The sequence below is a fragment of the Streptomyces sp. NPDC045695 genome (genome assembly GCF_056432025.1).
In genome coordinates, this window is record NZ_JBWKJU010000005.1 from 294,117 (window position 1) to 348,116 (window position 54,000).

Sequence of the window (54,000 nt, forward strand, 5' to 3'; positions counted from 1 at the left end):
TACCGGCCCAACGCCACCGCGCGCCGGCTGCGTGCGGGACGGGCCAGATTGATCGGATACGTGGTCGGGGAGTTCGCCGACGCCCCCTGGACCTTCCTGGAGTCGCCGTACTTCGCCCGGCTGACCGCGGCCACCGCGGCGACGTCGCTGCGACGCGGCTACGCCATGGTGCTGCTGCCCACCGGCTCCCTGCAGAGCGAGTGGGCCGATCTGGCACTCGACGCGGTGGTCGTCGCCGACGACCCGATCGTCGAGGACCTCCTCGCCGCACGCATCCCCGTGTTCAGCGACCGCTCCGTCGAGGGACGGCCCGGGGCGTACTGGGTGGACGTGGACGCGGGCGGCGCCGTGCGAGGGGCCCTCGACCACCTGCGGGAGCAGGGGGCCCGGCGGCCCGTCCTCGTGGTGCCGGACAGCACCACCCGGTTCCACACCGAGGTGTTCGCCGCGCACCGGGAGTGGTGCGCCGCCCACGGCCTGCCGGAACGGGTGGTACGCGCCCCGGCGCCGGGCAACGGGCCCGTCGTCCGCGCCGTCGAGACCGCCCTCGCGGGCGACCCGGCGGCCGGCTCGGCGCGGCCCGACGCCCTCCTCGTCGTGGCCGAGGCGAGCCCGCCGCTCGTCCTGGACGCGGCACGCCGGCTCGGCTACGAGGTCCCCGGCGACCTGCTCCTCGTCTGTGTGAGCGAGGACGTCACCGCCGAGCACACCGCGCCGCCGGTGACGACCCTGAGCCTGCGGCCCGAGGCGATCGCGGAGGCGGGGATCGACAGACTCGTGGCGGTCCTGGAACACGGCGACCGGGGGACGGCGGGGGCGCTCGTCCCGACCCGTCTCGACGTTCGGGCGTCATCGGTGCGGCCGGCTCAGCCCGCGTAGACGAGCCGGCCGCCGACATAGGTCCGCTCCACCCGGGCCTGCGCGATCTCCTCCGCGGGCGCCGTGAGGATGTCGCGGTCCAGGACGACGAGGTCCGCGAGGTTGCCGGCCCGCAGGCTGCCCGCGTCGTCGTGACCGTTCACGTGGGCGGCCCCGGCGGTGTAGGCGGCCAGCGCGGTCGGCAGGTCGAGCCGCTGCTCGGGGTAGAAGACCCGGTCGTGGCCGGCCTCGGGATCCCGGCGGTTCACGGCCACGTGCAGGCCCGCCAGCGGATCGGGGCTGCTCACCGGCCAGTCGCTGCCAGCGACGAGGGTCGCGCCCGCGCGCACCAAATCGCCGAACGGGTACTGCCAGGCGGCGCGCTCCGGACCCAGGAACGGGATGGTCAGATCGTCCATCTGGGGTTCATGGGCCGCCCACAGGGGCTGGATGTTGGCCAGGGCGCCGAGCCGGGCGAAGCGGGAGAGGTCCTCGGGGTGGACGACCTGGAGATGGGCGAGGTGGTGCCGGTTGCCGCGGTGTCCGTTGGCCGTCACCGCCGACTCGATCGCGTCCAGGGCCTCGCGCACGGCCCGGTCGCCGAGGGCGTGGAAGTGCACCTGGAAGCCGAGCGCGTCGAGCTCCGTCACGTATCCGCGCAGCGCTCCGGGCTCGACGAAACTCAGACCGCTGTTGCCGGTGGCGCAGCCGCAGCCGTCCAGATAGGGGGAGGTCATGGCGGCGGTGAAGTTCTCCGCCACACCGTCCTGCATGATCTTCACCGAGGTGGCGCGGAACCGTCCGGCCCGCAGCTTCTCGCGGCGGGCCACCAGCTCGGGGATCTGCTCGGCGCCCCGTGCCCGGTCCCACCAGAGCGCCCCGGTCACGCGGGCGGTGAGCGAGCCGTCCGCCGCGGCGCTCATGTACGCGTCCGAGGGGTCGGGCCGGCCGTTGAGGTCGCCGAGCATGGCGTCCTGCCAGCCCGTGATGCCGAGGGAGTGCAGCAGCTTCTGGGCCCGGAGCAGCCCGGCGAGGAGTTCCGCCGGCGTGCTCGTCGGCAGCAGCCGGCCGACCAGCGAGGTGGCACCCTCCTGGAGCATGCCGCTGGGAGTGCCGTCCGGCTCGCGCTCGATCCGGCCGTCGGCGGGATCGGGAGTGGCGGCCGTGACCCCGGCGAGTTCCAGGGCCCGGGTGTTGGCCCAGGCGCCGTGGTGGTCACGGTTGGACAGCAGGACCGGACGGTCCGGGACGACGGAGTCGAGCAGCTGCCGGGTCGGCAGTCCCCCCTCGAAGCTCTCCATCGACCAGCCGCCGCCGGTGATCCACTCGCGGTCGGGGTGCGCGTCCGCGTACGCGCGGACCAGAGCGAGGTAGTCGTCCACGCCGACGGTCTCGGTCAGGTCGCACTCGGCCAGTTCCGCCCCGGCGAAGACCGGGTGCATGTGGGCGTCCTGGAAGCCGGGGAGCAGCAGCTTCCCCGTCAGGTCGACCACCTCGGTGCCGGGCCCCACGAGGTCCCGTACCTCGTCGTGGCCGACGGCCGCGATCCTGTCGCCGATGACGGCGAGCGAGGTCGCCCGGGTACGGGCCGGGTCCACCGTGTAGACGGGGCCGCGGGTGAAGACCAGATCGGCTTCGGCCATTCGAAAGCTCCAGAGCGTGAGGCGACGGGGGGTGGGCGTCATGGAAGCGGCAAGGCCCTTTACACGTCAATGGTGTTGACGTAACGTCCCGGCCATGTCCGAACGCGTCATCCCCGAAGGCGGACGCCGGCGCCGCAGACCCACCAAGCAGGGCGCCGTCCTCTCGGAGCAGCTCATCGTCGAGACGGCGCTGCGTCTGGTGGCCCAGCACGGCGCCGAAGCGCTCTCCGTACGGAGACTGGGCGCCGCGCTCGGCGCCGACCCGAGCGCGCTCTACCGCTACTTCCGCAACACCGACGCCCTGCTCCTCGCCCTCGCGGACGAACTGATCGGCAGGGCCCAGGAGGGCTGGGAGCCCACCGGGGACTGGCGGGAGGACCTACGGTCGATGGGCCTGCGGATCCACGCCTGCTACCTCTCCCACCCGCAGGCCGCCGTCCTCGGCGCCTACCGCACCACGGGACGCCTCCACGAGACCCGGGCCGTCGAGCGCATCGTCGGCATCCTGCGCTCGGCGGGCTTCCCGGACCCGCTCGCCGTCCGCGCCTACCACGCGTTCGTCGACCAGGCGCTGGCGTTCGCCGCCCAGGACGCCGCCGCGCTCGCGCTGCCGAAGGCCGCGCGGGAGGCGGACGAGGCGGTCTGGAACGCGGTCTACGGCAGGCTGTCGGCCGACACCCACCCGCACATCGCCGCCGTGTTCCCGCTGCTCGCCGCCGACATGCGGGACAGCGGCTACCCGTTCGCCCTGGAGCTGACGCTGAACGCGCTGGCGGCGATGCGCCCGGCGGCGACCGAGACCTGAGACCGGCGCGCCCCGCGCGTGGGCTCGTCGCGTAGGCCTGGTCGCGGGGCCTCGTCAGGACAGGGCGCGCCAGGCCTCGCTCGCAGCCCCCGAGACCTCCCGGGCTGACAGGAGGGACGACTGAGGGGCGGCTCCCGGTGGATCCGGGGCCGCCCCTGCTTCGCCTGCCCGTTCCGCCGGGCGCACCGCGTGACGGTCAGCGCGTGACCTGGCGGTTGAAGACGGCGCGCGAGCGCAGGTACCCGACCAGGGCGAGCCCGGCGCACCAGGCGAGGGCGAGCCAGCCGTCGTGGCCGATCGGCGTGCCGAGCAGCAGGCCGCGCAGGGTCTCGTTGATCGGCGTGAAGGGCTGGTACTCGGCGAACCAGCGCAGAACCGTCGGCATGGACTCCGGGGTGACGACCGCGCTGCCGAGGAAGGGCAGGAAGGTCAGCGGCATCGGGGCGTTGGACGCGGCCTCGATGGTCTTGGCGCCCAGGCCCATCGCGGCGGTCATCCAGCTCAGGCCGAAGGAGAGGAAGAGGAGCAGGCCGATGGCGGCGATCCACTCCACGGGCGAGGCGTCGGGGCGGAAGCCCACCGCGAAGGAGGCGCCGATGATCAGCACGAGGATCGCCGCGGCCTGGATGACGCTGGCGAACACATGGCCGGTGAGGATGGATCCGCGCGAGATCGACATCGTACGGAAGCGGTTGACGATGCCTTCCGTCATGTCGGTGCAGACGGAGATGGCGGTCGTGATGGCGCCGGAGGTCACGGCCATCAGGATGATCCCGGGCACCACGTAGTTGGTGTAGTCGCCGCGGCTGGGGCCCGCTCCGATGCCGGTGCCGAGGGCGCCGCCGAATACGTACACGAAGAGCAGCAGCATCACGATCGGCATCATGACGATCATGACCGTCATCGACGGGTAGCGCAGCATGTGCTTGAGGTTGCGGCGCAGCATCGTCATCGAGTCGCGCAGCGCGTACGAGCGGCTCGGCTTGGGGGACGCGGCGGGGGCGGGGGCGAGGGTGACGGTGCTCATCGGTTCGACTCCTTCTGGGCGGTCGCGGAGGTAGCGGTGGGGGCGGGGGCGTTCTGCCGGCCCGTGAGGGTGAGGAAGACGTCGTCGAGGTCGGGCGTGTGCACGGTGAGCGACTCGGCCTGCACCCCGGTGGTGTCGAGGACGTCGAGGACGGCGCGGAGATCGGCGACGGAGCCGTCGCTGGGGATCCGCAGGGTGAGCGACTCGTCGTCGCGGGTGGCGACGCCGAAGACGCCGGCCGCCGTGACGAAGTGGGCCTCGTCGGCGAACCGGAGGCGGACGTGGCCTCCGGGGATCCTGCGCTTCAGCTCGTCGGCGGTGCCTTCGGCGACCAGCTTGCCGTGGTCCAGCACCGCGATGCGGTCGGCGAGTTGGTCGGCCTCCTCCAGGTACTGCGTGGTGAGGAAGATGGTCACGCCCTGATCCGCGACCAGGTCCCGGATCAGCTCCCACATGACGCGGCGGCTGCGCGGGTCAAGGCCGGTGGTCGGCTCGTCGAGGAAGATGATCCGCGGCCGGCCGACCAGGGTCATCGCCAGGTCGAGCTTGCGGCGCATGCCTCCGGAGAAGGTGGCCACGTTCTTACGGGCGGCCTCCGTCAGCTCGAACCGTCCCAGGAGGTCGGCGGCGCGGCGGCGGCCCTCGCGCTTGCCCAGGTGGTGCAGGTCGGCCATGAGGAGCAGGTTCTCCTCGGCGGTGAGCAGTCCGTCGACGGCGGCGAACTGTCCGGTGACGCCGATCTGGTGGCGTACGGACGCGGCGTCGGTGGCCAGGTCGTGGCCCGCGATCCGCGCCTCGCCGCCGTCGGCCGTGATCAGCGTGGAGAGGATCTCCACGGTGGTGGTCTTGCCGGCGCCGTTGGGGCCGAGCAGGGCGAAGACGGTGCCCTCGGGGATCCGGAGGTCGATCCCGTCCAGCACGACCTTGTCGCCGTACGACTTGCGCAGGCCGGTCGCGGAGATCGCGGCTGCTCGCGTGGGGGTGGACACCTGGGTCGCGGTGTTCATGGTGGGCGGGCCCTTCTGTTCGGGAAGTCCGGGGCGGAGGCGAAGCGGAGGCCGGTGGGCCGGGCAGACCGGCCATGGCGAGGGTGGCGCAGTCTTGGCGCCATGTTCGGGGCCAGTGCCGTGCTCGTGTCTCCATGATGGCACATGGATGGCGCCATCGCCAGGGAAAATGGCGCCACTCTTGCATCGTGTGCTGCGCTGTACCGCCTGACCTGCGGGCATGTCCGCCCACGCAAAGCGCCCCCGTGCCGGTGGGTACCAGTACGGGGGCGCCATGGTGGTGCCATCTTGTGGGCTCGGGCGGGTACGAGGAGGTGCGCTCCCCGGCCCGGCGGATCAGGTGCGGCGGATCAGGCGCGGCGATCAGGCGCGGCGGATCACGATGTCGCCGGCGCTGGTGCGGCCGCGCACCTCGACCGTCTCCTCGGACTCCTCGGGGCCCTGCGCCGCCCCGAGCTCATTGCGGACCCGCCCAGCGGTGGACCGTACGTCCAGCCAGGCCGCTGACCCCTCGGCGATGCCGATCTCCAGCCCGCCGGCCGCCGTCTCCAAGGTGATCCGCCCGCGGACCACCGAGGCGAGCCGAATGGAGCCGCTCGCGGACTTGGCCGTGACGGAGGAGTCCGCGTGCAGGACGCTGATCGGCCCGTTGGACGAGCGGACCGTCAGGTCTCCCCGGATCTCCCCGATCGCGGTCTCGCCGTTGAGGTTCTTGATGGTGGCCGTGCCGTCGGCCCGGCCGACCCGAACCCGCCCCGACCCGTGGATCTCGACCTCACCCGTCGCACGGTCCACGAGGACGTCCCCGTGCGTGGTCTTCAGCCGTACGGCCGCGGCCTCCTCCAGTTGGATGTCGCCGGTGGCCGTCGTGACGTCGCAGTTGCCGAACCGTCCCTCGCCGATGAAGTCGCCGAGGCCGGTGGTGCCCTTCAGGTCCGAGCCCGCGGGCAGTTCGACGGTCACGTCCACCGAGCCGATCTTGCCGAAGGGCGAGCGCTTCTTGGGGCCCTTGACGACGAGGGCCCCGCCCGCGCAGGTGACCTTGGTGTCCTCGGCGGCCAGTACGTCCTGCTTGTTGCCGGGGTCGCTCGGGGTCACCTCGACCACGGTGTCGGTGCGCTTGCTGGCGACGATCCGGAACCGCCCGAAATCGAATTCAACGGTGGCGGAGACGGGCTCGGGGGTGGCGAAAGTAGGCATGGCTGAGCCGTCCTTTGGCTGAGGGCTGTGGATGCTGTGGATGCTGTGGCGGTGGGTACGGAGGCAGCGCGGGTGGGGCTACCGCACCCAGCCGGTGAACCCCTGCCCGGCCGCGGGCGTCCGGCCGGTGGAACCCTGCCCGGCTGCGGACGCGCGGCCCGTGCCGCCCGCCCCGCGGTCCGCCGTGGATTCCAGGGCGGCGGCGACGGCCCGGACGAGCCACGCGTTGACCGAGAGCCCCTCGCGGCCGGCGGCCTCTTCGACCCGGACCTTGAGCTGGGCGGGCGGGCGGAAGTTGATGCGGGAGGTGGCGCCACCGTCCTCGATGTCCACCGGGGCCGTCGGCGCGGGCGTGGGCGCCTGCGGCGGCGCCGGGGCGTCGAAGGTCTCCGCGGCGGGCGGGGCCGTGACCACGAACTCCGGGTCCAGCCCACGCAGTCGTACGTGGACCGACCCCGGCGCCAGGTCGCGGGTGACCTCGTCCATCGCATCGGACAGGGCATTCAGCAGGGTGAGCCGGGCGGCCGATTCGAGCTGGGCGGTGAGCCGCTCGGCCAGGGCGAGTGCCTCGCTGCCGCCGGCTTCGGCGGCCACGCCGAGTTCGTGCCGCAGGTTGTCAACGTAGGGGGTGAGGTCCATAGCGCAAGCATGGCACCATCGTGGCGCCACGGCAAGTCATATGGCGCCACGGGAGGGGCGGCTGGCCGCTGTGGCGGCCGCCCGGCGTCGTGGGCACGATGGATATGCCCGGACGACCCGCCACGCTGGAGAAAGTCGTGGTGCTCATGCCTGACCAAGCCCACCTACTCGGCAGCAAACGGCACCTGGCACAGGCGGCGGCCGCAGCCGCACTGGCAGCCGGCGCCGTGCTCCCCCTCACCGGCTTCGCCGCGGCCGCGGCCCCGGCCCAGGCGCAAACCCAGACGGTCGCCGCCCCGGCCGCGCCGCTCGCCCCGGCTCAGAGCCGGTACGACCGGATCACCCTTCAGGCGCTCGACGCCATCGTGAACGGCACCTACACCGCGGCCACGGCCCACTTCGATCCGAGGCTTGCGAAGCTGCTGCCCCCGGACGCCCTCGCGGAGGCCTGGGAGACCTACCAGGACGAGTTCGGGCGCTACCGGTCACACGGTGACCCGCAAGACGTCGCGTTCGGCGAGTTCACCGTCGTCAACGTGCCCCTGCGCATGGAACGCGGGCCAGGGGAGTTCCGCGTGACCTTCCACCCTGACGGGAGCATCGCCGGCCTGCTGTTCCTCAAGCCGGGAGTACCGATCTCGTAGCCGCGGATCCTCGTCGCCGTCCGCCACAATGCGAGAGTTCAACCCCCGCCGGCAACCGGCTCGTGCTCCGCCGAACGCTGCCGTGCGCCCCGCGTGCGCCCCGCGTGCGCCCGGCGTGCGTCCAGACGGGATGAACGGGGGAGGCGCTCCGGCCCGCCCGGTCCCGCCCCCCCGCGCCCGAAGGCGCGCAACCAGCTGGAGTCCACGGACGCCACCCTCGAACGCATCGCCTCCACCTGCGGGTTCAACACCACCGACACCCTGATCCGGGCGTTCCGGCGCACGCTCGACACGACCCCGACCGCCTACCGGAACCGGTTCAGGTCCTCCGTCCCCGGCGGGGGGTCAGACGATGTCGGCGCGGCGCCCGCCCATCGGGATGACCAACGGGGTGCCGGCGACCGGGCATTCGATGACCGCCGCCCGGAGGCCGAAGACCTCGTGGACCAGGTCCGGAGTGACGATCTCGGACGGCGGGCCGGCGGCGATCACCCGGCCGTCGCGCATGGCGATGAGGTGCCCGGCGTAGCGGCAGGCCAGGTTGAGCTCGTGCAGGACCATGATCACCGTGCGGCCCTCGGTGCGGTTGAGGTCCGCGACGAGTTCGAGCACGTCGACCTGATGGGCGAGGTCCAGGTACGTCGTCGGCTCGTCCAGCAGCAGGGCCGGCGTGTGCTGGGCCAGCGCCATCGCGATCCAGACGCGCTGGCGCTGTCCGCCCGACAGCTCGTCGATGGACCGGCTCGCCAGTTCCGCCGAACCCGTCGCCGCCAGGGCGGCGTCCACCGCGGCCTCGTCGGAGGAGGACCACTGGCGCCACCACCGCTGGTGCGGGGTGCGGCCGCGGGCCACCAGGTCGCGTACGGAGATCCCGTCCGGCGCGCTGGGGGTCTGCGGCAGCAGGGCGAGCCGCAGGGCGAACTCCCGCGCGGACAGGCCGGCGATGTCCTCGCCGTCCAGGTGGACGGCGCCGCCGGCCGGCTTGAGCAGCCGGGCCAGCGCCCGCAGCGCGGTGGACTTGCCGCAGGCGTTCGGCCCGACGAGCGCGGTCACCTTGCCGGCCGGGATGTCGAGGTCGAGGTCCTCGGAGACGATCCGGTCGCCGTAGCCCAGGCGCAGCCCGTCCGCGCGCAGGGCGGTGGACGAGACGCCGGCGGGCGGGGTCTCGGTCAGCGGGGCGGTCATGTCAGCCTCCCTTTCCGGCCCGGTTGGTACGGGCGAGGAGTAGCAGCAGGTACGGGGCGCCCACGACGCCGGTGAGGACGCCGACGGGCAGTTCGGTCGGGGCGAGGACGAGCCGGGAGCCCAGGTCGGCGAGGATGAGCAGCACCGCTCCGGTCAGCGCACTGGTGACGAGCGGGATGCCCGCGGTGCCGGTGAGCCGCCGGGCGATCTGCGGGGCGCCCAGGGCGATGAAGGAGATCGGCCCGGCCGCCGACGTGGCCAGCGCGGTGAGGCACGTGGCGAGGATCAACAGCGCGATCCGTGCGTGCCGCAGGGGGATGCCGAGGCTCCGCGCGGTGTCGTCGTCGTACTGGAGCAGCTGGTACGGGCGCGCCAGCGCGAGGGTCAGCGGCAGGAGCACCGCCAGCGCCAGCCCGGCCCACTGGACGTGTTCGTAGCCGCGGCCGTTGAGGCTGCCGGTCAGCCACACCATGGCGCGGGAGGCCTGGTCGATGTCGGCGCGGGCGAGCATCCAGCGGGTCAGGGCGATCAGGGCGCCGTTCGCGGCGAGGCCGACGAGGACGAAGCGGTAGCCGGTGATGGTGCCGTCCCGGTACGCCAGCAGGTAGATGACGACGGAGGTCAGCAGGGCGCCGGCGAGGGCCCCGAACGGGACCGCCCCGAAGGTGCCGGCGCCCGCCGCGGTGACTCCGCCGATGAGGATGGCGCCGACCGCGCCCGCCCCGGCGCCGGCCGCGATGCCGATCAGGTCCGGGCTGGCGAGCGGGTTGCGGGTGACGGCCTGGAACACCGCGCCGGCCAGCCCGAACGCGGCCCCCACCAGCAGCGCCGTGAGGGCGCGCGGCAGCCGCAGTTGATGGACGATCAGGTCGGCGGCGCCGGAGCCGGTCCCCAGCACGGAGCCCAGTACGTCGCCGACGGGGATGGCGAACGTGCCCAGCGAGACCGAGGCGATCAGCCCGGCGAACCCGGTCAGGACGAGGGCGAGCACGATGAACGCGACCCGGGGCGGCACGGCCACGCCGACGGGACCGACTTCGAACCGCAGGCGCCGCGCGGTCTTCACGCGGCTCATCGGGTGTGCTCCTTGAGCTTGCCGCGCTTGACGAGCAGCGCGAGGAACGGTGCGCCGAGCAGCGCGGTCACCACGCCCGCCTCCAGCTCTCCGGGCCGGGCGACCATCCGGCCCACCACGTCGGCGGCGAGCATCAGCGAGGCCCCGCCCAGCGCGGAACAGGGCACCAGCCAGCGGGCGTCGGGCCCGGTGAAGGCCCGTACGACGTGCGGGACGACCAGGCCGATGAAGGTCACGGGACCGGCCGCGGCGACGGCCGCGCCGGTGAGCAGGACCACCGCCAGCGCGCCGAGGGCGCGGGTGGACTTGACCGGGGTACCGAGCGAGCTGGCCACGTCGTCGCCGAGCGCGAGCGCGTTGAGCCGGCCGCTCAGCCCGATGGCGAGGGCGAGTCCGACGACGACGAACGGCAGCAGTTCCATGCCCAGTTGCGTGTCACGGCCGGCCAGGGAGCCCACCGCCCAGAACCGGTACTGGTCCAGGGTGCGTACGTCGAGGAGCACCAGGGTGTTGGTGCCCGCGTCGAGCAGTACGGTCACGGCCGCTCCGGCCAGGGCCAGTTTGGCCGGGGTGGCGCCGCCGTAGCCGGTGCCGCCGACGGCGTAGGCGACGAGACCGGCCAGCGCTCCGCCGAGGAAGGCGAACCAGATGTACTGGTACGAACTGGTCAGCCCCAGCATGCCGATGCTCGCGGCGACCGCGAACGAGCCGCCCGCGCTGATGCCGATCAGGCCGGGGTCGCCGAGCGGATTGCGGGTGATGTCCTGGGCCACGGCGCCCGCGGCGCCCAGCGCGAGGCCGACGAGCAGCCCCAGGAAGGTGCGGGGCATGCGCAGTTCACGGACCACCACGGCGTCGCCGGCGTCACTGCCGGTTATCGCGGCCAGGACGTCGGAGAGCGGCACGGACTTGGTGCCGATCGCCAGGGAGGCGCAGACCATGACGGCCACGGTCGCAAACAGCGCCGTGAGCACCAGGGTTCGGGAGAGGACTCGTGGAGGTGGTGGAACGGCTGGGGCGTGGACCGCGGCGGCGCCGGCGGTGACGGGCTTCAGAGACACTCACACAAGGTAAGGGATGCCTAACCGAAATTCCCCCGCACCCCCCGTCTGGATTTGGCCACGAAGAGCAGCTACTCTTCACAACGCGTTTACTCAGGCAAGCCTTACCTAAGAACAACTGTTCCCTCTGGAGAACTGAGAACTGATGAACACCTTCACTCAGCGACGCCGCTCGGGCCGGTTCGCGTCTGCCGTCCTCACGGCAGCCCTGGCCCTCTCGCTGGCCGCCTGCGGCGGCAGCAGCGATGACAAGAAGCCGGCCGCCGAGTCGTCGAAGCCGTCCGCCGCCGAGTCGGCCGGCTTCCCCCGCACCGTCACCCACGACAAGGGCAAGACCGAGATCAAGGCCAAGCCCAAGCGCGTGGTGGCGCTGGACAACAGCCTGGTCGAGGCGGTCGTCGCGCTCGACGCGCCGCTGGTCGGCGGTATCGGATCGTACCGTGACCAGAAGGGCTTCCCGGCCTACCTCGGTGACGCGGTGAAGGACACCAAGGACGTCGGCCCGCTCGACAGCCCCAACCTCGAAGCGATCGCGGCCCTCAAGCCCGACCTCATCGTTTCGGCCACCGTGCGCCACGCCGACTTCTACGACCGGCTGAGCCAGATCGCGCCGACCGTGTTCGTCAAGACCACCGGCCCGATCTGGAAGGAGAACATCACCTTCCTCGGTGAGGCCCTGGGCCAGGAGGAGAAGGCCGCGGCCAAGCTGACGGCCTACCAGACGCGCGCCAAGAAGATCGGTGACGCGATCAACGCCAAGGGCGGCGGCGCCAACGGCAAGCCCACCTTCTCGGTCGTCCGCTTCGTCGACGGTCCGACGCGCATCTACCTGCCCAAGACCTTCAGCGGCATCATCCTGAACGACATGGGTCTGACGCGGCCGGAGAACCAGCGCGACGAGTCGAAGTTCAACATCGAGATCAGCGAAGAGCAGATCCAGCAGGCCGATGGTGACCACATCTTCATGACCACCTTCTCGGGCGGCGACGAGCGCAAGAAGAAGTTCCTCGCCAACCCGCTGTGGCAGCGCCTGAACGCGGTCCAGAAGAACCAGGTGCACGAGGTCGACGACTCCATCTGGATGACCTCGGTCTCCCTCCAGGGTGCCGACGTGGTCCTCGACGACCTGGCGAAGGCCTTCCAGGTGGACCCCGCCAAGTAGGCGGCGCTCCCACCCCCAACGGACCGGTCCCGGGGGGGGGGGGGGTGGGGGGGGGGGAGGGGGGGGGGGGGTGGGGGGTGGGGGGGGGGGGGGGGGGGGGGTTTTGGTGTGGGGGCCCCTCCCCCCCCCCCCTCCACCCCCCCCCCCCCTCCCTCCCCCCCCCCCCCCCCGGGGCCGGTCTTTTGGCTTTTGGCGCCATGGGGGAGAGGGGGCTCTGGGTGCGGGGCCCGCTCAGCCCTCGCCCTCGATCCGGCGCAGCCGCTCCGCGTCGCAGGTGCGCGGGCAGGTCGCGCAGGCCCGGGCGGAGTCGAGGGTGTAGTACATGCAGCAGCCCAGCCGGGTGCGGGTCGGGTGCGGGTTGCCCCGGCGGTCGGCGAGGCGCCGGAAGTCGGCGCCGCCCGGGAAGGGCGCGATGGCGGTCGGGAGCAACTCGGTCGCCTCCCGCACCCCGTGCTCCTCCTGCCCCAGGGTGCGCCCGAGGTACCAGACGCCGGAGACCAGGTCGTCGGTGACCATGCCCCACAGGGCGTGGTCCCGGCGCCGGACCCGCGGCCCGAACGCGGCCAGCAGCGGCCGCACGTGGTCGGCGACGGCCGCGCGCAACTCGGCGCGCAGCGCCTCCTCGTCGGCCACCACCCGGACGCCCGGCAGGTGCGCCGCCGGGTCGCCGGGCAGGCACGCGAACCCGGCCCCCGGAACGATTTCGTACGTGCCCGTCGACAGGTCCGCGCGCACCTCGCGCGGGCGGACGCGCGGGACGCGCCGCTCCAGGTACCAGGCGCCGCTCATCAGGAGGCTGACGGACCAGAGGTAGTCGTGCAGGGCGCGCGAGGCGGCGACGTCGGGGCGCGGATCGTGCCCGTGGCCGGCCCGGATGCGGGCGGCCTCGGCGGCGATGAAGGCGTTCAGGGCGTGCTGCTCCGTGGCCGGATCCGTCAATTCCGCGCCGTTGACCCAGCGTCCGGGGCGCGCGTCGGCGGTCGCCACCCGTACGTCCAGCACGTCGCAGACGGCCGTGAGGCGGGCGTACGTGCGTGCGAGCACGGCGGTGGCGTCCTGAGCGGGCCGTTCGGGCGACGCGATGCGCTGACGTGCGGTCATCGGTTCTCGATCATCTGCGACACGAAAACTCCGGTACGGGAGAGTAGGTAAGCCTTACCTTAACCCAATGATCTATGATCATGCCGCACGTCCGGTCTCATGCCGTGAGGCCAGTTGAGGCTAAGGGTTGGCTAACCTAAGCTGACGTGGCCGGCGGGTATCGGAATCCGTCGGCGCTGAGGCGTGCCGGAAAACATTTGCGCCACCACCCCCCACTGCCCAGGACTCGGAAGGGGCTCAGCCCATGCGGTTGTACCTGCTCGCACTCAACCCCACCGATTCGGTCACCGAGGGGTTCCTCCCCGCCGCGGCCCGACTCGGCCTCGACGTCACCGTCCTCACCGACCAGCCCGAGGCGCACCGCCGCGTCGCAGGCTCGGACATCGAGGTCCTGGAGTGCGACGTCCGCGACTTCCGCGCGGTCATCAGCCGGATATCCACCCACCACACGCCTGACGCGGTGTTCACCAACAGCGATCACCTCCAGACCCAGGCGGCCCTGGCCGCCGACTACTTCGGCCTGCCCGCCAAGGACTGGCGGACCGCGCTGCGCGTCAAGGACAAGGCCCAGATGCGCCGTCACCTCGCCGCGAGCGGACTCGACACGGTGTGGTCCACGGAACTGGCCGCCGGCCAGGATCCGGCCGGACTCACCGCCCTCGACGTGCCCTACCCCTGCGTGGTCAAGCCCCGCGAGGGCGTGGCCAGCGAGGACGTGGTGCTGGTGGACGGGCCCGAGGAACTCGTCCTGCGCTGCAAGGAGATCCAGACCCGGCGGCCCCACGTGCACCTGGTGATCGAGGAGTACCTGGCCGGCGAGCTGTACACCCTGGAGACCCTCGGCGACGGACACGTCCGCCACGTCCTGAGCGGTTTCCACACCCGGCTGTCCGCACCCCCGTACTTCATCGAGGAGCGGCTGGTCTACACGCCGCACCACCCGGAACCGGTGGTGGAGCAGGTCCTCGCCCAGCTCGACGCCCTCGGCGTGGGATTCGGCGTCTGCCACACCGAATTCGTCGTGCACGAGGGGCGCGCCCGCATCATCGAGGTCAACTACCGGGCCATCGGCGACCAGATGGACCTGCTCCTGACCCGGCTGCTGGACATCCCGCTCTTCGAGCACGTCCTGCGCACCCACCTGGGGCAGCCGCTCCCCGCCGACCTGGGCGCGCGTACGGACGGCGCCGCCGTCGTCGACTACCCCTGCGCGCAGAGCGCCGGCACGCTCAGGGCCGCCCCCGAGGCCGCCGACCTCACCGTGGACGGCGTGGAACTGGCGTACCGGCCGCTGCGCGAGGTGGGGGAGCGGCACGAGGTTTACCACACCAACCGCGACTACATCGGAGTGCTGCGGGCGATCGGGCCGGACCAGGGGACCGTGGAGCGGGTCGCCGCCGAGTACCTCGCGGCCCAGCGGTGGGAGTTCACCCCGTGACCACGACCGCCCCGGCCGCCGCCACCCCGCAGATCGTCCCGCAGGCCGCCCCGCACCGCGCCACGCCCGCCGACACCACCGAGGCGCAACTGCTGCTCCGCGTCCTCGGCGCGCTCCTGCGCGAGGACGTCGTCGGCCTGCGCACCCGCACCACCGCCGTCGACCGCGCGGACGGCCGCTGGCTGCGGCTGCCCGCCGAGGACGGCGACGCCCTGCTCCTCCCGGTCGTCGAGGACGGCTACCAGAGCGTGTACGCCGCCCGGCTGCCGCTGATCGCCCGGGAGTCGGACGGCCGCGAACTGACCACCCACGACGAGGTCCTGGGCGCCCTGAGCGCCCTCGCCGACCCGGTCGACCGGGGCGGTTTCGACGCCTTCGCCGAGGAGTGCCGCCAGACCCTCGCCACCATGCGGCTGCACGCCGACACCGCGGACGAGGTCGCCGCCGCCCTGACCTCCGGCACCCTCGCCGCCACCCGCGGCGCCGACCCCGCCGACTGGACCGGTCTCGCGGGCGGACTCGCCTACGACACCCTGGCCGCGCGCCTCGACCACCCGGTGTACCCCACCGCACGCGGCCGCTCCGGCCTTGACGAGGATCAACTGCGCGCCTACGCGCCCGAGTTCCACCCGCACTTCGCGCTGCGCTGGATCGCCGTGCCGCAGCAGGACCTCACCGTGGCCGGCGGTCCGGCCGCGCTGCCCGCCGCCTGGCCCACCCCGGCCGCGCTCGGCCTGCCCGAGCTCGACCACAGCCACCTCGCGCTGCCCGTCCACCCGCTCACCGTCGGCGCGCCCCTGCGCGAGGCCCTGAGCGCGGCGGGCCTGGCCGGCCGGGCCGTCCTGGCCGAGCGCCCGTACCTCGACGTCGTCCCCACGCTGTCCATGCGTACGGTCGCCGTCACCGCCGATCCCACCCTGCACATCAAGGTCCCCATGGCCACCGCCACCCTGGGACTGCGCAACCGCCGGATCATCCGGCCCGGCTTCCTGGCCGACGGGGCCGCGGGCCAGCGCCTGCTGGAAACCGTCATCGCACGCGAACCGCGGTTCCAGGGCGTGATCCTGCACGCCGACGAGAGCGTCTACGCCCACGCCGGACACGAGCTCCTCGCCGCGCTCTGCCGCCGCTACCCGGCCGGTCTCGAAAACGCCGTCGTCACCCCGCTGGCGGCCCTGCTCGCCGAAGCCCCCGGCGGCCGGCTGCTGATCGACCACCTCGCCGACCGGTTCTACGGCGGCGACCCGATCGCCCTGCTCGACGCCTACCTGCGGCTGCTCCTCGACTGGCAGACGACCCTGTTCGGCTACGGCATCGCCCTGGAGTCGCACCAGCAGAACATCTCCCTCGTGCTCGACCGCGGTCCGGCCGGGGACACCCGCGTACGGCTGCTGCTCAAGGACGACGACAGCCCGCGCGTCAACGCCGACCGGGCCCGCGCGACGCTCGGCGCCGACGCCCCGCTCGGCTTCGACGACGTCCGCGCCCTGTGCGACGACGACCGCCCGCTCACCGACATGTTCACCACGATCACCCTGCACCTGTGCGCCGGTTCGTACGCCTTCGGGCTGGCGCGCCACGGCCGCGCCGAGGCCGCGGCCCTGCTGGACCTCGTACGCGACCGGCTGGCCGAGGCCGTCGAACGGCTCGGCACCGGACCCGGTGAGCCCGGCGCCACGCTGCGCGCCCAGGTCCTGGACGCCGCGCAGCTCCCCGTCAAGGCGATGGTGAGCGCCGGAAGCCTGCTCAGCAAGGAGCGCTCGGGCGCCGCCGACATCAACAAGCACTACACGACCGGCCCCAACTACCTGCGCAGAGTGGAGGGTTCCCCATGAGCGCGAGCGCACCCCCGGACCGGCGCCGCGGGACGGCCTCCCCGATGGCCGCACCGGCGGCTCCGGCCGTGACAGTAGCTCCGGCAGCAACAGCCGCTCCGGCGGCCACAGTAGCTCCCGCAGCAACAGCCGCTCCGGCGGCCACAGTAACTCCGGCCGCTCCGGCAGCCCAGGTCGTTTCGGCCGTGCCCGAGAGCGGCCCGGCCATGCCCGAGAGCGGCCCGGCCGTGCCGGAGACCCGGCCGGCCCTCGGCCGCAGGCAGGTGCACGCGGTCGCCGGATGCTACTTCGTGGCCTCCTTCGCCGCGCTCGGCCTGCCGCCCTTCCTCACCGAGATCCTCCCGGGACTCGGCGACCGCGACGCCGGCTGGGCCGGCGTGCTCTACATCGTCCCGACCGTCTTCGCGGCCGTCGGCGCCCCCCTGTGGGGGCGGCTCGCCGACCGCTTCGGCCGCAAGCGCCTGCTGCTGCGCGCCCAGTTGGGCCTGGCCGCCTCCTTCCTGCTGGCCGGCTGGGCCGACTCGATCGCCACCTTCACCCTGGCCCTGGTGCTCCAGGGCATCCTCGGCGGCACCTTCGCCGCCTCCAACGGCTACCTGGGCGCCGGGCTGGAGGGCCCGGACCTGTCCCGCGCCCTGACCCTGATGCAGGGCGCGGCCCGCGCCGCCCTCGTCTTCGCCCCGATCGTGGTGGGCGGCCTGTCGCCCTGGCTGTCCCCGCACCGCCAGTACGCCCTGCTCGCCGTCCTGCCGCTGACGGCCGCGCTGCTGATCGCCGCGCTGCCCGAGTCACGCGGCGTGAAGGCGCAGCCCCGTACCCCCGCGGCCGGCCGACCGGCCGACGGCGGCGCGGCGGCGGCGGCGCCTCGGGCCGAGGCCGCCCGCACCGAGCGCGTCATCTCGCTGCACGGCCTGTACGCCCTGGAGTTCGCCTTCGTCTTCTCCACGGTCATCTCCTTCCCGTACCTGATCTCCCTCATCGAGGAGCGGCTCCCCGGAACCTCCCCGGTGGTCTCCGGCGTCCTCTTCGCCCTGCCCCACCTGTGCTACCTCGCCGCCGCCATGTGGGTGCACTCGGCCTTCCACCGGCGCCCCCGCCTGGGCGTGGCGCTCGGTTTCGCCTGCATAGCCCTCGGGCTGGCCGGACACGGGCTGGCCCACTCGCTCGCCGCCCTGGTGGCCGTCCGGATCCTGCTGGGCGCCGGCCTCACCCTCGGTCTCGTCTGCCTCTCCGTGATGGCCTCCGACTGCGCCAAGGGCCGTGCCCCCGGCGGGCTGTTCGGCTCGATCGAGTTCTTCTCCAAGGCCGGTGCGGTCGTCGCCGGCCTGGCCGCCGCCGCGGGCAACAGCCTGTACGGGCCCACCGCGCCCGTGCTGACCGGTACCGCGGTGGCGCTGGTCACGGTCTGCGCGACCGTCCTGCCGGCCGCCGGGCCCCGCTCCGCCCGCACCCTCCGCTCCCCCCGCTCTCTCCGCACCCGCTGGAGCCGTTGATGTCTCTGACCGATGCCCTCGGTACCGCCTCCGCCGCACCCTGCGCCGCCGTCGCCCCCCGCGCCGCCGCGGCCGGGCTGCCCACGGCCGACGAGGTGGTCGCCCACACCCTCCTCAACTGCCTGCTGCGCGAGCTGTCCGGTCCGGAACACCAGACCGCCGTCGCGGACGGGCACCTGCTGCTGTGGCTGCCGCGCCGCGGGGTACTGCTGCGCGCAGCCCTGCGCCGCACGTCGCTGCTGGGCGCGCACCGGTTCACGGGACCGGTGCGGGAGCAGCGGGACGGGGGCTGGGCGGAACTGGACTGGCGCCGTCTCGCCGAGTACGTCCAGGACGAGCTGGCCCTGCGGACCGACGTGCACAACGAGGAGTTCCTGGAGCAGGTCGCCTCCAGCCACCAGGCCGTCTCGGCCGCGCTCACCGTACGCGCCGGTCGGCCGGCCTCGGACACCGTGGTCGGGGACGGCGACGGGCTCGCCGCCTACCTGGAGTCCGAGCAGTCCCTCGTCTTCGGCCACCGCTTCCACCCCACCCCCAAGGCCCGTACCGGCGACACCGCCTCCTGGCTCGCGTACGCGCCCGAGACCGGTGCCTCCTTCCAGCTGCGCCACCTCGCCGTCCGCGAGCACCTGATCGCGCAGGAGACCGCCGCCGAGGGAGCCGTCGAGGTGCTCGACCGGCTCCGCGCCGACGTGCCCGAGGGCTACCGGCTGCTGCCCGCGCACCCGTGGCAGTACGAGATGCTGAGCGAACACCCGGAGCTGCGCGCGGCGTTCGACCGCGGCGACATCCTGGACCTGGGCGTCGGCGGCAAGCCCTTCGCCGCCACCGCCTCCGTCCGCACGCTGTACGACGGGGACACCTTCCTCAAGTTCAGCCTCAACATCCGCATCACCAACTGCCTTCGCAAGAACGCGAGTTACGAACTGTCCGGCGCGGTCGCCCTGACCCGCCTGCTCGCCCCGGTCCTCGCCGACCTGGAGACCCGCTTCCCCGGCACCGCCATGCTCCGCGAGCCCGGCTACCGCAGCATCGCCCTGCCCGGTCCCGACGGCGCCCCCGACCGCTCGCTCCTCGAAGGCTTCGGCGTGATCGTCCGGGAGGGCCTGCTCGCCCGGCTCATGCCCGGCACCACCCCGCTGCTCGCCGCGGCCGTCGCCGACGAGTACCCCACCGGACCGGGTCACGTCTCCCGCCTCCTCGGCGCCTCCGGCGGATCGGCGCAGGCCGCCCTCGACTGGTGGGCGGCGTACCTGAAGCTGCTCGTACCGCCCGTCCTGGCCGCGTACTTCGACCACGGGCTCGTCCTCGAACCGCACCTGCAGAACGTCGTGGTCTGCGTCGACGAGGAGGGCATGCCCGCCCAGGTCCTCTTCCGCGACCTGGAGGGCACCAAGCTGGTCCCCGAGCAGCACGCGGACCTCCTTGCGTCCCTGCCGGCCGAGGTCGCGGGACCGATGACCTACGACGCCCAGCGCGGCTGGGACCGGGTCGTCTACTGCCTGTTCGTCAACCACATCGCCGAGGCGCTCGCCGCACTCGCCGACCTGCACCCGCAGTCCGAGGCCGCCCTGTGGGCCCAGGTCCGCGCCACCCTCCAGGCGTACGCCGACCGGCACGGCTGCCCGCCGCGCCTGGCCGCCCTGCTCGCCGGGGTGCCGCTGCCCGCCAAGGCCAACCTGCTCACCCGCTGGGAGCGCAAGGCCGACCGCGACGCCGGCTACGTCCGGCTCGCCTCCCCGCTCGCCGAGGACGTGCTCTCCCAGGTGCTGGAGCAGCAGGCCGACGGCGATCACGACCACCACCACACCCGGAGCGCCCGATGACCACCCCGACGCCCGCGGTGCGCGAGCGCCTGCTCTCCCTCGGCCAGGCCGAGCTGCCCGCCTACCTCTACGACCTGACGGCGCTGCGCGAGCACGCCGCCGCCGTGCGGGCCGCCCTCCCGGAGTGGGTCGAGCTGTACTACGCCGCCAAGGCCAACCCGGAGGCGGAGATCCTGGCCGCCCTCGGCCCGTACGTCGACGGCTACGAGGTCTCCTCCGGCGGCGAACTCGCCCACGTGGCCAAGGCGGTCCCGGGCCGCCCGCTGGCCTTCAGCGGCCCCGGCAAGACCCCCGCCGAGCTCACGACCGCCCTCGAACTGGGCGTGGAGCGCTTCCACGTCGAAAGCCTGCACGAGCTGCGGATGCTGGCCGCCCTCGCCGCCCGCACCGTCCCCGCCGCGTCCGCCCGCCCGTACCGCCCCGGGGTGCTGCTCCGCTTCAACCTCCCGCTGGCGGCCGCCTCCCTCGAAGGCAGCTCGCTGACCATGGGAGGCCGTGCGACCCCCTTCGGACTCGACCCGGCGGAGGCCGACACGGCCGTCCGCCTGCTCACCGACGGCACCTACCCGCAACTCGAACTGCTGGGCGTGCACGCCCACCTGGCCAGCGGCCTCGACGCGCAGCAGCAGCTCGCGGTCGCCGGGTCCGTCGTGACCTGGGCGGCCGACCTCGGTGCCCGGCACCGGATCCGGATCGCCGAGGTCAACGTGGGCGGCGGCATGAGCGTCGACTACGCGGCCCCGGAGCGCCGCTTCGACTGGGAGGCGTACGGGGCGGGCCTCGGCCGGCTCGCGGACGCGCATCCGGACCTCACCCTGCGGATCGAGCCGGGGCGCGCGGTGACCGCGTACTGCGGCTGGTACGCCACGGAGGTGCTGGACGTGAAGCACAGTCACGGTGAGGAGTTCGCCGTGGTCCGCGGCGGCACCCATCACATGCGCACGCCGGCCACCAAGGGCCACGACCAGCCCTGCAGCGTCGTTCCCGTGGACGAGTGGCCGCACCCCTGGCCCCGGCCGGCCGCCGGTGCGGAGCGGGTCACCCTGACCGGGCAGCTCTGCACCCCCAAGGACCTGCTGGCCCGCGACGTGCCCGCGCCGGGCCTGCGGGCCGGCGACCGGGTGGCCTTCGGGCTCGCAGGTGCCTACGCGTGGAACATCTCGCACCACGACTTCCTGATGCATCCGCACCCCGGCTTCCACTTCCTGACGCGGGAGGCTTCCACTTCCTGACGCGCGGGAAGGAGGGGCGGGCGAACCCCAGTTCGTCAGCGGCGGGCGGTCCTGCCGCACGTCCGGGTGATTGTTCGGCGCCCAGGCACCTTTCGGCGTTCAAGGGCCTTGGGGGCAGCGAAAGTTGCTCCATGATCATCGACTCTGACCCGATGCCCGGCGCCGCGCCCGACCCCTCCGACGAGCCCACCCCGGAGCCCGCCCGCCGCCCGTCGCGCCGTACCGTCATCGCCGGCGCGGGCGTCGCCGCGGTGGCGGGCGCCGGTGCGCTCACCGTCGCCGCCGCGTCCGCCGGGACCGTGAAGGCCCCGGCGGGCGCCGCGGGCGCCGACTGGGAGACCTGCCTCGGCATCGCCCGGGCCGTCCTCGTGCGGGACGACGAGGACCAGCCCCTGGTGCCGCGCTACGCGGACGTCCTCCTGAAGAACGGCCTGCCGCGCTCCCGCCGCCCCGCCAAGAAGGTGCTGATCGTCGGTGCCGGGCCCGCCGGGCTCACCGCCGCCCACCTGCTGCGCGAGGCCGGGCACAAGGTCACCGTCATCGAGGCCAACGCGAACCGGGTGGGCGGCCGGATCAAGACCTTCCGCACCGGCGGGCACGAGCGGTCCCCCGCCCCCTTCGCCGACCCCAAGCAGTACGCCGAGGCCGGCGCGATGCGCATCCCCGACAGCCACCCGCTGGTCACCGGTCTGATCGACGGTCTCGGCCTGAAGCGCAGGCGCTTCCACCTCGTCGACGTCGACGCGGCCGGCCACCCCGCGTACCGCACCTGGATCCACGTCAACGGCGTCCGCGTCCGCCGCGCCGACTACGCGAGCAACCCGCAGACCCTCAACCGCTCCTTCGGGGTCCCGGCCGCCTACGAGTCCCTGACCGCCGCGCAGATCGTGCGCAACGCCTTCGCCCCCGTCCGCAAGGAGATCGAGGGGAAGAAGGACCGGGAGCTCGTCGAGGGCTGGGCGCGCGTCATCCAGCGCTACGGCCACATGTCGATGTTCCGCTACCTGACCGAGGAGGCGAAGCTCGACGAGCGCACGATCGACCTGATCGGCACCGTCGAGAACCTCACCTCCCGGCTGCACCTCGCCTTCGTGCACAGCTTCATCGGTGCCTCGCTGATCAGCCCCGACACGGCCTTCTTCGAACTGCCCGGCGGCACCGCCACACTGGTCGACGCGCTCTATGCCCGCGTCGACGACCTCGTACGGCTCGACCGCCGCGCGACCCGCATCACGCACGGCGAGGGCCAGGTCAGCGTCGAGACCGTCTCCGAGGGCCGCGACGGTCCCGTGGAGCGCGAGACCTTCACCGGCGACACCGCGATCATCACCGTGCCCTTCTCCGGACTGCGCCACATCCCGGTCGCGCCCGCGCTCTCGTACGGCAAGCGGCGCGCGATCACCGAAATGCACTACGACGCGGCCACCAAGGTGCTGCTGGAGTTCAGCCGCCGCTGGTGGGAGTTCGACGAGGCCGACTGGAAGCGCGAACTGGAGGCGGTCAAGCCCGGCCTGCACCGCAGCTACCAGACCGCGCGGACCCCGGAGGACGGGAGCCTGCTGGGCGCCCACCCCTCCGTGCCCGAGGGGCACATCTCCCCGGCCCAGCGCGCCCACTACGCCGCCTGCCGCCCCGTCACCCGTGACCAGCCCGAGGCGGCCCGGGTGATCGGCGGCGGCTCGGCGACCGACAACCCGAACCGCTTCATGTTCCAGCCCTCCTACCCCGTCGAGGGCAGCAGCGGTGGCGTGGTCCTCGCCTCCTACAGCTGGTCGGACGACGCCCTGAAGTGGGACTCCCTGGACGACGCGGAGCGCTACCCGCGCGCGCTCGCCGGGATGCAGGCGGTGTTCGGGCAGCGGATCGAGGTGTTCTACACCGGCGTCGGACGCACCCAGTCCTGGATGCGTGACCCGTACGCCTACGGCGAGGCCTCCGTACTGCTGCCCGGCCAGCACACCGAGCTCTTCCCCCACGTCCGCAAGGCCGAGGGCAGCCTGCACTTCGCCGGGTGCCACACCTCCATCAAGCCGGCGTGGATCGAAGGCGCCCTGGAATCCGCGGTACGGACCGCCCTGGAGGTCCACTCGGCGCCGTGAGCGCCACCCGGCCGCGCCGGCCGTGACCCGCGGGGGGAACGGCCGGCCCGGCCCGGCTCAGCTCTCGGCCAGCACGATCAGCCAGTCCTCGTCGGTGAAGCGGAGCCGCTGCCGCTTGTCGGGGTTGATCCGTACGCCGTAGGCGGGGCCGGTGGCGGCCTGCGCGCGCAGCCGGTAGCCGACCGCGCATTCCCGGCGGCGGCGGGCCGACTCCACGAGCGTGGCGAAGGTGACCTCGCGATCGGTCCGGACGTAATCCGTTACGGGCCTCAAGTACAGCTCGTTGCCCTCGGCCCGGAACAACTCCTCGAAGACCCCGGCCAGATGGCGGCTCTCCGAGATCTGGGTCATGAGGAGGCTGATCAGGCGGCCGCTGACGATGAAGTCGGCGCCCTCCCGGACGGGCGCGAGCAACCGGTTGCCGTCGTCGGCCATCTCGGTGGTGAGCGCCAGCTCCCTGTGCGCGGCCTCCCCGATGGCCCGCAGGTGCAGCAGCGTGACCAGCGTCCTGTCGTCCGTCCCGGAGCCGGTGGGCGCGTCCGGCGCCGCGGCGGGGGAGGCCGTGGGCGTCCGGTCCGTCTCCCCGATGACGATCACGCTGTCGTACGAGGGCACGTCCAGCTTGTCCAGAACCGCGGGATCGGTGATGTCTCCGCTGCGGAAGGTCACTTTGAGCCGGGTGCGCGCGGCTGCCAGCCCGCGGGCGCCGTACAGGGTCGTGTCGTCGCCGAGGGCGACGACGTCCAGGGTGGTTTCGGGGCCCACGTACTCGTCGAGCTGCTGCACCATCAGCGGGGCGCGGCGGTTCCAGCCGAGCAGGAGCAGGCGTTCGGCGAGCGGGGCCCTGGGCGGGGCCGTGACGATCGCCTCCGCGTCGACACAGGACGCCGCGTCCGCCTGGACGGCCGTGTCGTCGTCCTGCGAGACGAGGAGGATCCGCTCGGTCGGGTCGATCGTCGTGCCGGGGTCCGGGTTGAGCGCGACCGTGCCGTCGGCGCGCAGCAGGCCGACCACCGAGGAGGTGGCGAACGACAGCAGGGCCTCGCCGAAGGTGCGCCCCGCGAGGCCCCCGACGTCGGCGGTGTAGAACTCGTCGCCCGCGAAGTCCAGCAACTCCTGGTACACCAGCGAGAGTCCGGGCTGCAGCGCGGTCTGGACGAGGAGCCGGGCGACGATGTCGTCCACGCACAGGACGTGCCCGCCGGGCCCGGCGGCCAGCCGGGCGGTGACGTGGTTGCGGGTGTCACGGACGGCGGCGACCACCACCGCGTCACCGGCAGGGGGGACGGCCGCTCCGAGGGCGAGCAGCGTCTTCACCACGTGGGCGTCGCCCTCCTCCCCGTCGGGCGGCAGGACGAGCACGGCCTTCGCGGTCTGCGGACTCACCCTGGCCAGCACGACCGGGTCGGTGGTCGTCCCGTTGCGGCAGATGATCCTCGTCCTGCCGGTGTCGGGGACACTGGTCGCGATCTCCTCCTCCATCTCGACCTTGTCCTTGGGGGCCAGGACGGCGATGGCCGACCGGCGCTGGTTGGCGTTGGCCGCCACCAGTTCCCCGACCACGGGAAAGACCTGGTAGGACCAACCCAGTACGACCGTGTGCCCGGCCTCCAGGACGGTGGAGTGACCGCGGCGCAGTTGCAGGACGCGCTCGTTGATGCCGGTGGTGATCAGGCTGACCAGCGTGGACACGAACAGCAGGGCGACCAGGGCGAGCGTCACCGAGGCGAGGACGTAGAGGGGGGAGCCGACCGCGCCCCCGATCTTGAGCGTCTGGCCGACGCTCACCCACACGGCGGTGAGCCGGCCCGGGAGGGTCGCCGGGGAGGACCGGTCGGCCCAGACGAGGACCGTGCTCGCCGGGACCACGACGGCCAGGCAGGCCAGCGCGAACCAGCCGATGAGCGCGGTGGTGCCCCCGGCCACCAGGTTGTCGAACCGGTACCGAAGGCGTGGCCGGAGGGGCCTCGTGTCCTGCTGCACCATCCGAACCCCCTCATAGCGACCGGTTGTTAACCCCTCCCGGCTCCGATCGGTTACGGGTGAGGGACGCAAACGGTCCGGGGCGGTCTCCAGTCGGCGGGTTCAGGCGGCCGGTTTCGCCGTGGCCACGGTCCGCGGTGCGGGCTGCGCTGCGGGTTCCGGCAGGCGCCGGGCCAGCGCCCAGGCGAGCACGGGCAGGACGGCCAGCGGGAGCAGCGCGGTGCGCAGCGAGGCGGCGTCCGCGACGGTGCCGATGAGCGGGCTCGCCAGGCCGCCGACGCTGACGGTGAGGCCGAGGGTGACCCCGCTGGCCGTGCCGATGCGCGTGGGGAGGTAGTCCTGGCCCAGGGTGACCTGGAGGGAGAAGGGCACGTACAGCGCGACCGCGGCCAGCGCCGCACAGAGGTACACCAGGGGGAGCGGCAGGAAGAGGATCCCGGCCACGGCGGGCACGGCGGCGGCGTAGGCCCGGCGGACGGTGGTCGTCCGGCCCCAGCGCCCGGCCAGCCGGCCGCCGAGCAGGGTGCCCCCGGCGCTGCCCGCGAAGAGCGCGAACAGGGCCACGGCGCCCGCTGTCCCACCGCCGCCGCGCTCGCCCGCGTACAGGGCGACGAAGGTGCTGAGGCCGGTGAAGACGACGGACCGGACGATCACGATCAGGGACAGCCGCAGGAAGGCCGGCCGGTTCTCCTCCGGGGCGCCCGGGGGCGGTGCTTGCGGCTGGTCCGCGCGGGCGCCGGCCGCTCCCGTCCGGGCGGGCGGCCGGCTCAGCAGGACGCCGAGTGCGGCGGGGAGTGCCAGGAGCCACCAGCCGGCCGGTCCGGGCACCGCCAGGGCTCCGGCGACCAGCAGGGGAGCGCAGGCGAAGCCGATGTTGCCGCCCAGGGCGAACCAGCTCATCGCGGTGTGCCCGCCCCCGCCCGCCGTGGCGCGGACCATCCGGGCGGCCGCCGGGTGGTAGGCGGCCACGCCCAGCCCGGAGAGGGCCACGGCGGCCACCGTCGCCGCGTAGCCGGCGTCCAGGCCCACGAGCGCGATACCGGTCCCGGCGGCGGCCGTGGCCAGCGGTATCAGCCAGGGCATCGGGTGCCGGTCGGTCAGCATCCCGAAGAGCGGCTGGACCACGGAGGAGAGCAGCGAGGCGGCCAGCACGATGCCGGAGGCGGCGGCGTACCCGTAGGCGCGCTCCGCCACGAGGAAGGGCACGAGCGCGGCGACGGCGCCCTGGTAGACGTCCACACAGGAGTGGCCGGCGGAGAAGGCGGCGGTGCGGCGCCGCAGCCGGGGGGTTCGCATGACTGGCTTCACCGATCGAGGATCGCCCCCGGCGCCGGTGTGCCGCTTCCGATAAATTGCCGAGTGATGCAGATAATCCGCCAGCCTGATCCCCCCCGCGAGGGCGTCCGCCACACCCCGCGGGCCGCGACCAGCGTCCACGAGCTCGACACCGACGTCGGGATCGACCCCCATCACCACGACGACCACCAGATCGCGTACGCCGGCTCCGGGGTGCTCTCCATCACCACCGACGCGGGCACCTGGGTGGCCCCCGCGACGCGGGCCCTGTGGATCCCGGCCGGCACGGTGCACGCGCACCGCGGCTTCGGCCGCGCCGACCTGCACTCCGTGGGACTGCCGACCCGGCTCAACCCGCTGTCCCTGAACGCCCCGGCCGTCATCGCCGTCGGCCCGCTGCTGCGCGAGCTGATCCTCGCCTACACGCGGGCACCCCAGGACGACAGCCCCGAGCGGCGCAGGCTGCTCGGCGTGCTCCTCGACCAGTTGCGGGTCTCACCGCTGCAGCCCCTGCACCTGCCCGCACCGGCCGACCCCCGCCTCGCCGCGGTCTGCGCGCTGCTGCACGCCGATCCGGCCGACCCGAGGGGCCTGGCGGCGCTCGCCACGGCTTCGGGGGCCGGGGCCGGCGAGCGGACGCTGAGCCGGCTGTTCCGCGCCGAGCTGGGCATGACCTTCCCGCAGTGGCGCACCCAGCTGCGGCTGCACCGGGCGCTGCGGCTGCTGGCCGAGGGCACCGCGGTGACCGCCGTCGCGCACCGCTGCGGCTGGTCGTCCGCGAGCGCGTTCATCGACGTCTTCCGCAGGGCCTTCGGGCAGACGCCCGGAGCCTACGGGCGGCCGTAGCGCAGCAGTACGACCCCGTTGCCGAAGGTGCGCGTGCTCTCATCGGCCACGGTCCCGGCGTTCGCGGGGGCGGCGTCGGCGGTCGGCCGGAAGCCGACCGTCAGCCCGTGCGTGACGCGACCGCTCAGGATGATCTTCCGCATACCGGCTGAGCCTACGCCGCGGCCATACTGAGCGCTGTGAATGCCGAAGACGACACCGCCGCGAACACCGTCCTGTTCCACGTCGAGGGCCGGACCGGGGTGGTCACCCTCAACCGCCCCAAGGCCCTCAACGCGCTCACGCACCCCATGGTGCTGCGGATCGACGAGGCCCTCGCCTCCTGGGCGGCAGACCCCGCCGTCCACCAGGTCCTGATCCGGGGAGCCGGCGAGCGCGGGCTGTGCGCGGGCGGTGACATCCGGGCCATCCACGACGACGCCAAGGCCGGGAACACCGCCTCGGCGGACTTCTGGCGTGACGAGTACCGGCTCAACGCCCGGATCGCCCGCTACCCCAAGCCGTACGCCGCCCTCATGGACGGCATCGTCATGGGCGGCGGCGTCGGCCTCTCCGCCCACGGCAGCGTCCGCATCGTCACCGAGCGCTCCCGCGTCGCCATGCCCGAGACCGGCATCGGCTTCGTCCCCGACGTCGGCGGGACCTGGCTGCTCGCCCGCGCGCCCGGCCTGCTCGGCACCCACCTCGCCCTCACCGGCGCCGCGGTCGGCGCCGCCGACGCGCTGCTGTGCGGGCTCGCCGACCACTTCGTACCGGGCCGCCTGCTCCCGGAGCTGACCGCCGAACTCGCCGCGGCTCCCGTCCACGAGGTCGTGGCGCGGTACGCCGCCACGCCCGAGCCCGGTCACCTCGCCGACCGGCGGCCCTGGATCGACCACTGCTACGCGGCGCACACCGTCGAGGAGATCGTGGACCGGCTGCTCGACCAGGGCGAGCCCGCGGCCAAGGAGGCCGCCGAGACCATCCTGGCCAAGTCCCCGACCGCGCTCAAGGTCACCCTGGCCGCCGTGCGGCGGGCCGCGGCCCTCGGCACGCTGGAGGGGGCGCTGGCCCAGGAGTTCCGGGTCTCCTGCAACGCGCTGAGCTCGCCCGACCTCGTGGAGGGCATCCGTGCCCAGGTCGTCGACAAGGACCGCGACCCGCACTGGACCCCGCCGACCCTGGCCGAGGTGACCGGCGCCGACGTGGAGCGGTTCTTCGCCCCGCTCGGCGAGGACCGCGAACTGCGCCTGCCGCAGGCTCAGCGGTAGCCGGTGGTGTCGGCCGGCAGGTCCGGGTCCTGGACCTCGACCATGTACCGCCAGGCGTCCGGCCGGCTGCCGTCCAGGTCCGTGAAGCCGTAGACCCGCGCGAGCTGCCCGCTGGAGAGGGACCGGCCGTTCCAGCGCGCCACGTCCGGGTCCGCGGCGAGCGCCGCGACGGCCCGGCCCACGTACGCGGGGGTCTCGGAGATGGCGAAGTGCGGGACCTTGGCCAGGGCGTCGCGCCAGTTCGCCTCCGTCACGCCGAAGGTGTCGAGCATCATCTCCGAGCGCAGCCACCCCGGGGTCAGCGCCACCGCCGTGGCCCCGCGCGGCCCCAGTTCGTGCCCGAGTGCGAACGCCATCCGCAGCACGGAGGACTTGGCGATGTCGTAGAAGAACGAGACCCGGTAGCGGTCGGCGTTGTACTCGGCGGTGCCGTCCGTCATCTCCACCACCAGCCCGCCCGGCTCGCGCAGCAGCAGCGGCGCCGCGAAATGGCTGGTGATGGCGTGCGTTTCCACGGCCAGCCGCATCAGCCGCAGGCCCTTGTCCAGGTCGTGCTCCCAGACCGTGCTCTCCCACTCGAAGAGCAGCTCACCGCCCCAGATGTCGTTCACCAGGACGTCCAGGCGCCCCTGCTCGGTGTCGATCCGCCGCACCAGCGACTCCACCTCGCCCGGCACCAGATGGTCGGCGACCACGGCGATCCCACGGCCGCCCGCCGCGGTGACCAGCTCCGCGGTCTCCTCGATCGTCTCGGGCCGGTCGTACTCCGAACGTCTGCCCCTGGTGCTGCGCCCGGACACGTACACGGTCGCGCCCTGCGCGCCCAGTTGGACCGCGATGCCCCGGCCCGCACCGCGCGTCGCCCCGGCCACGAGGGCCACCTTGCCTTCGAGAGTCCGCTGTGTTTCCGGCATGCCCCGACCCTACGACGCCCCGCCCCCTCTTCAGGAGGCCTCGCGCGGATCGGGCCGGGCGCGCCGTACCCGCCCCGCCCGAGGCCCCCTCGCCCGCCCCGCCCGAGGCCGCCTCGCCCGCCCCGCCCGAGGCCGCCTCGCCCGCCCCGTGCGAGGCCCCCTAGCCCCGCCCGACACGGCGGCCGCCGCCAGGGACAGGAGCAGCCCGCCCGACGCCAGACCCAGCGCGGTGCCCGGCCCCCACAGGGTCCAGGCCGCCCCGAAGAGCAGGGACCCCCCGAACCGGGCCAGCGCCTGCGCCGTCTGCAGCACCGCGAGCCCGGTGGTGCGCAGCTCGGCCGGGAGCAGGGGCCCGGCCGCGGCCATCAGCACCCCGTCAGTGGCCGCGTAGAACAGGCCGAGCAGCGCGAGTACGGCGATGACCAGCGCCGCCCCGGCCGGCACCGGGGCCAGGAGCAGCAGGCAGCCGCCGAGGAGCAGGACGTGCCCGCCGAGGAAGACCCGGCGCGGGCCCAGCCGGTCGGCGAGCCGACCGACGGGCAGCGCGGCCAGCAGGAACACGGCGGCCGTGCCGACGGGAAGCAGCGGGAAGTACCCCGCCGGCAGTTCCAGCCGGCGCTGGAGCAGCAGGTAGAGGAAGGCGTCGCCGACGGTGAACAGGCCGAGCACCGCGGCGGTCAGGCACAGCCGCCGCAGGCCCGGGAGCCGCAGGAGCGTGGCGACGGGCGGCAGCGGAGCCCGCGCGGCGGCCGGCGTCGCGGCAGGAGCCTCGGCGGGTGCCTCCCGTACGAAGAGCGCGAGCAGCACGACCCCCAGGACGGCGATGCAGCAGCTCACGGTGAACACGGCCTCGTACCCGTCCACCGCCACCCACAGCACCCCGAACGCGGCCAGCGGTCCCAGCAGTGCGCCCGCCGTGTCGAGCGCGCGGTGCACCCCGAAGGCGCGGCCCTGTTGCTGCGGTGGACAGGACAGCGAGATCAGCGCATCGCGCGGGGCGGTGCGCAGCCCCTTGCCGGTCCGGTCGGCGGCGAGCACCGCCGCCACCGACCAGGGGGTGGTCGCGGCGAGCAGGGCCGCCTTGCAGGCGGCGGAGAGCGCGTAGCCGGCGCCCGCGACGAGCTTGCGGCGGCGGGTACGGTCCGCGATCCGGCCGCCGGCGATCCGCAGCAGCGCGGTGGCGCCCTGGTGAAGACCGTCCAGGGCGCCGAACGCGAGCGTGACCGGGCAGGTCAACACCCTCACCCCGGTACGGCCCGGCCCCGTCTTCGCCACCGACGGCGCGTTCTCGCCGTCGGGTGCCTCGTACGCCCTGCGCAGCGGGGCCCCATGGGGGCCAACACCGCCTCCGTGTACGACACCGCCGGGGTCAAGCTCGCGGACGTCGCCCTGCCGGCCCAGTCGCAGGGCGAGACGGTCACGTACCTCGACTGCGCGAACCTGCTCGCCGGGTCGGAGAACGACACCCAGATCTGGCAGGTACCGCTACCGCCGGAGGCCACCCCGGGCTGCGGCACCACGCCGACGCCCACCCCTACTCCCACTCCCACCCCCACACCCGGTGGTCTGCGACTCACCAACCCCGGCCCCCAGACGTACAAGTTCAACCAGCCCTGCACCATCCAGCTCGCCACCACCGGGTCCAAGCCTCCCGTGCGGTACGCCGCCACGGGCCTGCCCTGGGGCCTGACCCTCGACAGCGCCACCGGACGCATCACCGGCAAGCCCTGGGGCAGCGGAACGGTCCAGGTCACCGCCACCGCGACCGACTCCACCGGAGCCACCGCGGGCACCACCTTCGCGCTGACCCTCACCTGGTTCTGACAGAGGCCTGGCGACACGGGACCTGACTTGTCCAACCCACCACCGAGGCCGCACTGTTGACCGGTATCCGCCACCAGGTCAGGAGATCCGGCTTGTCGTCCTTCATCGAACCCGTCCCGCACGTGATCGACCCCGCCGGCGGCTGCCCGCACGCCCTCAACGCCCGGCTGCGCACCCGGCAGGGCGCGGTGGCGCAGGTCGTGCTCCCCGGCGGGGTGCCCGGAGCGGTCGTCCTGGGGCACGACGCGCTCAAGGAGTTCCTCGCCCATCCCGACGTCGCCAAGGACGCCCGGCACTTCCCGGCCCTGCACGACGGCACCATCCCCCCCGACTGGCCGCTGCGGGTCTTCGCCGACGCCCAGGGCATGCACACGGCCGACGACGCCGACCACCGCCGACTGCGTTCACTGGTCGGCAAGGCCTTCACGGCCCGGCAGGTGGAGCGCCTGCGGCCGCGCGTGGAGGAGCTGACCGCCGAGCTCCTCGACGACCTCGGCCGGGCCGCGGCCGCGGCCCCCGACGGGGTGGCTGACCTGTACGCGCACTTCGCGCTCCCGCTCCCCATGAACGTCATCTGCGAGCTGCTCGGCGTGGACCCCGAGCACCGGGGGCGACTGCACCACCTGACCAATACCGTGATCATCGCGACCGACATCACCCCGGCCGAGAAGATGGCCGCCCTCCAGGAGCTCGTCGCCCTGATCGGCACGATCGCCGCCACCCGGCGCGCCGATCCTGGGGAGGACCTCACCAGCGCGCTGATAGCCGCCCGCGAGGACGACGGCGACCGGCTCAGCGAGGCCGAACTCATCGGCACCATGCGGCTGATGCTCGTCGCGGGACACGAGACCACGCTGAACCTCGTCACGAACGCGGTCCGCGCCCTGTGCGCCCACCGCGATCAGCTCGCCCTCGTCCTGGACGGGAAGGCGACCTGGTCGGACGTGGTGGACGAGACCCTGCGCTGGGACGGTCCGGTCAGCTGGTTCCCCTTCCGCTACCCCACCCGGGACCTGACCGTGGACGGCACCGTGATCCCGCGGGGCACCCCGGTGCTCGCCGGGTACACGGCGGCCGGTCGCGACGTGGCCTTCCACGGCCCGGACGCCGGCCGTTTCGACCTCACGCGCCCCACGGCGGCCCGCCACCTCTCCTTCGGTCACGGCGCCCACTACTGCATGGGTGCCCCGCTCGCCCGGCTCGAAGCCACGATCGCGCTGGAGCGGCTCTTCACCCGGTTCCCCGACCTCGACCTCGCCGTCACCGAGGCCGAACTGCCCCATCAGCGCAGCTTCATCAGCAACAACGTACGATCGCTGCCGGTCCGCCCGGCCGGGCAGTAGCGGGGGCGGCCCGTCACTCCAGGTTCACGGGCCGCTCGGGAGCCAGGTGGTTGGCGATCGCCTGCAGGACGTTGGAGCTGGCGTTACGGGCGGTGCTGCCCAGGCCCTGCGTCGCCACCGTCGCGATGGCGATCTTCTTGGACGGCAGGTAGGCGACCGTGCCCGCGTAGCCGGCGAAGGACGGGTTCTGGATGATCCAGGTGTTCTGCACGGGCAGGCCCAGCGCGAACCCCGTGTTGCCGTTGACCTTGACGACCGGGGTGAGCTGGAGCTCGTGCGACTCGGGCGTCAGCAGCTTCCCCTCGCCGATCGCCGCGAAGGACTTCGCCATGTCCTCCAGCGTTCCGGTCATCACCGCGCCCTCCGCCACCGTCCACGACGGACTCCAGTACGTGGCGTCCTCGAACACGCCCCGCTCGTTGTCGAAGCCGTGCAGCACCGGCGCGGGGATCTCCGCAGTGGAGGAGATGTCGGTGTGGGACAGGCCGAGCGGCTTGAGGATGTCCTCGCGCATCACCTCGCCCAGGGGCTTGCCCCTCACCTTCGAAATGATCTCGCCCAGCAGCACCCAGTTGGCGTGCGAGTAGGCGAAACCCGAACCGGGGGGCCGGACCAGGGGCCGGGAGACCGCGATCTTCACGCGCTCCTGTGCGGTCCAGTTCCGAAAGGGGTTCTTGTACAGCTCGGCGATGAAGGTCTTGTCCGTGACGTAGTCCGCGTAGCCGGAGGATGCGGAGGCCAGCATCTTCAGCGTGATCTCGTCCGCGTGCGGAAGGTCCGGGCGCCAGCGCGAGAGCTTGTCGTCGAGCTTGACCCTGCCCTCGTCCACGAGCTTGAGCAGCTCAGTGGTCATGTAGGGAATCGCGACGGAGCCGATGCGAAAGCGCATGTCGGTCGTCGCGGGGAAGCCCGTCATCGCCTCCCCGGCCGCGGCGGTGGAGACGCGTTCACCGTCGACCCACACCTCTGCCATCGCCGCCGTCAGCTTGTACTTCTTGAGCGCGTCGGCCACCTGCCGCTTGGTGAAGTCCTCGGCATCGGCCGGCAGGCACGTGTCGCCCCGGGAGACCTGGCCGGTCGGGCAGTCCTTGGGGGCGCTCTCGGCCCGGCTGAGCGCGCAGCCGCCCGCGAGCGAAACACCCAGGAGGAGGTTCAGGCAGGTGAGCGTGAGTGTTCTGGAACGCCGCACGGCGGTGCCTCCAGGCAGGTGGAAGGCGAAGGTTGCCCCACTTCGCGGTTGCAGGCTTGTCACGGACGCTAAGCGCGGGCGGCGCCGGCCGCACTCCGGAGGCCTTCCAGGAGTGACGGCGGGCCCCTACCGGCCGCCCGGCGGCGCCAGCTCCGTGCTCAGCCAGCCCAGCGCGTCCGGGTACATGCCGATCCAGGTCCGGAAGTTGTGGCCGCCGGCCGGACGGACCAGCGTCTTGACGCGGACCCCGGTGTTCGCCGCGGCCGCGGCGAAGGCCGCCAGCTGCCGGGGCGGACTGTCCTTGTCCTGCGCGGACGTGGCGAGGAACAGCCCGACGTCCGCCTTGCGCGTGTGCTCGACCAGCCACATCGGGCTGTTGCGCTCGCGCAGCGCCGGATCGGCCAGCACCTGCGGGTCGCCCGTCAGGGGGTCCGGGTCCAGGGCCGCGCCCGCCCGGAACACCTTCGGGTACTGGAGCGGTAGCTTCGCCGCGCAGAAGCCGCCGGTGGAGACGCCCATCAGGCCCCAGCCGCGCGGGGAGGGCAGCGTACGGAAGTTGCGTGCGACCAGCTCCGGCACGTCCCGCGCGAGCCAGTCGGCGGTCTTGCGCTGCGGGGTGTCGCTGCAGTCGGTGTTCACTCCGCCCGGGGAGATCTCCGGGATCACCACGATGAAGGGGTGCGCCGCGCCCAGCTCCATCAGCTCGGCCACCGCGCCGGGCACGTCACCGAGGTCGATCCAGGTGCGGGGCGTGCCCGGGTGGCCGTGCAGGAGCATCAGCACCGGGAAGCGGGTCCGCTCCGCGCCCGGCGCGCTGTACTCCGGGGGAGTCCACACGATCACCTGCCCGGCGAGTTTCGAGTGCGAGCCCCGGAAGTAGGTGGTGCGGGTGCCGTCCCCGCCCTGCGTGAACGTGGCCCGCCCCGCCGACGGTCCGGTCATCGCGCCCGCGTCCTGGGCGGTGCCGGTGCCCAGCAGATCGTCCCACGAGGAGTAGAGCCCGTAGCTGCCGTTGATCCAGGTGGCCACCACGCAGATGGCGGTGAGCTGGCACAGCCCGATCATCAGCAGCCGTGCGGGCCACCGCACCCACCCGGGGCCGGGGATCCTGTTCCACAGGAGCAGTGCGCCGAGCACGGCCAGCACGGTGAGGACGAGCAGCGCGACGAGAAAGGGGGCGCTGGTCAGTTCCACGGGCGTCCCGCCCCTTCGGGCAGCTGCCGCACGCGCACTTCGACCGAGTGCCATCCGGTCGCCCCGTCGGGGACGGTTCCGGCGCGTTCGCCGGTCTGGACGGCGCCCGTACGGTCCGTGGCCCGCACCTCCAGGGTGTGCCGGCCGGGAGTCGCCTCCCACGGCCAGACCCACTGCCGCCAGGTGTCGTTCCCGTCGGCCGCCGCGAGCCGTGCCTCCCGCCACGGACCCGCGTCCACCCGTACCTCCACCCGCTCGATCCCCCGGTGCTGCGCCCACGCCACCCCGGCGACCGCTACCCGGCCCGGCGCCAGATCGGCGTGCGCGCGCGGCGTGTCGATCCGTGACTGCGTCTTGACCGGGGCCTGCTGCGCCCACGAGCGGCGCACCCAGTACGCGTCGTACGCGGCGAAGGTGGTCAGCCGCAGCTCGGTCAGCCACTTGCACGCGGAGACGTACCCGTACAGGCCCGGGACGACCATCCGGACCGGGAACCCGTGCGCGAAGGGCAGCGGTTCGCCGTTCATCCCGACGGCCAGCAGGGCGTCCCGGCCGTCCATGACGGCCTCGACGGGCGTCCCGATGGTCATGCCGTCCACCGAACGCGCCACCAGCTGGTCAGCGCGGCCCCCTTGGGACGGCGGCCGTACGCCCGCTTCGCGCAGCAGGTCCGCGAGGCGTACGCCGAGCCAGCGGGCGTTGCCCGCGTACGGGCCCCCGACCTCGTTGGAGACACAGGTGAGGGTGATGTCATGCTCGACCAGCGGGCGGCCCAGCAGCTCCCGCAGACCGAGCGTGAGCGGCCGGGTCACCCCCTCGCCGTGGATGCGCAGGTGCCAGGCGTCCGCGTCCACGCGCGGGACGACCAGCGCGGTGTCCACCCGGTAGAAGCCCCGGTTCGGGGTGAGGAAGGGCGACAGTCCGGGGACCTTCAGGTCCGCCCCGGCGGGCACCGGCGGCGCGGGCACGGCGGGCCGGGGGAGTACGAAACGGGCCCGGGAGGCCGTCGCGCCCGCCGAGCCGTGGGCGCCGAGCCGCCGCCCGGCGAAACCGGCCGCGGCCGAGAAGGCCAGGACCGCGGCGACCAGCCGGCCGAAGCCGCGCCGGTCCATCGCCCAGGTCCCTCCCTGATATTGAGTCCCGGGGGACCCCTTGGGTGGGGCCCCGCTCGGTCGGGGCCGGTTCACCGCCCTGACCAGCAGGTACAGCACACCCCCCGCCGCCACCGCGCCCGCCAGCGACGGCAGGGCGTCGCCCCAGGACGCCTCCGGCCGGCTGAGCGCGGCCGCGGCGCCGACCAGCCCGAAGCCGGCCGCGATCGCGATCCCGCCGGGCAGGTGGCGCAGGGCCAGCATCCCGGCCCCGGCGGCGACGACGGCCAGTACCGCGAGGATCCCGAGGGCCAGTACCAGCTTGTCGGCGGTGCCGAACAGCCGGATCGCCCACTCCCGCAGCCCCACCGGGGTGAGGTCCACGACGGCCCCGCCCACGGCGGTGACCGGCGCCGCCTCCGGCCGTACGGCCGCCGCGGCCAGCTCCGCCAGCGCCAGCCCGGCGCAGGCGGCGACCAGCCCGCTGACGGCGCCGAGCAGGTACCGCGGGTGTCCGGCGCGGGCCCCGGGACGGGTCATCCGGCCGCCGGGGGCAGGGCCGCGGCGATCCCGGCCGCCAGGGCGTACGGGTCACCGGTCGGCCGGTTCGGGTGCCGGGTGGTCCGCGAGGCCCACTCCTCCTCGAAGGCGGGCCAGTCGACGGGCCTCGGCGGCGTCCCCGAAACCAGCGACTGCTCCAGCGAATCGAAGTAGAGCGCCCACCGCCGGGCGTACAACTCCGAGACCAGGCCGCTCCATTCGCGGTTCGCGTAGTCGTGCAGGAAGCCGCCCTCGCTGGTGCTGCGGCGCCCCCACACGCTCAGGATCGAGCGGGCGTCGTACTCGTACCGGTCCTGCTCGGCCCGGTCGGCGCCCCAGGAGCGGGCCCCGGCGAGCCAGGAGCCGAGGAGGAAGTTCGGGTCGGCTCCGGTGACCGCGTCCAACTTCCGCTCGGCGTCGCGCCATTGGGCGGTCAGATCCCGGAAGCGGGTCAGGTCCTTGGCCTCGTACGCCGCCTTGATCTTCGGCAGCAGCACCCGCGAGTGGTTGGCGAGGGCCTGCCGGGCGGTGTCCACCAGGTCGAATCGGTAGGCGCTGGAGCCGCGCAGCCGCGGGTCCACCTTGAGCAGGTGGTCCAGGGCTCTGCGCACCGAACCGGCCGGATAGCGCATGGACTTGGGGCTCCAGTACGCCGCCCCCGTCGCGCTCAGGCCCGGCCGGGCGGTGAACAGGCTGTCCTGCGACTCCGACCACAGCCCCGAGGAGGTGCTGTACGGGCCCTTGCGCAGCTCCTCCCACGCCGCGGCGGCCGCGGCGTCCGGCCGGCCGTAGCGGCGGGCCGCGAAGTCGGCGAACCACCGGCGCTGGTCGATCGGTCCGGGCTCCCAGGCCAGGTCGGTGAAGAGGTCGAAGGCCGCGGGATTGGTGCCGGTGGCCTCCGGCAGGTAGGCGATCCCGGCGAGCGCACTGTTGCTCTTGTCGCGCCAGGGGCCGAACCGCTCGATCCACACGGAGGTGTTCGCGCCGATCGTGGTGTGCCCGCCGAAGTTGTAGATGGTGCCCATCGCGTACGGCGTACCGCCCCAACGGGCCTCGCGGTCGAGGCGGTTGTACCGGTCGGACAGCCCGTCGAGGATCAGCAGCTTCGAGGTGTCCACCCCGGCGAGGAGCTGGGCGGTCGGGTCGTCCTGCCAGCCCAGCACCGCCCACAGCGCGCCGGGGTGGGCGGCGTGCAGGGCGTCCTGGATGGCGCCCGCGGCGGCGCTCACATCGACCGAGCCGGTCTGACCGCCCTCGTGCAGCGGGCTCATCCGGTACATCGAGCTGTCCCCGAACACCGCGCGCTGCTGCGCGTAGTAGGCGGCGGCCAGCTTCCCGAACACCGGCGAGGTGGGATCCAGCCAGTCCGGGCGGTCGAAGCCCGCCCAGTCGCCCTGGACGACCGTGGTCGCCCCCGGATTGCGCGCGGCGAACTCCGGCGGCACGGTCCCGAAGAAACCGGGCAGCACCGGGGTCATGCCGAGGCCGCGCAGCTGCTCGGCGATCCGGCCGCCCAGCTCGGCGCGCTCGCGCATCAGCCGCTCGGAGACCGGCCCGCCGAAGCCGCTCAGGTTCTGCAGCAGCCACCAGCTCTGGTGCCCGGGGCCGGGGATCCACCGCCGCAGCTCCTCGGCCGAGTAGCCGGAGTCCTGGAGCGCCCGGTAGTACGGATACTCCGCCCCCACCTGCACGAACACCTCGTTGATGCCGTGCAGGGCGAGCAGGTCGATCTGCCGCTGGTGCTGCTCGAAGGTGCGGTACGGGCCCGAGTACCCGTCGTCGGTGTCGTTGAGCGCGTACCGGTGCGGGACCTGTGCACGGCGGGTGACCGCCGCGGGGACGCCCGGCAGCCGGTCGGGCAGCATGCCGATGCTGTCGCCGGGCCAGCCGATGTCGGCCCCGGCGACGTGCTGGAGGTACCAGCCGACACCCGTGAGCAGGGTCGCGCCGGTGCTGCCGCGCACGGTGATCGCACCGGCGGTCCCGGACACGGTGAAGGTGTCGGCGGCGCCGGCCGTGTCGGGCACCAGGGTGAACTGCCCGGAGTGCCGCGGAAGCAGCCGCTCCAGGGCGGCCCGCGCCGGCCCGGCGTCGAAGGTCGCACGCGGTGCCCCCGGCCGCTCGACGGCCGTGACCCCGGCCCCTGCGGGCGAGCCGGCCCCCGGGGCGGTGGCCCCGGGCGCGGGCCCCGCGCAGATCACGGCCAGCAGCGCCGCGGGAAGGGCGGCCAGGGCCACCGGGCGGCGGGCGAGCAGGCGGCGTCCGCTTCGTTGCATGGGCTTCCTCATCGGCTCCTCATCGGCTTCCGCACCGCTTCCTGATCGGCTTCCCCACCGGCTTCCGCCCCGGCTTCCCCACCGGCTTCCGCGCCGCCGTCCCTCATCGGTCGGCTCGGACGTCAGACCGGCAGGGCCCAGGTCTGGTCGACCCGGTGGTCGCCGCAGGGGTCCAGCCGCAGCCGTTCGGCCGGGGCGTCGGGGGTGGCGACCGCGGCCGGAGCCGTCAGGCACAGCCCGCTCGCCTGCTCGACGAGGGCGCCGTCGCGGCGGTGCGACCAGCTCTGCCCGGGCTGCTCCGCCGGCCGCGGCGAGCAGTCGGCCAGCTCCACCACGCGGTCCTCGCCCGCCGACAGGCACTCGCCGGCCAGCCGCACGCGCTCGTCCTCGCCGAGGCTCCACCGCTGGTCGGGGGCTCCGGTGCAGGGCGCGAGCACGACCGCGCCGACGCCCGTGGTGTTGGCCCCGTCCGCGCACCTGACGCCATTGCCGACGATCTGGCCGGTGGGGACGGCCGTGGCGCAGCCGCCGCCCGGCGTGAGCCGCCAGACCCCCGTGTCGTGAGCGGCCACCTTCCCCGTCAACGTCCCGGCGAGTTCGCGCCGCCCTCCGCTCCACAGGTCCTGCGCGTCGACCGTGCAGGACGGCAGCCCGATCTCCGCGAGCGGTACCGCGATGTCGCGTGCGCTGGCGGAGCGGTTGAGCACGGCCACGGCGCGGTCGCCGTCGGCGAGGTCGCGGACCAGGATCTCGAAGGTGGCGTTGGAGGAGACCACGGCGCCCTGACGGCCCATCGGGTCCTGGTCGAGCTCGATCATCCTGGTGTTGCCGACGGCCGCGAGGCCTGCCTCGTTCAGCTGGGAGACGTCGGAGGACAGGATGAACGGGGCCGCCATCATGGCCCAGAGGGCGACCTGGCTGCGGCTCTCCGCCGCCGTGAGCCCGGGGGCGCCCGCGATCAGGAAGTCGGGGTCGTTCCAGTTGCCGGGGCCCGCGTACCGGCCGAGCCAGCGGTTGTAGCCGTAATTGCCCAGCACCGAACTCCACCGGGAGGCGGCGGGCGTGGCCGGGTCGTACACCTTGATGTCCCGGCCCTCGCGCCACAGCTGGCCCGTCTCGCCGACCCAGCCGAGGACCTTGTGCCAGTCGGAGCCGCCCCACTCACCCTGCTGGAAGTAGGCGGGCGCGGAGGCCGACAGGACCATGTCCCGGCCGCTGGTGCGCAGGGCGTTCGCGACGGCGTTGTACGCGTCACGGTAGGCCTGTTCCTTGGTCCTGCCCTCCGGCACCCACAGGTTGCAGCCGTCCATCTTGACGTAGTCCACCTTCCAGGAGGCGAACTGCCGGGCGTCCTGCTCGTAGTGGTCCGCGCCGCCGCCCTGGGGGGCACCGCTGCCGGGGTACTTCTCACAGGTGAGGGAGCCGGCGTCCTGGTAGATGCCGAACTTCAGGCCCTTGGCGTGCAGGTATTCGCCGAGCCAGGCCATGCCGTGCGGGAACTTCGCCGTGTCGACGACCAGACGGCCCTGCGCGTCGCGGCTCTTGGTCATCCAGCAGTCGTCGACGGTCACCGTGTCGTAGCCCTTGGCGGCGAGTCCGGTGGACACGAGCGCGTCGGCGTTGGCGACCACCTTGGCCTCGTCGATGTCGCACATGAAGTGCGCCCAGTTGTTCCAGCCCATGGGCGGGGTGAGCGCGAGCGGGGTGTCCGAGGTCGCCCGGGGCTCGGCCGCCACCGGGGCGGGGGAGAGCGCGAGGGCGAAGAGGGCGGCCGCGGTCAGGCCGGGGAGCGTTGCGCGCAGGCGAGGCGGCACGGAGTCTCCTTGACGTGGGGGCAGTCGTGCGCCCAGTGCAGCGATACGACTACCCACTGTCAACGCAAGTCGCTGATTGTCGGCCGATCGCCAGCAATATGGCTGCAATCCGTGTCACACGAAAGAGTTGATACGGTGTATGTGACACTGGCTGATACGCTGTATCTCATGCCGAGGAGATCACCCGCCCTGGACCTGGCCACCCCCGACGCCATCGCCGAAGCCGCCCTGCGGATCCTCGACGAGGACGGGCCGGAGCACCTGAGCTTCCGCACCCTCGCCGACCGGCTCGGCATCTCCCACGCCACCGTCCAGCGCCGCTGCGCCGACCTCGCCGGGCTGCTCGACCTGTGCACCGAGCACCTCGCCGCACAGCTCCCGGAGATCCCCGCCGGCGCGGACTGGGCCGAGGCCACCGAGCTGCGCTTCCGTGCGCTGTACCTGCTGCTCACCGCCCACCCCGGACTGCTGGTGCTGCGCGGCGGCCGGCCCTGGCTCGGGCGGCAGCTGCTGGCCCGGCTCGTCGAGCCGGCCCTCGCCGACAGCGTGGCCGCGGGCATGACCGCGGCCGAGGCGATGACCGTCTACCGCCGCATGTACCTGCTCACCCTGGGCAGCGCGGCCTTCGTCGACCACCGGGATCCGGCCGGGGCGACCGCCGCGTCCCGGGCGGCCCTGGCCGCGCTGGATCCGGAGCGCTTCCCCGTGCTCGGCGGCGCGCTGGCCGACGTACTGCCCCCTCTGACCGACCACGAGGTGTACTACGGCGCCCTGCGGCAGCTGATCGAGGCGGCCCGGCCGCCGTCCGAGCCGGCCGCGTGAGCCCGCCGTGCGGGTCCGTCGCGCGCACGGGCGCCCGCCCGTACGGCCGTCCGCCCCCGCAAGCTCCCCGCTCGAAAGGCAGTCCGTCCATGGAACAGCAGCTCGACTACGCGGCCGTCCGCGCCGCCGCCGACCGCATCGCGGGCGGCATACGGCCCGTCGCCGTGGTCCCCGCGGCGGAGGGGGTCTGGTACGCGCTGGAGCACCTCCAGCACACCGGCTCCTTCAAGGCCCGCGGCGCCCGCAACTTCCTCGCCGCCCACCACCGGGCGGGCACGCTGCCGGCCGCCGGCGTCACCATCGCCTCCGGCGGCAACGCCGGGCTCGCCTGCGCCTGGGCGGCCCGCGCGCTGTCCGTGCCCGCGACCGTGTTCGTGCCCGAGAGCGCCCCACGGGTGAAGGTGGACCGGCTGCGCGGATACGGGGCCGAGGTCCGGCTCGTCGGCGACCGGTACGCCGAAGCCCAGGCTGCCTGCCGCGAGTTCGCCGCCCAAAGCGGCGCCCTGAGCAGCCACGCCTACGACCACCCGCTCATCGCGGCGGGCGCCGGGACGCTGCTCGACGAGATCCGCGCCGCCCTGCCGGGGCTGGACACCGTGGTCGTCGCGGTCGGCGGCGGCGGACTGTTCGCCGGGGTCGCCACCGCCGCACGCGAGCACGGCGTACGGGTGATCGCGGCCGAGCCGGAGCACTGCCGGGCCCTGAACGCGGCCCTGGTGGCCGGCCGGATCGTGGACGTGCCCGTGGACTCCGTGGCCGCCGACTCCCTGGGGGCCACCCGGGTCTCGGCGGACGCGCTGGCCGCCGCGCAGGAGGAGCACGTCACGTCGGTCCTCGTGCCCGACGAGGCGATCACGGCGGCCCGGCGGGCGCTGTGGGAGGAGCACCGGATCGTCGTCGAGGCGGGCGCGGCCACCGCCCTCGCGGCGCTGCGCCGCGCGCCGCGGCCGCCGGGCGAGCGGGTCGCCGTCATCCTCTGCGGGGCGAACACGGACCCCGGGGACCTGGTGCGCTGACCCCGGGGGAGGGCCCGCCCTTCCGCCGGCCCCTCGGCCGTCCCAACCTCCTTCGGCCGTCCTCGGCCGTCCTCGGCCCCTCCGCCTCCGTCGGGTCGTCAGTCCAGGTCGTCCTCGGCCTCGCGGACGACCACGACGGTGCCGGCGGAGTACTGCACGACCTGCTGGCTCACCGAGCCCAGCAACGCACCCTTGAAGCCGCCGTACCCGCGGGTGCCGACCACGGTCAGGTCCGCCTCCTTCGAAGCGTCGACCAGTACCTGGGCCGGGGATCCCTGTTCGACGCGGCGGAACACCGGAACGCCCGGCGAGGCGCCGACGGCCGCGGTGACGGTGTCCGCCAGCTTTCGCCGCGCCGCCTCCTCGACGCTCACCGCCGCACGCTCGGCCGCCTGTTCGGGCGCCCAGGCGATGGCGAAGGGATTGCGGTTCCACTCCCAGGCCATCACCGCGTGCACCCGGCCGCCCACCATTCCGGCCTGCGCGACCGCCCAGCGCAGGGCCTCCTTGGAATGGTTCGAACCGTCCACGCCGACGACGATCAGAGGCTCGATGGGGTGCTCGCTCACGGTGGTTTCCTCTCGCTTCGCCCGAATAGTCGACCTCCTCCCTGTATACCCCGACCCGGAGCCCCGGCCTCGAACGACGATCGTTGCGAGAACCGACGACTTTCGGGGACAGCCCGCGGCGGCCGGTCCTTGCGAGGGTGTGGGTGTCCAGGCGATCGCCGCCGGACGCGAAACGACGCGGAGGAACGGGCGTGGCTCAGCGCAAGGGTTGTCTGATCGGGTGCGCGGTGGCGCTGGTGCTGGGCGTGGGTCTCCTGGTGGTCCTGGTCTTCGGCATGGGGAAGGTCCTCGACATGGCCGACAAGACCCTGGCCGACCCCGCGGTATACGACGCCGCGCAGATCGGCGACCCGGAGAGCGAGCTCCGCGGCAAGCTCCCCTCGGGTGAGAGCTTCGTCAAGAGCGCTCTGAAGGAGGGCGGCCCGGCCGAGCCCGAGGGCAGCGTCTGCGCCTGGTACCTGTCCAGCGACGAGAGCGAGATCGGCAAGGAAACCGTGCTCCGCTTCTGCTTCAAGGACGGCAAGCTCGCCGAGAAGGCCTCGTATCCGATGAAGTAGGCCTGCCGCCGGTCAGCCGCAGTCGCGGACCGAGCACAGCTCGACCCCGCTGATGCCGGGCAGTTGCTCGATCTGCCGTTTCAGCTCTGCGCGCTGCTCCTCGGAGAGGTCGTCGGGGAAGCGGACGTTCAGGAAGGAGAGATCCTCCGCCCCCGATCCGTACACCGTCGTCGCCCCGTACGGCCCCAGCCGCTCATCGGCGTCCCCGAGCCCGTCGTGGAACCACCTCGGATCGACCGGCGCCCGGTACGTGTGGGGCCGGGCCGTCGCGGGGCCGACGTGGAAGTGCCAGACGAAGTAGGCGCTCAGCGCCACGACTCCCGCGAGCAGCAGGGCGCCGACGGCCCCCGACACCCGCGCCACGACCGGGCGCTTGCGCGGATCCGCGACCGCGGCCAGCAGGAGGAGGAGCGCCGACGGCCAGAAGAGGAACAGTCCCACGAAGACACCCAGCACGCCCCAGGGGATCAGGCCCACTCCCACGATCACGCAGGTGCGCACGAAGGCCTTCGCGCGGCGCACGAGGAACAGGGGAGCCGCGACGCACGCACCGGTCATGAGGTACAGGGCGGCCACGTACTCGTCGCGCACGCCCCACAGCATGAAAGGCACGGCGGCGAGGGCGGCACCCACCGCGAGGGCCCGCTGCGCCCTGTGGGCGGGCTGGACCCGCGCGCCGCTTACCGTGATGGCACTCATGACCGCCCCCTCCGAGTCCTGAACGCGTTCAACTGAACACGTTCAACCTAGCAGACCGCTGTGGGCGTGGGTGCGGGCCCCGGTCCCTCCCCCCCCGCGTCAAAACGCTGGGACGACCGACTGGTAAAGCGCATTAGCGCATGCGGTCGGCGAACCGTCGACAAAGAGTCACATCCTGCCGGTCCGTCCAATCCGTCATCGCACCGATATCGGCGTCGGTGACGCATAGCTAAAGCGCATTAGCCCAGGTGACAGGCGTAGAGATCGCAATCCCCGAAGAGTGCGGGGTATTGCCGCGCGATGGCGCACCAATGCCTCCCCGGCCATCACCGAACCTGCGTCATTGACGAGGTCTTGCTTTACGGCGACCGTGGGCACGCCTCCGGCAATGAGGCCGGACTTCCGTGAAGGCGGCGACGATGACGCACGCGAACGTGACCCGTACGGCTGTGGCGACGCTGGTGACCGGCGCCCTCCTCTCGACCGCCGCGTGCGGCCTGAGCGGCGGCGCCGCGGACGCCGGGGAAGCGGTGAGGACGGGCCGGGTGACCGGTGAGATCACCTTCCGGACCCTCCAGCTCAAGCCCACCTTCACCGGGTACGTGCAGGCGGTCATCGACGCCTTCGAGGCGAGGTACCCCGAGGCCGAGGTCAACTGGGAGGACGTGCCCGGTGACGGATACAACGAGAAGCTGGTGGCCGACGCCCAGGCCGGCGCCCTTCCGGACGTGGTCAACCTGTCCACCGACTCCTTCCAGCTCCTCGCCGACCGGGGCATGCTCGCCGACGTCGCCAAGCTCGACGGCCCCCTCGCCAAGGAGTACGTGCCCGGCGCCTGGGAACAGTTCAAGCTGCCCGGCAAGGGCGACAGCGTGTACGCCTACCCCTGGTACGTGACCCCGGAGATCCTCACGTACAACAGAGAGCTCTTCGAGAAGGCCGGCCTGGACCCGGCCGAGCCTCCGACCACCGTGGAGCAGTTCTTCGACTACGCCGAGCAGATCGCCGCGCGGTCCGGCGGGCAGTTCTCCGCCTTCATGGCCGACCCCAAGGGCCGGCTGCCCGGGGACTGGCAGAAGATGGGCATCCCGATCCTCAGTGCGCAGCAGGACCGGTTCACCTTCGACACCGACCGGGCCGTCGCCTGGGTGGAGCGGATGAAGGACCTGTACGCCAAGGGCGCCATGCCCAAGGAGTCCCTGCTCAAGTCCGACGACATCAACCAGCTCTACGGCGGCGGCAAGCTCGTCTTCGGTCCCGGCTCGCCGGGTTTCGTCAAGGACATCAAGCAGAACGCCCCGCAGGTCTACGCCAAGACCCAGGTCGCCGGAGCCGTCACCGGCAGGCTCGGCCACATCGGCATCTACGCGCAGTCGCTCGGCGTCAGGAAGGACACCAAGCACCTCGACGCGGCGACCGAGTTCGCGAAGTGGGTCACCAACGGCCCCAACCAGGTGGAGTTCTCCCGGAAGGCCACCATCTACCCGTCCCACGCCCAGGGCCTCGCCGACCCCTACTTCGCCGACAAGGGGGACGGCAAGGACGCGCAGACCCTCGCCCGCGCGGTCGGCGCCGAGCAGCTGAAGACCGCCGCGCTCGACGCCAACACCCCCGTCCAGTGGACCAACCAGGTCGGTGATGCCGTCGTACGGGAGGTGCAGAAGGCCATCACGGGCGAGCAGGACCCCCGGACGGCGGTGAAGAAGGCCCAGGAGGCGGCGAACAAGCTCCTCTCCGACGCGGCCGCGAAGTGACCGGCCTGCGCGCCCCGGCCATCGACCCCGCCGACACCACCGGTACCGCCGCCCCGCCCCGGAGCCGCCAGGAGAAGCGGCGCCGCAAGGCGTCGCTGCGGGCCATGGAGGCCGAGACGGGACTGCGCCACCGCGCGTGGTGGACCCCGTACCTGTTCCTCGCCCCGGCGCTTGCCATGGTGACGCTGTTCAGCCTCTGGCCGTTCGTCAACACCGTCATCCTCTCCTTCACCGACGCCCGGATCCTGAGCGGCGGCACTTTCGTCGGCCTCGCCAACTACCGCCGCGCCGTCGACGACCCGGACTTCTGGGTCGCGACCGGCAACAGCGTCGCGTACCTCGCGGTCGTCGTACCGTGCCTGGTCCTCCTGCCGCTGGCCCTCGCGGTCCTCGTCCAGACCAAGGTCCCCGGCATCGGGTTCTTCCGCTCCGCCTTCTACACGCCCGTGATCGCCTCCGCCGTGGTCGTCGGACTGATGTGGCAGTGGGTGCTGCGCAGCGACGGCCTGGTCAACACCGTCTTCCAGAAGCTGCACCTCGTCTCGGAGCCGGTCCCCTTCCTCACGGACAGCACGATGCTGCTGGTCTCCGCCATGATCGTCACCGTGTGGAAGGGCCTCGGCTACTACATGGTCTTCTACCTGGCGGCCCTCGGGAACGTCCCCGCCTCCCTCTACGAGGCGGCCGCGATCGACGGCGCCGGCCCCGTCCGCCGCTTCTTCAGCATCACCGTCCCCCAGGTGAAGCCGATGATGCTGCTGGTCGGGACCCTCTCCGCCATCTCGGCCCTGCGCGTCTTCACCGAGATCTACATCCTCGGAGGCGAGAGCGGCGGACCGGGCGGCGGGGCCCGCACGCTCCCCTTCCTCATCCGGCAGGTGGGCCTCGGCTTCTCAGGCGAGACCGGCTACGCCTCCGCCATCTCCATCCTGCTGTTCCTCCTGACGCTGGTCTTCAGCCTGCTGGGCCGTCATCTGTCGAAGGGAGACGAGCGGTGAGGCGCCACTGGATCGGCCTGGCAGGCCGGTACGCGACGCTGACGACGATGCTCGTGGTCATGCTCGGCCCGATCGTCTGGCAGTTCCTGACCTCGATCCGGGGCCGCACCGAGAACGTGTACGACGGCGTGCTCCCCTCGCAGCCGACCCTGGACAACTACGCCCGGGTCGCCGACTCCTTCCCCCTGCTCCAGTACGTCGGCAACACCCTCACGGTCGCCGTCCTCGCGGTCACCTCGAACCTGCTCTTCTCGGCGATGGGCGGATACGCCCTGTCCCGGGCCGCGTGGAAGGGCCGTCAGGTGGTGTTCACCGTGCTGGTGGCGACCCTGATGTTCCCCTTCGAATCCGTGATGATCTCGATGTTCCTCACGGTCCGCGAGATGGGCCTGGTCGACACCCTCATCGGCGTCTGGCTGCCCGGCGCGGTCTCCGTGCTCAACATCATGATCATGCGGGCGGCCTTCCTGGCCGTGCCCAAGGAGGTCGAGGAGGCCGCGGTCCTGGACGACGCGGGCGAATGGACCCGCTTCACCCGGGTGTTCCTCCCCGCCGTCAAGGGCGCCCTGGCCGTCGTCTGCATCACCAGCTTCATGGGCGCCTGGGACGACTTCCTCTGGCCCCTGCTGGTCCTCACCGACAGCGACCACTACACCCTGCAGCTGGGGCTGAAGACGCTGGCGGGGGCCACCACCGTCAACGACCAGCGGCTCATCGCGGCGGGCGCGATGGCCGCGCTCATCCCGATGATGCTCCTCTTCTTCGCCCTCCAGCGTTTCTTCTTCAAGGGCGTGGGCGAGGGAGCCGTCAAGACCTGACCCCCGCCGCCCCGCGACCTCACCTGTACTGACTGACCACCCCTCCTCAGGAGCAGCCGTCATGCACGATGACCGCAGCATCACCGAACACCGCCTGCGCCGGGTCCTCCAGGAGCGCATCAAGCCAGCCGTGCACTCCCGTCCCGTCCCGCTGACCGTCGAGCGCTGGCAGGCTCCGGACGAACCCGTCCCCGTGGCCGAGGGCCTGGCCGCGACCTACGAGCCCTGCGCCATCGGCGACGCGTGGGGCCCGGCCTGGGGCACCACCTGGTTCAAGGTCACCGGCACCGTCCCCGCGCAGTGGGCCGGCCGCACCGTGGAGGCGGTCCTCGACCTCGGATTCGACCGGATGATGCCGGGCTTCCAGTGCGAGGGCCTGGTCCACCGGGCCGACGGCAGCGAGGTCAAGGCACTGAACCCGTACAACGACTGGGTGCGCGTGGCCGACCGGGCCGAGGGCGGCGAGCAGGTCCACTGGTACGTCGAGGCCGCCTCCAATCCGGTCCTGGTCGACCACGCGCCCACGTACGAGGGCGACAAGCGGACCAGCGGTGACCAGCCCCTCTACCGGCTCGCCCGGATGGACCTCACCGTCTTCGAGGCCGAGGTCTGGGAGCTGGTCCAGGACCTCGAAGTGCTCTACGGCCTGATGACGCAACTCGACACCCAGGACGCCCGGCGCTACGAGATCCTGCGCGCCCTCGAATCCGCCCTGGACGCCCTGGACCTGACGGACGTCCCCGGCACGGCGGCCGCCGCACGCGAACGCCTCGCCGGGGCGCTCCGCGCCCCCGCCCACGCCTCCGCGCACCGGATCAGCGCGGTCGGCCACGCCCACATCGACTCGGCGTGGCTGTGGCCGCTGCGCGAGACGGTGCGCAAGGTCTCGCGTACGGCGTCCAACATGGTCGACCTGATGGACCGGCATCCCGAGTTCGTCTTCGCGATGTCGCAGGCGCAGCAGCTCGACTGGATCAAGACCTACCGGCCCGAGCTCTTCGAACGCGTCAAGAAGAAGATCGTGGACGGACAGTTCGTGCCCGTCGGCGGCATGTGGGTGGAGTCCGACACCAACATGGTCGGTGGCGAGGCCATGGTCCGCCAGTTCCTCTACGGCAAGAAGTTCTTCCTCGACGAGTTCGGCATCGAGACGCACAGCGTGTGGCTGCCCGACTCCTTCGGTTACACCGCCGCGATGCCGCAGATCGTCAAGCTCTCCGGCTCCCGGTGGTTCCTGACCCAGAAGATCTGCTGGTCCCAGGTCAACGCGTTCCCCCACCACACCTTCTGGTGGGAGGGCATCGACGGCAGCCGCGTCTTCACGCACTTCCCGCCCGTGGACACGTACAACTCCGACCTGGGCGGCGCACAGATGGCCCACGCCGCCCGCAACTACCGTGACAAGGGCCGTGGTTCGCGCTCGCTGGTCCCCTTCGGCTGGGGCGACGGCGGTGGCGGCCCCACCCGCGAGCACCTCGCCCGTGCCAGGCGGCAGCGGGACCTGGAGGGCTCCCCTCGGGTGGAGATCGAGCGGCCCGACGCCTTCTTCGAGAAGGCCCACGCCGAGTACGAGGACGCGCCCGTCTGGGTCGGCGAGCTCTACCTGGAGCTGCACCGCGGCACCTACACCTCCCAGGCCAAGACGAAGCAGGGCAACCGCCGCAGCGAATCGCTGCTGCGCGAGGCCGAGTTGTGGGCGGCGACGGCCGCCGTGCGCGTCCCCGGCTTCGCCTACCCGTTCGAGGACCTGGAGCGCATCTGGAAGACGGTACTGCTGCACCAGTTCCACGACATCCTGCCGGGCTCCTCCATCGCCTGGGTGCACCGCGAGGCGCGCGAGACGTACGCGCGGATCCGCGAGGAGCTCCAGGCCATCACCCTCGCCGCGCAGCGGGCCCTCGCGGGGGAGGGCGCCGAGGAACTGGTCTTCAACTGCGCCCCGCACGCCCGGCGCGGCGTCCCCGCGGGCGGCGCGGGACGCCCGGCCGAGCCGGGGCGGCCCGTCACGGTCGAGGAGCGGCGCGGCGGCGGGTACGTCCTGGCCAACGGCCGGCTGCTGGTGGAGATCGACGGCCGCGGCCTGATCGTGCGCGCCTACGACCTGGAGGGGCGCCGGGAGTCGATCGCCCCCGGGGCGGCGGCGAACCTCCTCCAGATCCATCCCGACCACCCGAACATGTGGGACGCCTGGGACGTCGACGAGTTCTACCGCCACCGGGTCACGGACCTCGTGGACCTGGACCGCCGGGAGGTCGCCGAGAGCGGTCCCGCGTCCGTCACCGTCCGGGTCACCCGCTCCTTCGGCCGCTCGAAGGCGGTCCAGTCCCTCACCCTGCGGGCCGGGGCCAAGACCGTCGACATCGTCACGGAGGTGGACTGGCACGAGACGGAGAAGTTCCTCAAGGCCGCCTTCCCGCTGGACGTGAAGGCCGAACGGACCGCCTCCGAGACTCAGTTCGGGCATGTCTTCCGGGCCACGCACACGAACACCTCGTGGGAGGCCGCGAAGTTCGAGATCTGCGCCCACCGCTGGATCCACGCCCAGGAGCCCGGCTGGGGCGTCGCACTGCTCAACGACTCCACGTACGGGCACGACGTGACCCGCGACGTACGGGCCGACGGCGGCCAGACCACCACCGTCCGCCTCTCCCTCCTGCGGGCCCCGCGCTACCCCGACCCGGAGACCGACCAGGGCCGCCACACCCTGCGCTACTGCCTCGCCCCGGGCGCGGAGATCGCCGACGCGGTCCGCGAGGGCCACGCCCTGAACCTGCCGGAGCGCACCCTGACCGGCGCGACCCCGGTCGCCCCGCTGCTGGTGGTGGACAACGAGGCGGTCGTCGTCGAGTCCGTCAAGCTCGCCGAGGACCGCGGCGGCGACGTCGTCGTGCGCCTCTACGAATCCCTCGGGGGCCGCGCCACGGCCACCCTCACGGCGGACTTCCCGATCGCGGCGGCGGTCGAGAGCGACCTGCTGGAACGCCCCCTGGAGGGGTCCGCCGTCGCCGCCCCGGCGGCCGACGGCACGGTCCACCTCACCCTGCGCCCCTTCCAGATCCTCACCGTCCGCCTCCACCGCGCCTGACGGGCACCGGCCGCGCCGGCCCCCGCCCTCGCGGCGCGGGCGTGAACTCCACCACAAGGAGGGCCCGCCTCCCCCGGGAATCCGGGGAGACGGGCCCCGCCTGGTTTTGCACCTAGTTGCAAAACAGACTCTCCCTCGCTAGAACAGGTTCATCACCCCGCGCGAGGAGGCACACCCCGATGAGTCCGCAGAGTTCCCAGAGCCGCTACCCGCACCTGCTGAGCCCCCTGGACCTCGGTTTCACCACCCTGCCCAACCGCGTGATCATGGGCTCCATGCACACCGGCCTCGAAGAGCACGAGGGCGGCTTCGAGCGCCTCGCCGCCTTCTACGCCGAGCGCGCCCGCGGCGGCGCCGGGCTCATCGTCACCGGAGGCATCGCACCCAACGACGCGGGCCGGCCCTTCGAGGGCGGCTCCCGCCTCACCACCGAGGACGAAGCCGCCGAGCACCGGGTGATCACCGAGGCGGTGCACGCCGAGGGCGGGAAGATCGCGATGCAGATCCTCCACTTCGGCCGCTACGCCTACCACAAGGACCTCGTCGCCCCCAGCGCCCTCCAGGCCCCCATCAGCCCCTTCGTACCTAACGAGCTCACCGACACCGAGGTCGAGCGCACCGTCGAGGACTTCGTCCGCGCCGCACGACTCGCCCAGCTCGCGGGCTACGACGGCGTCGAGATCATGGGCTCCGAGGGCTACCTGATCAACGAGTTCATCGCCGCCGCCACCAACCAGCGCACCGACCGCTGGGGCGGCGCGTACGAGAACCGCGTCCGCTTCCCGCTGGAGATCGTCCGCCGCACCCGCGCGGCCGTCGGGGACGACTTCATCCTCGTCTACCGCCTCTCGATGCTCGACCTGATCCCCGGCGGCTCCACCCTCGACGAGGTCGTCCACCTCGCCAAGGAGATCGAGGCGGCCGGCGCCACCATCATCAACACCGGCATCGGCTGGCACGAGGCCCGCATCCCCACCATCGCCACCTCCGTTCCCCGCGGCGCCTACACCTGGGTCACCAAGCGGCTGATGGGCGCGGTGAGCGTCCCCCTCGTCACCAGCAACCGCATCAACACCCCGGAGATCGCCGAGGAGCTGCTCGCCGACGGCCGCGCCGACCTGGTGTCGCTGGCCCGCCCCTTCCTCGCCGACGCCGACTTCGTCGCCAAGGCGGCCGCCGGCCGATCCGAGACCATCAACACCTGCATCGGCTGCAACCAGGCCTGCCTGGACCACACCTTCAGCGGCAAGATCACCAGCTGCCTGGTCAACCCGCGCGCCTGCCACGAGACCGAACTCGTCCTGTCCGCCACCCAGCTGAAGAAGCGCGTCGCCGTCGTCGGCGCCGGCCCGGCCGGACTCGCCTGCGCCGTCTCCGCCGCCGGACGCGGCCACGCCGTCACCCTCTTCGAGGCCTCCGGCCACATCGGCGGCCAGCTCGACATCGCCCGCCGCATCCCCGGCAAGGAGGAGTTCGAGGAGACCATCCGCTACTACGGCACCCAGCTCGTGGAGAGCGGCGTGGACGTCCGCCTGGGCACCCGCGCCGACGTGGACACCCTCCAGGGCTACGACGAGGTCGTCGTCGCCACCGGCGTCACCCCCCGCACCCCCGACATCGAGGGCGTGGACCACCCCCACGTCGTCAGCTACCTCGACGTGCTGCGCGACGGCGCCCCCGTCGGGGAGCGCGTCGCCGTCGTCGGCGCCGGCGGCATCGGCTTCGACGTCGCCGAATACCTCACCGACAGCGGCGAGGGCGCCTCCCAGGACCCCGACGTCTACTTCCGCCACTGGGGCGTCGACACCGCCTACACCGGGCCCGGCGGCCTGACCGAGGCGTCCCGCCCCGCGTCGCCGCGCCAGGTCCACCTGCTCCAGCGCAAGCCCACCAAGGTCGGCGCCGGCCTCGGCACCACCACGGGCTGGATCCACCGCGCCGAGATGAAGCACCGCGGTGTCGTGTCCGTCGCGGGCGCCACGTACGACCGCATCGACGACGAGGGCCTGCACATCACCGTCGGCGGCGAGCAGCGCCTCGTACCGGCCGACACCGTGGTGCTGTGCACCGGCCAGGAGCCGCGCCGCGACCTCTACGAGGCCCTGCGCGCGGCCGGCGTCGAGGCCCACCTGATCGGTGGCGCCGACGTGGCCGCCGAGCTCGACGCCAAGCGGGCCATCCGGCAGGGCACGGAGCTGGCCGCCACCCTCTGACCCGCAGCCCGTGACCGCAGGGGATTGTGGCGGCCCGCCCGGGCCGCCACAATCTCCCGGTGACGTTCTCACCCGCAGACGCAGACAAGATCCTCGCCGACCACTTCGCCCCCTGGGTGCTCGCCCTCGGCCTCACCGTCCAGGAGACGGGTGAGCGGCACGCCGTACTGCGGCTGCCCTGGTCCGAGGAACTGGCCCGGGACGGCGGCGGCCTGTCCGGGCAGGCCATGATGGCGGCCGCCGACACCGCCACCGTCATCGCGATCTCCGCCGCGCGCGGTGGGTACGGGCCGATGACCACCGTCCAGCAGTCGACGAGCTTCCAGCGGCCGGTCGTCGGAGCCGACGTGCTCGTCCGCGTACGGGTCACCAAGCTCGGCAAGCGGATGGCCTTCGCCGACATCACCCTGACCCCCGAGGGCGCGGCGGAGCCGGCCGCCACCGCCTCCACCGTCTACGCCCTGCTGGGGTGAGTCCTAGAGGCCCTGTCGTCAAAGTCCCGCCTGGCCCGGGGGGGGGGGGGGGGGGGGCCCCCCTCCCGGTCGGGGGGGGGAGGGGGGGGCGTAACCCCCGGCCACC

At 73.1% G+C, this 54,000-nt stretch carries 44 protein-coding genes and 1 pseudogene (1 of these 45 cut by a window edge); 24 read left to right on the top strand and 21 right to left on the bottom strand.

Annotated elements, in window-relative coordinates; translation table 11 throughout:
- Nucleotides 1–879: the 3' portion of a LacI family DNA-binding transcriptional regulator gene (locus AC07DU_RS12340; RefSeq protein ID WP_479111037.1), read on the top strand. The gene continues 180 nt to the left of window position 1, outside the view; 879 of the gene's 1,059 nt are visible here — the last part of the coding sequence; the start codon falls outside the window, past its left edge; the stop codon is at nt 877–879.
- On the opposite strand, the gene AC07DU_RS12345 is transcribed toward AC07DU_RS12340, so the two are convergent.
- Nucleotides 867–2,501: an amidohydrolase gene (locus tag AC07DU_RS12345; RefSeq protein ID WP_479111039.1), complete on the bottom strand. Its 1,635-nt coding sequence runs from the start codon at nt 2,499–2,501 to the stop codon at nt 867–869. The genes AC07DU_RS12340 and AC07DU_RS12345 overlap by 13 nt on opposite strands.
- Before the next feature lie 94 nt (nt 2,502–2,595).
- Here AC07DU_RS12345 and AC07DU_RS12350 point away from each other — a divergent pair, with 94 nt between their 5' ends.
- The gene (locus tag AC07DU_RS12350; RefSeq protein WP_479027457.1) at nt 2,596–3,306 is read left to right on the top strand and encodes a TetR/AcrR family transcriptional regulator; all 711 of its coding nucleotides are present in this window, start codon (nt 2,596–2,598) and stop codon (nt 3,304–3,306) included.
- 196 nt (nt 3,307–3,502) lie between these two features.
- Here AC07DU_RS12350 and AC07DU_RS12355 read toward each other — a convergent pair whose 3' ends face one another.
- The 4 genes from AC07DU_RS12355 to AC07DU_RS12370 form a co-directional block, all read right to left on the bottom strand.
- Complete coding sequence (locus AC07DU_RS12355; RefSeq protein ID WP_360893856.1) at nt 3,503–4,333, bottom strand: ABC transporter permease; 831 nt, start codon at nt 4,331–4,333, stop codon at nt 3,503–3,505.
- Nucleotides 4,330–5,340: an ATP-binding cassette domain-containing protein gene (locus AC07DU_RS12360; protein ID WP_479111041.1), complete on the bottom strand. Its 1,011-nt coding sequence runs from the start codon at nt 5,338–5,340 to the stop codon at nt 4,330–4,332. Before AC07DU_RS12360 ends, AC07DU_RS12355 begins: the two co-directional genes overlap by 4 nt.
- Nucleotides 5,341–5,703: 363 nt before the next feature.
- The gene (locus tag AC07DU_RS12365; RefSeq protein ID WP_479111043.1) at nt 5,704–6,540 is read right to left on the bottom strand and encodes a DUF4097 family beta strand repeat-containing protein; all 837 of its coding nucleotides are present in this window, start codon (nt 6,538–6,540) and stop codon (nt 5,704–5,706) included.
- Nucleotides 6,541–6,618: 78 nt separating this feature from the next.
- Complete coding sequence (locus AC07DU_RS12370) at nt 6,619–7,179, bottom strand: hypothetical protein (protein WP_479111045.1); 561 nt, start codon at nt 7,177–7,179, stop codon at nt 6,619–6,621.
- A gap of 104 nt (nt 7,180–7,283) precedes the next feature.
- Between AC07DU_RS12370 and AC07DU_RS12375 the strand changes: the two genes are divergently transcribed.
- Together AC07DU_RS12375 and AC07DU_RS12380 are read left to right on the top strand one after the other, a co-directional pair.
- Nucleotides 7,284–7,823, top strand: coding sequence for a DUF3887 domain-containing protein (locus tag AC07DU_RS12375; RefSeq protein WP_479111047.1), 540 nt, complete (start codon nt 7,284–7,286; stop codon nt 7,821–7,823).
- 183 nt (nt 7,824–8,006) lie between these two features.
- Nucleotides 8,007–8,156, top strand: a pseudogene (locus tag AC07DU_RS12380) (helix-turn-helix domain-containing protein); the annotation flags it as partial.
- 12 nt (nt 8,157–8,168) lie between these two features.
- Here the strand turns inward: AC07DU_RS12380 and AC07DU_RS12385 are convergent.
- From AC07DU_RS12385 to AC07DU_RS12395, 3 genes are read right to left on the bottom strand one after another with little or no spacing between them, the layout of a single operon-like run.
- Nucleotides 8,169–9,008 carry an ABC transporter ATP-binding protein gene (locus AC07DU_RS12385; protein ID WP_479027444.1) on the bottom strand — a complete coding sequence of 280 codons (840 nt, stop codon included), beginning with the start codon at nt 9,006–9,008 and terminating at the stop codon, nt 8,169–8,171.
- 1 nt (nt 9,009) lies between these two features.
- Nucleotides 9,010–10,083, bottom strand: coding sequence for a FecCD family ABC transporter permease (locus tag AC07DU_RS12390; RefSeq protein ID WP_361952568.1), 1,074 nt, complete (start codon nt 10,081–10,083; stop codon nt 9,010–9,012).
- Entirely contained in the window at nt 10,080–11,144 is a 1,065-nt protein-coding gene (locus tag AC07DU_RS12395) for a FecCD family ABC transporter permease (RefSeq protein ID WP_479111049.1), read from the bottom strand. The genes AC07DU_RS12390 and AC07DU_RS12395 overlap by 4 nt, the downstream gene beginning before the upstream one ends.
- Before the next feature lie 145 nt (nt 11,145–11,289).
- Here AC07DU_RS12395 and AC07DU_RS12400 point away from each other — a divergent pair, with 145 nt between their 5' ends.
- Nucleotides 11,290–12,306 carry an ABC transporter substrate-binding protein gene (locus AC07DU_RS12400; RefSeq protein ID WP_360893827.1) on the top strand — a complete coding sequence of 339 codons (1,017 nt, stop codon included), beginning with the start codon at nt 11,290–11,292 and terminating at the stop codon, nt 12,304–12,306.
- A 231-nt stretch (nt 12,307–12,537) separates the two neighbouring features.
- On the opposite strand, the gene AC07DU_RS12405 is transcribed toward AC07DU_RS12400, so the two are convergent.
- A complete protein-coding gene (locus AC07DU_RS12405; RefSeq protein WP_479111051.1) occupies nt 12,538–13,407 on the bottom strand; it encodes a (2Fe-2S)-binding protein in 870 nt (289 codons plus the stop codon).
- Between the two features lie 244 nt (nt 13,408–13,651).
- Between AC07DU_RS12405 and AC07DU_RS12410 the strand changes: the two genes are divergently transcribed.
- The 6 genes from AC07DU_RS12410 to AC07DU_RS12435 all read left to right on the top strand — a co-directional run bounded on the left by AC07DU_RS12410 (nt 13,652) and on the right by AC07DU_RS12435 (nt 23,330).
- Nucleotides 13,652–14,845: an ATP-grasp domain-containing protein gene (locus tag AC07DU_RS12410; protein ID WP_479111053.1), complete on the top strand. Its 1,194-nt coding sequence runs from the start codon at nt 13,652–13,654 to the stop codon at nt 14,843–14,845.
- Nucleotides 14,842–16,680: an IucA/IucC family protein gene (locus tag AC07DU_RS12415; protein WP_479111055.1), complete on the top strand. Its 1,839-nt coding sequence runs from the start codon at nt 14,842–14,844 to the stop codon at nt 16,678–16,680. Before AC07DU_RS12410 ends, AC07DU_RS12415 begins: the two co-directional genes overlap by 4 nt.
- Before the next feature lie 206 nt (nt 16,681–16,886).
- Nucleotides 16,887–18,173 (top strand): MFS transporter, encoded by a 1,287-nt coding sequence (locus tag AC07DU_RS12420; RefSeq protein ID WP_479111161.1) that lies wholly within the window; start codon nt 16,887–16,889, stop codon nt 18,171–18,173.
- On the top strand, nt 18,170–19,999 hold the full coding sequence (locus tag AC07DU_RS12425) for an IucA/IucC family protein (RefSeq protein WP_479111057.1): 1,830 nt from the start codon (nt 18,170–18,172) through the stop codon (nt 19,997–19,999). Before AC07DU_RS12420 ends, AC07DU_RS12425 begins: the two co-directional genes overlap by 4 nt.
- Nucleotides 19,996–21,231, top strand: a complete 1,236-nt coding sequence (locus tag AC07DU_RS12430; RefSeq protein ID WP_479111059.1) for a type III PLP-dependent enzyme — start codon at nt 19,996–19,998, stop codon at nt 21,229–21,231. The genes AC07DU_RS12425 and AC07DU_RS12430 overlap by 4 nt, the downstream gene beginning before the upstream one ends.
- A 152-nt stretch (nt 21,232–21,383) precedes the next feature.
- Complete coding sequence (locus AC07DU_RS12435; RefSeq protein ID WP_479111163.1) at nt 21,384–23,330, top strand: flavin monoamine oxidase family protein; 1,947 nt, start codon at nt 21,384–21,386, stop codon at nt 23,328–23,330.
- 57 nt (nt 23,331–23,387) lie between these two features.
- Here AC07DU_RS12435 and AC07DU_RS12440 read toward each other — a convergent pair whose 3' ends face one another.
- Together AC07DU_RS12440 and AC07DU_RS12445 are read right to left on the bottom strand one after the other, a co-directional pair.
- Nucleotides 23,388–25,316 carry a CASTOR/POLLUX-related putative ion channel gene (locus tag AC07DU_RS12440; protein WP_479111061.1) on the bottom strand — a complete coding sequence of 643 codons (1,929 nt, stop codon included), beginning with the start codon at nt 25,314–25,316 and terminating at the stop codon, nt 23,388–23,390.
- A gap of 99 nt (nt 25,317–25,415) precedes the next feature.
- Nucleotides 25,416–26,609 (bottom strand): MFS transporter, encoded by a 1,194-nt coding sequence (locus AC07DU_RS12445; protein WP_479111063.1) that lies wholly within the window; start codon nt 26,607–26,609, stop codon nt 25,416–25,418.
- A gap of 66 nt (nt 26,610–26,675) precedes the next feature.
- Here AC07DU_RS12445 and AC07DU_RS12450 point away from each other — a divergent pair, with 66 nt between their 5' ends.
- Nucleotides 26,676–27,455 carry an AraC family transcriptional regulator gene (locus tag AC07DU_RS12450; protein WP_479111066.1) on the top strand — a complete coding sequence of 260 codons (780 nt, stop codon included), beginning with the start codon at nt 26,676–26,678 and terminating at the stop codon, nt 27,453–27,455.
- On the opposite strand, the gene AC07DU_RS12455 is transcribed toward AC07DU_RS12450, so the two are convergent.
- Nucleotides 27,440–27,598, bottom strand: coding sequence for a hypothetical protein (locus AC07DU_RS12455; protein WP_479027417.1), 159 nt, complete (start codon nt 27,596–27,598; stop codon nt 27,440–27,442). The genes AC07DU_RS12450 and AC07DU_RS12455 overlap by 16 nt on opposite strands.
- A 36-nt stretch (nt 27,599–27,634) precedes the next feature.
- On the opposite strand from AC07DU_RS12455, the gene AC07DU_RS12460 reads away from it, so the two are divergent.
- On the top strand, nt 27,635–28,705 hold the full coding sequence (locus tag AC07DU_RS12460; protein WP_479111068.1) for an enoyl-CoA hydratase/isomerase family protein: 1,071 nt from the start codon (nt 27,635–27,637) through the stop codon (nt 28,703–28,705).
- On the opposite strand, the gene AC07DU_RS12465 is transcribed toward AC07DU_RS12460, so the two are convergent.
- On the bottom strand, nt 28,696–29,619 hold the full coding sequence (locus AC07DU_RS12465) for an SDR family oxidoreductase (RefSeq protein WP_453373789.1): 924 nt from the start codon (nt 29,617–29,619) through the stop codon (nt 28,696–28,698). The genes AC07DU_RS12460 and AC07DU_RS12465 overlap by 10 nt on opposite strands.
- Nucleotides 29,620–29,649: 30 nt before the next feature.
- The gene (locus AC07DU_RS12470; RefSeq protein ID WP_479111070.1) at nt 29,650–30,855 is read right to left on the bottom strand and encodes an MFS transporter; all 1,206 of its coding nucleotides are present in this window, start codon (nt 30,853–30,855) and stop codon (nt 29,650–29,652) included.
- Nucleotides 30,856–30,948: 93 nt separating this feature from the next.
- Between AC07DU_RS12470 and AC07DU_RS12475 the strand changes: the two genes are divergently transcribed.
- Together AC07DU_RS12475 and AC07DU_RS12480 are read left to right on the top strand one after the other, a co-directional pair.
- Entirely contained in the window at nt 30,949–31,443 is a 495-nt protein-coding gene (locus AC07DU_RS12475) for an Ig domain-containing protein (protein WP_479111072.1), read from the top strand.
- A gap of 92 nt (nt 31,444–31,535) precedes the next feature.
- Nucleotides 31,536–32,786 (top strand): cytochrome P450 family protein, encoded by a 1,251-nt coding sequence (locus AC07DU_RS12480; protein WP_479111074.1) that lies wholly within the window; start codon nt 31,536–31,538, stop codon nt 32,784–32,786.
- A 13-nt stretch (nt 32,787–32,799) separates the two neighbouring features.
- Here AC07DU_RS12480 and AC07DU_RS12485 read toward each other — a convergent pair whose 3' ends face one another.
- The 5 genes from AC07DU_RS12485 to AC07DU_RS12505 form a co-directional block, all read right to left on the bottom strand.
- A complete protein-coding gene (locus AC07DU_RS12485) occupies nt 32,800–33,975 on the bottom strand; it encodes a serine hydrolase domain-containing protein (RefSeq protein WP_479111076.1) in 1,176 nt (391 codons plus the stop codon).
- 126 nt (nt 33,976–34,101) lie between these two features.
- On the bottom strand, nt 34,102–35,169 hold the full coding sequence (locus tag AC07DU_RS12490; protein ID WP_479027392.1) for an alpha/beta hydrolase: 1,068 nt from the start codon (nt 35,167–35,169) through the stop codon (nt 34,102–34,104).
- Nucleotides 35,160–36,800 carry a molybdopterin-dependent oxidoreductase gene (locus tag AC07DU_RS12495; protein ID WP_479111078.1) on the bottom strand — a complete coding sequence of 547 codons (1,641 nt, stop codon included), beginning with the start codon at nt 36,798–36,800 and terminating at the stop codon, nt 35,160–35,162. Before AC07DU_RS12495 ends, AC07DU_RS12490 begins: the two co-directional genes overlap by 10 nt.
- Nucleotides 36,797–39,076, bottom strand: a complete 2,280-nt coding sequence (locus tag AC07DU_RS12500; protein WP_479111080.1) for an alpha-N-acetylglucosaminidase — start codon at nt 39,074–39,076, stop codon at nt 36,797–36,799. The genes AC07DU_RS12495 and AC07DU_RS12500 overlap by 4 nt, the downstream gene beginning before the upstream one ends.
- A 122-nt stretch (nt 39,077–39,198) precedes the next feature.
- Nucleotides 39,199–40,890: a ricin-type beta-trefoil lectin domain protein gene (locus AC07DU_RS12505; RefSeq protein WP_479111082.1), complete on the bottom strand. Its 1,692-nt coding sequence runs from the start codon at nt 40,888–40,890 to the stop codon at nt 39,199–39,201.
- Nucleotides 40,891–41,058: 168 nt separating this feature from the next.
- Between AC07DU_RS12505 and AC07DU_RS12510 the strand changes: the two genes are divergently transcribed.
- Nucleotides 41,059–41,712, top strand: coding sequence for a TetR/AcrR family transcriptional regulator (locus AC07DU_RS12510; protein ID WP_479111084.1), 654 nt, complete (start codon nt 41,059–41,061; stop codon nt 41,710–41,712).
- An 89-nt stretch (nt 41,713–41,801) separates the two neighbouring features.
- Entirely contained in the window at nt 41,802–42,728 is a 927-nt protein-coding gene (locus AC07DU_RS12515; RefSeq protein ID WP_479111086.1) for a serine/threonine dehydratase, read from the top strand.
- Nucleotides 42,729–42,826: 98 nt separating this feature from the next.
- On the opposite strand, the gene AC07DU_RS12520 is transcribed toward AC07DU_RS12515, so the two are convergent.
- A complete protein-coding gene (locus tag AC07DU_RS12520; RefSeq protein WP_479027377.1) occupies nt 42,827–43,297 on the bottom strand; it encodes a universal stress protein in 471 nt (156 codons plus the stop codon).
- Nucleotides 43,298–43,488: 191 nt separating this feature from the next.
- On the opposite strand from AC07DU_RS12520, the gene AC07DU_RS12525 reads away from it, so the two are divergent.
- Entirely contained in the window at nt 43,489–43,854 is a 366-nt protein-coding gene (locus AC07DU_RS12525) for a hypothetical protein (RefSeq protein WP_360893762.1), read from the top strand.
- Between the two features lie 12 nt (nt 43,855–43,866).
- Here AC07DU_RS12525 and AC07DU_RS12530 read toward each other — a convergent pair whose 3' ends face one another.
- Nucleotides 43,867–44,553 carry a hypothetical protein gene (locus AC07DU_RS12530; protein ID WP_479111088.1) on the bottom strand — a complete coding sequence of 229 codons (687 nt, stop codon included), beginning with the start codon at nt 44,551–44,553 and terminating at the stop codon, nt 43,867–43,869.
- A 419-nt stretch (nt 44,554–44,972) separates the two neighbouring features.
- Here AC07DU_RS12530 and AC07DU_RS12535 point away from each other — a divergent pair, with 419 nt between their 5' ends.
- From AC07DU_RS12535 to AC07DU_RS12560, 6 genes are all read left to right on the top strand, one after another.
- Nucleotides 44,973–46,307: an ABC transporter substrate-binding protein gene (locus AC07DU_RS12535; protein ID WP_479111090.1), complete on the top strand. Its 1,335-nt coding sequence runs from the start codon at nt 44,973–44,975 to the stop codon at nt 46,305–46,307.
- On the top strand, nt 46,304–47,305 hold the full coding sequence (locus tag AC07DU_RS12540; RefSeq protein WP_479111092.1) for a carbohydrate ABC transporter permease: 1,002 nt from the start codon (nt 46,304–46,306) through the stop codon (nt 47,303–47,305). Before AC07DU_RS12535 ends, AC07DU_RS12540 begins: the two co-directional genes overlap by 4 nt.
- A gap of 47 nt (nt 47,306–47,352) precedes the next feature.
- Nucleotides 47,353–48,123, top strand: coding sequence for a carbohydrate ABC transporter permease (locus tag AC07DU_RS12545; RefSeq protein ID WP_479111165.1), 771 nt, complete (start codon nt 47,353–47,355; stop codon nt 48,121–48,123).
- 61 nt (nt 48,124–48,184) lie between these two features.
- A complete protein-coding gene (locus AC07DU_RS12550) occupies nt 48,185–51,208 on the top strand; it encodes an alpha-mannosidase (protein WP_479111094.1) in 3,024 nt (1,007 codons plus the stop codon).
- Between the two features lie 179 nt (nt 51,209–51,387).
- Nucleotides 51,388–53,421 (top strand): oxidoreductase, encoded by a 2,034-nt coding sequence (locus AC07DU_RS12555; protein ID WP_479111096.1) that lies wholly within the window; start codon nt 51,388–51,390, stop codon nt 53,419–53,421.
- A 59-nt stretch (nt 53,422–53,480) separates the two neighbouring features.
- A complete protein-coding gene (locus tag AC07DU_RS12560; RefSeq protein WP_360893746.1) occupies nt 53,481–53,894 on the top strand; it encodes a PaaI family thioesterase in 414 nt (137 codons plus the stop codon).
- Nucleotides 53,895–54,000: the final 106 nt, after the last annotated feature.

Excerpts from the sequence above, each read along its gene's own strand:
- AC07DU_RS12410 (WP_479111053.1), top strand. The coding sequence starts at position 13,652 with ATGCGGTTGTACCTGCTCGCACTCAACCCCACCGATTCGGTCACCGAG.
- AC07DU_RS12365 (WP_479111043.1), bottom strand. The coding sequence starts at position 6,540 with ATGCCTACTTTCGCCACCCCCGAGCCCGTCTCCGCCACCGTTGAATTC.
- AC07DU_RS12550 (WP_479111094.1), top strand. The coding sequence starts at position 48,185 with ATGCACGATGACCGCAGCATCACCGAACACCGCCTGCGCCGGGTCCTC.
- AC07DU_RS12405 (WP_479111051.1), bottom strand. The coding sequence starts at position 13,407 with ATGACCGCACGTCAGCGCATCGCGTCGCCCGAACGGCCCGCTCAGGAC.
- AC07DU_RS12450 (WP_479111066.1), top strand. The coding sequence starts at position 26,676 with ATGCAGATAATCCGCCAGCCTGATCCCCCCCGCGAGGGCGTCCGCCAC.
- AC07DU_RS12355 (WP_360893856.1), bottom strand. The coding sequence starts at position 4,333 with ATGAGCACCGTCACCCTCGCCCCCGCCCCCGCCGCGTCCCCCAAGCCG.
- AC07DU_RS12555 (WP_479111096.1), top strand. The coding sequence starts at position 51,388 with ATGAGTCCGCAGAGTTCCCAGAGCCGCTACCCGCACCTGCTGAGCCCC.
- AC07DU_RS12510 (WP_479111084.1), top strand. The coding sequence starts at position 41,059 with ATGCCGAGGAGATCACCCGCCCTGGACCTGGCCACCCCCGACGCCATC.
- AC07DU_RS12430 (WP_479111059.1), top strand. The coding sequence starts at position 19,996 with ATGACCACCCCGACGCCCGCGGTGCGCGAGCGCCTGCTCTCCCTCGGC.
- AC07DU_RS12535 (WP_479111090.1), top strand. The coding sequence starts at position 44,973 with ATGACGCACGCGAACGTGACCCGTACGGCTGTGGCGACGCTGGTGACC.
- AC07DU_RS12375 (WP_479111047.1), top strand. The coding sequence starts at position 7,284 with ATGCCCGGACGACCCGCCACGCTGGAGAAAGTCGTGGTGCTCATGCCT.
- AC07DU_RS12465 (WP_453373789.1), bottom strand. The coding sequence starts at position 29,619 with ATGCCGGAAACACAGCGGACTCTCGAAGGCAAGGTGGCCCTCGTGGCC.
- AC07DU_RS12360 (WP_479111041.1), bottom strand. The coding sequence starts at position 5,340 with ATGAACACCGCGACCCAGGTGTCCACCCCCACGCGAGCAGCCGCGATC.
- AC07DU_RS12400 (WP_360893827.1), top strand. The coding sequence starts at position 11,290 with ATGAACACCTTCACTCAGCGACGCCGCTCGGGCCGGTTCGCGTCTGCC.
- AC07DU_RS12515 (WP_479111086.1), top strand. The coding sequence starts at position 41,802 with ATGGAACAGCAGCTCGACTACGCGGCCGTCCGCGCCGCCGCCGACCGC.
- AC07DU_RS12385 (WP_479027444.1), bottom strand. The coding sequence starts at position 9,008 with ATGACCGCCCCGCTGACCGAGACCCCGCCCGCCGGCGTCTCGTCCACC.
- AC07DU_RS12435 (WP_479111163.1), top strand. The coding sequence starts at position 21,384 with ATGCCCGGCGCCGCGCCCGACCCCTCCGACGAGCCCACCCCGGAGCCC.
- AC07DU_RS12350 (WP_479027457.1), top strand. The coding sequence starts at position 2,596 with ATGTCCGAACGCGTCATCCCCGAAGGCGGACGCCGGCGCCGCAGACCC.
- AC07DU_RS12420 (WP_479111161.1), top strand. The coding sequence starts at position 16,887 with ATGCCCGAGAGCGGCCCGGCCGTGCCGGAGACCCGGCCGGCCCTCGGC.
- AC07DU_RS12445 (WP_479111063.1), bottom strand. The coding sequence starts at position 26,609 with ATGCGAACCCCCCGGCTGCGGCGCCGCACCGCCGCCTTCTCCGCCGGC.
- AC07DU_RS12545 (WP_479111165.1), top strand. The coding sequence starts at position 47,353 with ATGCTCGTGGTCATGCTCGGCCCGATCGTCTGGCAGTTCCTGACCTCG.
- AC07DU_RS12370 (WP_479111045.1), bottom strand. The coding sequence starts at position 7,179 with ATGGACCTCACCCCCTACGTTGACAACCTGCGGCACGAACTCGGCGTG.
- AC07DU_RS12455 (WP_479027417.1), bottom strand. The coding sequence starts at position 27,598 with ATGCGGAAGATCATCCTGAGCGGTCGCGTCACGCACGGGCTGACGGTC.
- AC07DU_RS12440 (WP_479111061.1), bottom strand. The coding sequence starts at position 25,316 with ATGGTGCAGCAGGACACGAGGCCCCTCCGGCCACGCCTTCGGTACCGG.
- AC07DU_RS12495 (WP_479111078.1), bottom strand. The coding sequence starts at position 36,800 with ATGACCCGTCCCGGGGCCCGCGCCGGACACCCGCGGTACCTGCTCGGC.
- AC07DU_RS12345 (WP_479111039.1), bottom strand. The coding sequence starts at position 2,501 with ATGGCCGAAGCCGATCTGGTCTTCACCCGCGGCCCCGTCTACACGGTG.
- AC07DU_RS12500 (WP_479111080.1), bottom strand. The coding sequence starts at position 39,076 with ATGCAACGAAGCGGACGCCGCCTGCTCGCCCGCCGCCCGGTGGCCCTG.
- AC07DU_RS12475 (WP_479111072.1), top strand. The coding sequence starts at position 30,949 with ATGGGGGCCAACACCGCCTCCGTGTACGACACCGCCGGGGTCAAGCTC.
- AC07DU_RS12390 (WP_361952568.1), bottom strand. The coding sequence starts at position 10,083 with ATGAGCCGCGTGAAGACCGCGCGGCGCCTGCGGTTCGAAGTCGGTCCC.
- AC07DU_RS12530 (WP_479111088.1), bottom strand. The coding sequence starts at position 44,553 with ATGAGTGCCATCACGGTAAGCGGCGCGCGGGTCCAGCCCGCCCACAGG.